Source organism: Hyalangium ruber, from assembly GCF_034259325.1.
In the GTDB taxonomy this organism is placed as follows: domain Bacteria; phylum Myxococcota; class Myxococcia; order Myxococcales; family Myxococcaceae; genus Hyalangium_A; species Hyalangium_A rubrum.
Genome location: NZ_JAXIVS010000026.1, coordinates 1 through 57,671, shown reverse-complemented (window position 1 = coordinate 57,671; position 57,671 = coordinate 1). Strand labels below are relative to the sequence as shown.

43 protein-coding genes and 2 pseudogenes (1 of these 45 running past the window's edge) are annotated in these 57,671 nt (G+C 67.5%); 24 read left to right on the top strand and 21 right to left on the bottom strand.

Annotation, left to right across the window (positions count from 1 at the left end):
* On the bottom strand, positions 1-1,065 hold the start of the coding sequence (locus tag SYV04_RS41990) for a CARDB domain-containing protein (protein ID WP_321551750.1). 15,729 nt of this gene lie to the left of the window's left edge; the window shows 1,065 of its 16,794 coding nt (coding positions 1-1,065); it begins with the start codon at positions 1,063-1,065; the stop codon falls past the left edge of the window.
* 509 nt (positions 1,066-1,574) lie between these two features.
* Here SYV04_RS41990 and SYV04_RS41985 point away from each other — a divergent pair.
* Positions 1,575-5,291 carry a protein kinase domain-containing protein gene (locus SYV04_RS41985; protein ID WP_321551743.1) on the top strand — a complete coding sequence of 1,239 codons (3,717 nt, stop codon included), beginning with the start codon at positions 1,575-1,577 and terminating at the stop codon, positions 5,289-5,291.
* Positions 5,292-5,303: 12 nt separating this feature from the next.
* Here the strand turns inward: SYV04_RS41985 and SYV04_RS41980 are convergent, their stop codons facing one another.
* The gene (locus tag SYV04_RS41980) at positions 5,304-5,717 is read right to left on the bottom strand and encodes a hypothetical protein (protein ID WP_321551742.1); all 414 of its coding nucleotides are present in this window, start codon (positions 5,715-5,717) and stop codon (positions 5,304-5,306) included.
* A 70-nt stretch (positions 5,718-5,787) separates the two neighbouring features.
* Between SYV04_RS41980 and SYV04_RS41975 the strand changes: the two genes are divergently transcribed.
* The 5 genes from SYV04_RS41975 to SYV04_RS41955 all read left to right on the top strand — a co-directional run bounded on the left by SYV04_RS41975 (position 5,788) and on the right by SYV04_RS41955 (position 9,144).
* Positions 5,788-6,435 (top strand): hypothetical protein, encoded by a 648-nt coding sequence (locus SYV04_RS41975; protein ID WP_321551741.1) that lies wholly within the window; start codon positions 5,788-5,790, stop codon positions 6,433-6,435.
* A 92-nt stretch (positions 6,436-6,527) separates the two neighbouring features.
* Positions 6,528-7,724 carry an acetyl-CoA C-acetyltransferase gene (locus SYV04_RS41970; protein WP_321551740.1) on the top strand — a complete coding sequence of 399 codons (1,197 nt, stop codon included), beginning with the start codon at positions 6,528-6,530 and terminating at the stop codon, positions 7,722-7,724.
* Between the two features lie 30 nt (positions 7,725-7,754).
* A complete protein-coding gene (locus SYV04_RS41965) occupies positions 7,755-7,964 on the top strand; it encodes a hypothetical protein (protein ID WP_321551739.1) in 210 nt (69 codons plus the stop codon).
* 97 nt (positions 7,965-8,061) lie between these two features.
* The gene (locus SYV04_RS41960) at positions 8,062-8,259 is read left to right on the top strand and encodes a hypothetical protein (protein WP_321551738.1); all 198 of its coding nucleotides are present in this window, start codon (positions 8,062-8,064) and stop codon (positions 8,257-8,259) included.
* Positions 8,260-8,427: 168 nt separating this feature from the next.
* Positions 8,428-9,144, top strand: a complete 717-nt coding sequence (locus tag SYV04_RS41955; RefSeq protein ID WP_321551737.1) for a rhomboid family intramembrane serine protease — start codon at positions 8,428-8,430, stop codon at positions 9,142-9,144.
* On the opposite strand, the gene SYV04_RS41950 is transcribed toward SYV04_RS41955, so the two are convergent.
* Positions 9,145-10,785: a sigma-54-dependent Fis family transcriptional regulator gene (locus tag SYV04_RS41950; protein ID WP_321551736.1), complete on the bottom strand. Its 1,641-nt coding sequence runs from the start codon at positions 10,783-10,785 to the stop codon at positions 9,145-9,147.
* A gap of 142 nt (positions 10,786-10,927) precedes the next feature.
* On the opposite strand from SYV04_RS41950, the gene SYV04_RS41945 reads away from it, so the two are divergent.
* Both SYV04_RS41945 and SYV04_RS41940 read left to right on the top strand, forming a co-directional pair.
* Entirely contained in the window at positions 10,928-11,809 is an 882-nt protein-coding gene (locus tag SYV04_RS41945; RefSeq protein WP_321551735.1) for a dioxygenase family protein, read from the top strand.
* 24 nt (positions 11,810-11,833) lie between these two features.
* On the top strand, positions 11,834-12,460 hold the full coding sequence (locus tag SYV04_RS41940; protein ID WP_321551734.1) for a YceI family protein: 627 nt from the start codon (positions 11,834-11,836) through the stop codon (positions 12,458-12,460).
* A gap of 78 nt (positions 12,461-12,538) precedes the next feature.
* Here the strand turns inward: SYV04_RS41940 and SYV04_RS41935 are convergent, their stop codons facing one another.
* From SYV04_RS41935 to SYV04_RS41925, 3 genes are all read right to left on the bottom strand, one after another.
* Complete coding sequence (locus SYV04_RS41935) at positions 12,539-16,840, bottom strand: DUF6982 domain-containing protein (protein ID WP_321551733.1); 4,302 nt, start codon at positions 16,838-16,840, stop codon at positions 12,539-12,541.
* Between the two features lie 137 nt (positions 16,841-16,977).
* The gene (locus SYV04_RS41930) at positions 16,978-18,348 is read right to left on the bottom strand and encodes a peptidase MA family metallohydrolase (RefSeq protein ID WP_321551732.1); all 1,371 of its coding nucleotides are present in this window, start codon (positions 18,346-18,348) and stop codon (positions 16,978-16,980) included.
* A gap of 51 nt (positions 18,349-18,399) precedes the next feature.
* Positions 18,400-19,620 carry a threonine ammonia-lyase gene (locus tag SYV04_RS41925; RefSeq protein ID WP_321551731.1) on the bottom strand — a complete coding sequence of 407 codons (1,221 nt, stop codon included), beginning with the start codon at positions 19,618-19,620 and terminating at the stop codon, positions 18,400-18,402.
* Between the two features lie 217 nt (positions 19,621-19,837).
* On the opposite strand from SYV04_RS41925, the gene SYV04_RS41920 reads away from it, so the two are divergent.
* Positions 19,838-22,321, top strand: a complete 2,484-nt coding sequence (locus tag SYV04_RS41920; protein WP_321551730.1) for an ATP-binding protein — start codon at positions 19,838-19,840, stop codon at positions 22,319-22,321.
* A gap of 4 nt (positions 22,322-22,325) precedes the next feature.
* On the opposite strand, the gene SYV04_RS41915 is transcribed toward SYV04_RS41920, so the two are convergent.
* Complete coding sequence (locus SYV04_RS41915; protein ID WP_321551729.1) at positions 22,326-23,555, bottom strand: Glu/Leu/Phe/Val family dehydrogenase; 1,230 nt, start codon at positions 23,553-23,555, stop codon at positions 22,326-22,328.
* Between the two features lie 101 nt (positions 23,556-23,656).
* Between SYV04_RS41915 and SYV04_RS41910 the strand changes: the two genes are divergently transcribed.
* Positions 23,657-24,157 carry a helix-turn-helix domain-containing protein gene (locus tag SYV04_RS41910; protein ID WP_422724029.1) on the top strand — a complete coding sequence of 167 codons (501 nt, stop codon included), beginning with the start codon at positions 23,657-23,659 and terminating at the stop codon, positions 24,155-24,157.
* 47 nt (positions 24,158-24,204) lie between these two features.
* On the opposite strand, the gene SYV04_RS41905 is transcribed toward SYV04_RS41910, so the two are convergent.
* Entirely contained in the window at positions 24,205-26,646 is a 2,442-nt protein-coding gene (locus tag SYV04_RS41905; RefSeq protein WP_321551727.1) for a DEAD/DEAH box helicase, read from the bottom strand.
* 68 nt (positions 26,647-26,714) lie between these two features.
* Here SYV04_RS41905 and SYV04_RS41900 point away from each other — a divergent pair, with 68 nt between their 5' ends.
* Both SYV04_RS41900 and SYV04_RS41895 read left to right on the top strand, forming a co-directional pair.
* Positions 26,715-27,809, top strand: coding sequence for a sigma-70 family RNA polymerase sigma factor (locus SYV04_RS41900; RefSeq protein ID WP_321551726.1), 1,095 nt, complete (start codon positions 26,715-26,717; stop codon positions 27,807-27,809).
* A 36-nt stretch (positions 27,810-27,845) separates the two neighbouring features.
* Positions 27,846-28,412, top strand: a complete 567-nt coding sequence (locus SYV04_RS41895) for a hypothetical protein (protein WP_321551725.1) — start codon at positions 27,846-27,848, stop codon at positions 28,410-28,412.
* A gap of 8 nt (positions 28,413-28,420) precedes the next feature.
* Here SYV04_RS41895 and SYV04_RS41890 read toward each other — a convergent pair whose 3' ends face one another.
* The 4 genes from SYV04_RS41890 to SYV04_RS41875 all read right to left on the bottom strand — a co-directional run bounded on the left by SYV04_RS41890 (position 28,421) and on the right by SYV04_RS41875 (position 32,557).
* Positions 28,421-29,980: a beta-ketoacyl synthase N-terminal-like domain-containing protein gene (locus SYV04_RS41890; RefSeq protein WP_321551724.1), complete on the bottom strand. Its 1,560-nt coding sequence runs from the start codon at positions 29,978-29,980 to the stop codon at positions 28,421-28,423.
* 31 nt (positions 29,981-30,011) lie between these two features.
* On the bottom strand, positions 30,012-31,502 hold the full coding sequence (locus SYV04_RS41885; protein WP_321551723.1) for a DUF6250 domain-containing protein: 1,491 nt from the start codon (positions 31,500-31,502) through the stop codon (positions 30,012-30,014).
* A gap of 77 nt (positions 31,503-31,579) precedes the next feature.
* A complete protein-coding gene (locus tag SYV04_RS41880) occupies positions 31,580-32,287 on the bottom strand; it encodes a hypothetical protein (protein ID WP_321551722.1) in 708 nt (235 codons plus the stop codon).
* A 9-nt stretch (positions 32,288-32,296) separates the two neighbouring features.
* Positions 32,297-32,557, bottom strand: a complete 261-nt coding sequence (locus tag SYV04_RS41875) for a DUF2379 family protein (RefSeq protein ID WP_321551721.1) — start codon at positions 32,555-32,557, stop codon at positions 32,297-32,299.
* Positions 32,558-32,614: 57 nt separating this feature from the next.
* On the opposite strand from SYV04_RS41875, the gene SYV04_RS41870 reads away from it, so the two are divergent.
* Positions 32,615-33,373: a DUF4159 domain-containing protein gene (locus SYV04_RS41870; protein WP_321551720.1), complete on the top strand. Its 759-nt coding sequence runs from the start codon at positions 32,615-32,617 to the stop codon at positions 33,371-33,373.
* Between the two features lie 33 nt (positions 33,374-33,406).
* Positions 33,407-35,689: a glutamine amidotransferase gene (locus tag SYV04_RS41865; protein WP_321551719.1), complete on the top strand. Its 2,283-nt coding sequence runs from the start codon at positions 33,407-33,409 to the stop codon at positions 35,687-35,689.
* 6 nt (positions 35,690-35,695) lie between these two features.
* On the opposite strand, the gene SYV04_RS41860 is transcribed toward SYV04_RS41865, so the two are convergent.
* The 3 genes and pseudogenes from SYV04_RS41860 to SYV04_RS43850 all read right to left on the bottom strand — a co-directional run.
* Positions 35,696-36,262, bottom strand: a complete 567-nt coding sequence (locus SYV04_RS41860; RefSeq protein WP_321551718.1) for an imm11 family protein — start codon at positions 36,260-36,262, stop codon at positions 35,696-35,698.
* 17 nt (positions 36,263-36,279) lie between these two features.
* Positions 36,280-37,221, bottom strand: a pseudogene (locus SYV04_RS43895) (AHH domain-containing protein).
* 369 nt (positions 37,222-37,590) lie between these two features.
* Positions 37,591-37,683: pseudogene (locus SYV04_RS43850) on the bottom strand (MYXO-CTERM sorting domain-containing protein); the annotation flags it as partial.
* A gap of 258 nt (positions 37,684-37,941) precedes the next feature.
* Here SYV04_RS43850 and SYV04_RS41845 point away from each other — a divergent pair.
* From SYV04_RS41845 to SYV04_RS41820, 6 genes are all read left to right on the top strand, one after another.
* A complete protein-coding gene (locus SYV04_RS41845; protein ID WP_321551715.1) occupies positions 37,942-38,457 on the top strand; it encodes a hypothetical protein in 516 nt (171 codons plus the stop codon).
* 15 nt (positions 38,458-38,472) lie between these two features.
* A complete protein-coding gene (locus tag SYV04_RS41840; RefSeq protein WP_321551714.1) occupies positions 38,473-39,030 on the top strand; it encodes a hypothetical protein in 558 nt (185 codons plus the stop codon).
* Between the two features lie 45 nt (positions 39,031-39,075).
* A complete protein-coding gene (locus SYV04_RS41835; protein ID WP_321551713.1) occupies positions 39,076-39,798 on the top strand; it encodes a hypothetical protein in 723 nt (240 codons plus the stop codon).
* Between the two features lie 194 nt (positions 39,799-39,992).
* Positions 39,993-40,598, top strand: a complete 606-nt coding sequence (locus tag SYV04_RS41830) for a hypothetical protein (RefSeq protein WP_321551712.1) — start codon at positions 39,993-39,995, stop codon at positions 40,596-40,598.
* A gap of 163 nt (positions 40,599-40,761) precedes the next feature.
* Positions 40,762-41,334: a hypothetical protein gene (locus tag SYV04_RS41825; RefSeq protein WP_321551711.1), complete on the top strand. Its 573-nt coding sequence runs from the start codon at positions 40,762-40,764 to the stop codon at positions 41,332-41,334.
* Between the two features lie 649 nt (positions 41,335-41,983).
* Positions 41,984-42,553: a hypothetical protein gene (locus tag SYV04_RS41820; RefSeq protein ID WP_321551710.1), complete on the top strand. Its 570-nt coding sequence runs from the start codon at positions 41,984-41,986 to the stop codon at positions 42,551-42,553.
* Between the two features lie 3 nt (positions 42,554-42,556).
* On the opposite strand, the gene SYV04_RS41815 is transcribed toward SYV04_RS41820, so the two are convergent.
* Complete coding sequence (locus SYV04_RS41815; RefSeq protein WP_321551709.1) at positions 42,557-42,781, bottom strand: hypothetical protein; 225 nt, start codon at positions 42,779-42,781, stop codon at positions 42,557-42,559.
* A 409-nt stretch (positions 42,782-43,190) separates the two neighbouring features.
* Between SYV04_RS41815 and SYV04_RS41810 the strand changes: the two genes are divergently transcribed.
* Positions 43,191-44,207: a restriction endonuclease gene (locus SYV04_RS41810; protein WP_321551708.1), complete on the top strand. Its 1,017-nt coding sequence runs from the start codon at positions 43,191-43,193 to the stop codon at positions 44,205-44,207.
* Positions 44,208-44,358: 151 nt separating this feature from the next.
* Here the strand turns inward: SYV04_RS41810 and SYV04_RS41805 are convergent, their stop codons facing one another.
* The gene (locus SYV04_RS41805) at positions 44,359-48,222 is read right to left on the bottom strand and encodes a tetratricopeptide repeat protein (RefSeq protein WP_340371390.1); all 3,864 of its coding nucleotides are present in this window, start codon (positions 48,220-48,222) and stop codon (positions 44,359-44,361) included.
* Between the two features lie 685 nt (positions 48,223-48,907).
* On the opposite strand from SYV04_RS41805, the gene SYV04_RS41800 reads away from it, so the two are divergent.
* From SYV04_RS41800 to SYV04_RS41790, 3 genes are all read left to right on the top strand, one after another.
* Positions 48,908-49,135 carry a hypothetical protein gene (locus tag SYV04_RS41800; RefSeq protein ID WP_321551706.1) on the top strand — a complete coding sequence of 76 codons (228 nt, stop codon included), beginning with the start codon at positions 48,908-48,910 and terminating at the stop codon, positions 49,133-49,135.
* A gap of 153 nt (positions 49,136-49,288) precedes the next feature.
* Positions 49,289-49,717 (top strand): hypothetical protein, encoded by a 429-nt coding sequence (locus tag SYV04_RS41795; RefSeq protein ID WP_321551705.1) that lies wholly within the window; start codon positions 49,289-49,291, stop codon positions 49,715-49,717.
* 11 nt (positions 49,718-49,728) lie between these two features.
* The gene (locus SYV04_RS41790) at positions 49,729-51,090 is read left to right on the top strand and encodes a ParB N-terminal domain-containing protein (protein ID WP_321551704.1); all 1,362 of its coding nucleotides are present in this window, start codon (positions 49,729-49,731) and stop codon (positions 51,088-51,090) included.
* A gap of 425 nt (positions 51,091-51,515) precedes the next feature.
* Here SYV04_RS41790 and SYV04_RS41785 read toward each other — a convergent pair whose 3' ends face one another.
* From SYV04_RS41785 to SYV04_RS41770, 4 genes are all read right to left on the bottom strand, one after another.
* Entirely contained in the window at positions 51,516-51,884 is a 369-nt protein-coding gene (locus SYV04_RS41785) for a helix-turn-helix domain-containing protein (RefSeq protein WP_321551703.1), read from the bottom strand.
* Between the two features lie 424 nt (positions 51,885-52,308).
* Positions 52,309-53,496, bottom strand: a complete 1,188-nt coding sequence (locus SYV04_RS41780; RefSeq protein WP_321551702.1) for a serine/threonine-protein kinase — start codon at positions 53,494-53,496, stop codon at positions 52,309-52,311.
* A gap of 1,058 nt (positions 53,497-54,554) precedes the next feature.
* Complete coding sequence (locus SYV04_RS41775; protein ID WP_321551701.1) at positions 54,555-56,420, bottom strand: serine/threonine protein kinase; 1,866 nt, start codon at positions 56,418-56,420, stop codon at positions 54,555-54,557.
* Positions 56,417-57,238: a DUF2381 family protein gene (locus SYV04_RS41770; protein WP_321551749.1), complete on the bottom strand. Its 822-nt coding sequence runs from the start codon at positions 57,236-57,238 to the stop codon at positions 56,417-56,419. Before SYV04_RS41770 ends, SYV04_RS41775 begins: the two co-directional genes overlap by 4 nt.
* Positions 57,239-57,671: the final 433 nt, after the last annotated feature.

Sequence of the window (57,671 nt, the reverse complement as noted above, 5' to 3'; positions counted from 1 at the left end):
GGCCTCCGGTCGGGTCGCCCAGTCCCCCTCGGCCCGCTGCCGGGACAGCAGATAGGAGACGCCAAGCTGCACGCTGGGGGCCTCCGCCACCGGCGCGGGCGGCCGCTCGACAAGATCCGTCTCGAACAGGCCCCGCCCTCGCGTGAGGAAGAAGAAGTGGTTCTCGAAGGAGCGTCGCAGCGACTCAGCGAAGGTCCGCTGTGCGGGCGTCGCGGACTGCCCCGGAGCGGTCAGCAAGATGAAGGCCGCCCGGAACTGCTTCTGGGAACCCGCGCTGTCCGGCCACCGTGCGCCCTCGGCGCGGATGATGCCCTCCAGGCTCAACTGCCGCGAGGTGACGGAGACCCGGGTGCCATCCGGCGGAGGAATGTCCTGCGCGGTATGGCTCTCTCCAGGCGCTGGCGAGAGCAGGGTCAGCGGCCCGACCTCCCAGGGGCTCAGGAAGCCCATGAGGTACAGATCCAACTCCGAGAGGCGACGCCGCGCGCCGATGGACTCGAAGCTCCCCGGGCCTCGCGCCTCCCAGTCCGAGCCGTAGAGCACCGAGGCTTGTGAGTCGAGGAAGAAGCTCCAGTGCGCCCCATCCCGGCCCAGCAGCTCCTCGCTGCGTTGGCTGGAGGTCGTCTCCCGGTAGCCGACCTGGCCCGACCACTGGTGGGCTACCTCGTGGGCCAGCACGATGGCCTCGGTCTCCGGCGAGGAAGGCACCCCGGACATCAGCGACCGCAGGTCGATGTAGCCCTTGAGGCGCCCCGCACTGCCGAAGGCGGCGCTGCTGTTGTAGAGCGGCTTGCCGATGCCGCTCACGTCATTGCGGACCAGCGTATACAGGCCCGCCGCATCCTCTCCGAGCGAGCTGAAGAACGTCGGCAGCACCACCAGGAAGTCGTATTCGTCGCCGTGCGTCGCATAGAAATGATTCGCGACGCGCTGGCGAGGCAGGTACCACGAGGCGTTATCGCTCCCTCCGCTGTATGGGGTGCCATCGTGGGCGATGACGACGATGTCCCCACTGGCATGGCCCACTCCAGGCAGCACGGTGAAGACGAGCACCCACGCGAGCATCACGGGGCGGATCCACTTCCATCCTTCTTGGCGGCTAGGCATCGGTTCTCTCGGTGCGGTCAGTCGAAGCAGCCGGCGCGCAATGCATCCGCCGGTCCGCTCGCCCCGCGACCGAGCCCTGTCTGTGCTTTCAAGGACTTGGACGTGACAGGACCTCCTCAGCCCGAGACGGGGAGTCCACGAATCCGGACGGGGAGTCCACGCCGTGAGACGGTGCGACTTTCGTGAGACATATCGGGTGACAGGCGCCCGATATGACGCACCGCGCCCTGGCTCATGCCCGACCCATCAGGATGGTTGAGGGCTTGTCTGCTCGGTGTGAAACCGAGGGAGCCGCAGGGGACTGGGGCCACCCCGCGGAGCTCACGACCGCTTCTCCTGTTAACCCTACACACCGGGTAGGGCTGGATCTGGAAAAGCGGTATGCTCAGAATGCGGAGGTTACATCGAAAGGTGATATCTCTCCCGCGCCGGTTCGATCCGTGAGCCTTCTCCCCCCACACTCTCCGATGAGCGACGAAGACAAGACTTCAGTCCTCGACGAGAGCAGCCGACCGTCGACGGCCCTGGAGGAGCGAACCCGCACCCCCATCACCATGCCGAGCCTGAGGACCGGGGAGCGCCGCTCGCTGCTCGAGCCCGGCACCCTGGTCAAGGGCCGCTACCGCATCGAGCGGGTGCTGGGCGAGGGCGGCATGGGGCGCATCTGGCTGGCGGAGGACCTCCAGGAGCTGCGTCAGGTGGCCCTCAAGGAGATGCAGGTCCCCGAGGGTCTGAGCCCGGCCAAGGTGGAGGAGCTGGTGCTGATGTTCCGGCACGAGTTCTTCGCGATGACCAAGCTGCAGCACCCCGGCACCCTGCGCGTCTTCGACTGCGGCATGACCGAGTCGGGCAACCGCTTCATCACCATGGAGGTGGTCAGCGGAAGGGACCTCAGCACCCTCACGCGTGAGCAGCCGCTGGATGCGCGCACCATCTATCGCATCCTGATCCAGATGGCGCAGGTGCTCGCCTTCATCCACGCGCGCCTGTACGTCCACTGTGACATCAAGGCCAGCAACGTCCGCATCACCGATGACGGCACGGTGAAGCTGATGGACTTCGGGGTCATGCACCAGCTCGGCACCCCGAGCCCTGGCAAGCTCAAGGGCACCCTCGAGTACATGGCCCCCGAGTGGCAGCGCGGCGCCAGCATCGACGGGCGCGCGGACCTGTACTCGCTGGGTGTCACCGCGTACTACCTGGCCACGCGAAGGCTGCCCTTCAAGCGCCAGAGCCCCGCGGCCCTACTGGCGGATCACCTCACCCGGCCACCGCCTCGGCCCTCCTCCCTCTGCCCCGTGGAGCCGGCGCTGGAGGAGATCATCCTCGTGCTGCTGGCCAAGGATCCGCAGAAGCGCTTCCAGGACGCCGGCCAGCTCCTGGAGGCGCTCTGTCGCGCCAGCGGAGAGCCCCTGCCCGAGGAGCCGCTCTCGGTTCGCGCCAGCTACCTGCACGTGCCCGAAGTCGTAGGCCGCGAGGCGGAGCTGGAGCAGCTCATGAACTCGCTGGCGGAGGCCGACTGGGGCCAGTCGCGCGCCATCCTCATCGGCGCTCCCGCGGGCGTGGGCAAGTCGCGGCTACTCCAGGAGTTCGAGCTGCAGGCCAAGCTGGCGGAGATGCCCTTCGGCCTGGGCCAGTGCCGCGTGGAGGGACTGGCGCCGCTGGCTCCCATCTCCCAGGCCTTGCGCTGCCTGGTGCCCCTGACTCCCGCGGAGCTGACCGAGCGGCTGGGGCCGCTGCTGGGCCGCGTTCTGCCCGCGCTCGCCACCGTGCCCGCCCCGGCCTTCAAGGACACGGGCGCGGAGAAGATCGCCGTCTTCGGCGCGCTCACCGAGTGGCTCCAGGCCCTCTCCAAGCGCCAGGCCTTCGTCCTGTGCTTCGAGGACCTCCAGTGGGCGGACTCCGCCACCCTGGAGATGCTCAACGTCATCATCCGCGCGCTCCACCGCACGCGCGGGTTGGTGGTGGGCTCGTTCCGCCCCGATGCCCTCAGCCGCCTGAGCCTGGCCTTCCAGACGGTGGATGAGGGCCTCACGGTGCGCATGGACCTGGCGCCGCTGACGGCCGAGCACGTGGAGAAGCTGGTGGCGCTGGCGCTGCGCGGCCTCCAGGTACCCACCGGCTTCGTGGAGCGGCTGCACACCATCACCGGAGGCAATGCCTTCTTCGCCACCGAGTGTCTGCGCGCGCTGGTGGAGCAGGGCGCGCTGCGCCGCGTGGGCGGCCGGTGGATGGCGGATGGGGACCTGGCCACCCGCGCCCTGCCGGCGACCATCGAGGGGGCCATCCTGGCGCGGCTCTCGGCGGTGCCCTCGGACCGCGTGGCGCTGCTGCGGCGGCTGGCTCCCGCGGGACGCGCGCTGGGCTTGCCCATGGTGCGCGCCCTGGCGGGCATGCTCGAGGTCGACCTGTTCCAGGCGCTCGATGACATCGTCGCCCGGCAGTTCCTCCAGCTCTCCGAGGGCCGCTACGTCTTCACGCACGACACCGTGCACCAGGCCATCTACGAGAGCACGCCCGAGGAGGCGCGCCGGGCCTACCACGGCCGCGTCGCCGAGGTGCTGCAGTCGATGGGGCGCGACAACCCGGCCGCCGACCGCGTGGTGGGCTATCACTTCGCTCGCTCCACCCAGCCGCGCCGCGCCATCGAGCCGCTGATGCGCGCGGGCCAGGCCGCCATCGAGGCCCAGGCGATGCTGGACGCCACGCTCCTCTTGAAGGAGGCCGCGCAGCTCCTGGAGCTGGAGCCCCGCACGCCCGAGCGCATCGACCAGACCGTTCGCATCTGGGCCACGCTCATCGAGGTGGGCTACACGAGCGATCCGCCCACCACGCTGGAGTACGCCGAGAAGCTCTTCGCGCACTGGGCGGACACGGTGGATCTGGCCGCCGGCCGCCAGGAGGCCCTGGAGCAGCTCGACGCGGCGCGCACCGCCACGGGGCTGGAGCGGACCAAGCTGCTGCGCCAGGTCTTCCGGCACATCCCCCTGTCCGAGCGCATGCCGCCCGTGGAGGTCTTCTGGAAGAAGGCCGAGCTGCAGATCCTCCAGAGCACCGCCATGGCCATCATGGGCCGCACCGAGGACTTCCAGGCGCTGCTGGAGCGCGTGGAGGCCGAGCACCCGGTGGACTCGCCCTTCCGGGCCGCCGTGCTCATCGCCCGGGCGGCGGCCAGCGCGCACACGGGCAACTTCGCCGGCGTGCTCAAGGCCCAGCGCGAGCAGGTGGAGCGGCTGCGCTCCTTCCGGGACGCGGTGGGCCGGCTGTCTCCCCGCCTGGCGTGGGCGCTGGGCATGGGCGCCTACTTCCTCAACATGAACCGCGCCCTGCGCGGCGAGCCGCTCGATGAAGACGCCATGCGCGACGGGTTCGAGGTGGCCGAGGTGTACGGCTTCACCGACGTGCGCGTGTACCACCTGTTTTCGCAGATCGTCCGCGCCGCCTTCACGGGCGATGGTGCCGCGCTGGCCCCGGTGCTCGCCGAGAAGCTGGAGCTGATCCGCCGCCTGGGCAACCCGCGCCTGCCCGAGCGCAACCTCGCCATCTACACGCCTCCTTATTACCTGGAGCGCGGCGAGCTCGAGCTGGTGGACGCCGTGCTCGCCCGGGGCCAGTCCCTGGTCAAGCTGCTGCCCGGGGACCGGTGGCTGCAGCTCTATGTCCAGGTGTACGGCGCCTGCCGGGACGTGCTCTGCGATGACGTGCGCGCCGCTCGCGAGTCGCTGCCCCAGGCCCTGGCCCTGGCGCGTACCGGCGAGTTCCGCATGGAGACGCTGCTGCGCGTCTACCAGTCGCGCTTCGAGCGGGCCCAGGGGCGCGAGGCCGCCGCGCGCGAGGCCGCGGAGGTGGCCCTGGCGCGCGCGCTGGACTCGGAGCTGGAGAACCCCTTCGACGAGATCCTCGCCCGCCGCGCGCTGGCGCCGCTCGTGCCCACCGAGGAGGGCATCGCCCACCTGAAGCGAGCGCTGGTGGTCGCCCAGGAGTCGCGCAACGTGCTGCAGGTGGGGCTGGTGAACCTGGCCCTGGCGGAGCTGTGGCTCGCGTGCGAGCCGCTGGAGGCCTCCCAGGCCCTGGATGCGGCGGAGAAGGCGTTCCTCGCCGCCAGCGCCCCCGGCCTGCTGGGCCGCGTCACCACCTTGCGCGGCGATGTGATGCGACAGCTGGGGCTGCGCACGACGGCGTAGGCCGCGCGGGCTTCAGGCGTTCCGGTACCGCAGGCCGAGCCGCGCCAGGTGCGCCAACCCCAGCCGCACCGGCCCGGTGTGATAGCTGACGACATAAACGTCCAAGCCCTCGGCCACGGGCAGCCAGGCCACCCCTCCGACATGCAGGGCTCGCGCGCTGGCCTCTTCGCTCAGCCGGGGGGTGGTCATGTCTCGCCGGCCCTCCCGCATCGCCCGGCGCCAGGGCGCCACCTGGCTCACGGCGCTCTCCTCTCGCTCTGGAGTCGCCATCAGGCCAAGCTCTTCGAGCTCCTCGAGCGAGAGGTGGACCGGAGCGGCGTGGTAGTCCCAGATGTGTACCTCCAGCTCCTCGGAGGAGGCGCGCAGCTCCAGCTCGTCCTTGCGAAGGACGCGAGAGACGGGAGGAGAGGACGGGTCGGGGCTCATGGCGTACCTCGTGGTCCCTGGTCATACATTGCCTCCGCGCGATTTGCAGCAGGGGTAGGCTCCTGGGCCCATGAACGTCTTCGTCGAACTGGCCACCGTGCTCGCGGGACTCGGACTCGCCGTGACACTGGTGTCCCTCAACCTCTGGCGCGCCGTGCTCTTCCTCTTTCCGGCCAGCGTGCGCGTGGAGGCCGAGGCCCCCGCCGACCAGATGGACTTGCCCGAGGAGCTCTTCCCGCTGGCTCACGAGCTGAAGGCCGTGGGCTTCGTGCCGCTCGGCAGCCATGAGGAGAAGCCCCGCTTGCGACGCGCCACCCGCTCCTATGACTTCGCGCACCCCGCCGAGCGCGTCTTCGCCACGCTCCACCTGTCTCCGGATGGAGCGCCGCGCCTCTACCTGCTCACGCCGCTCTCGCCCGAGGGCTTCGTCATCACCTCGGGCTATCGCCGCCCGGCGCTCGAGCTGCCCGGGCGCTACCGCTCCGGGAGCCTGGAGGATGCCTCGGCGGACCGGCTGCTGCGCGCCCACCTCAAGCGCCTGGAGGGGCTGACTCCCAGTGGAGAGTTCACCTGGGAAGGCCGGGTGGAGGCCGGGCGTTCATGGTACCGAGGGCTCGGCCAGAAGGAGATCCGGAGGCAGAACCTGCCCGGGCTGTTGTGGACGGTGGCAGCGCTTGCCATCGTCGCCAGCGCCTTTCTGGGCGGGCGTCCTCACTGAGAAGGTGAAGCGCCGTTCACGTCATGCGTGCACCGCGCGCTTCTTGTGAGTAGGTAAGGAAGCCCGAGCCCCGTCCTGGAGCGTCAGCCCCCATGAAGAGCGTATCCAAGAGCGAAGAGATCTATTTCCTGTCCGGCAAGCGCACCCCGTTCGGCACGTATGGCGGCGCCCTGAAGGACCTGAGCGCCACGGAGCTGGCGGTGGAGTCGGCCAAGGCGGCCCTCGCCCAGGCGAAGGTGTCCCCCGAGCAGATCCAGCACGTGGTGTACGGCAACGTGGTGCAGACGAGCGCCGACGCCATCTATCTGCCTCGGCACGTGGGGCTGCGCACGGGCGTACCGGTGCCGGTGCCCGCACTGGGCGTCAACCGGCTGTGCGGCTCGGGCTTCCAGGCCTTCGTTACCGCCGCGGAGATGATGCTCACCGAGCAGGCCGCGTGCGTGCTGGCCGGCGGCACCGAGTCCATGAGCCAGGCGCCCCACGTCATCCGCGGCGCGCGCTGGGGCATCCCCCTGGGCAAGGGCGGCATGGAGGACATGCTGTGGAGCGCGCTGACCGACAGCTACACCGGCCAGGCCATGGCGCTCACGGCCGAGCAGCTCGCGGTCGACTACCAGCTCACGCAGGACGAGGTGGACGCGTACGCCGTGCTCACGCAGAAGCGCTTCGCCGCGGCTCAGGAGGCCGGGCGCCTGCAGGATGAAATCTCTCCCGTCACCCTCAAGGGGAAGAAGGGCGAGACGGTGTTCGCGCGTGACGAGCACAACCGCCCGGACACCACGGTGGAGGGGCTCAAGAAGCTGCCCAAGGTCTTCAAGAAGGACGGCGTGGTCCACGCGGGCGCCGCCAGCGGCATCTGCGATGGCGCCGGCTCCATGGTCATGGCCACGCGCTCCTACGCCGACAAGCACGGGCTCAAGCCGCTGGCCCGGCTCATCAACTGGGGCATCTCCGGGTGTGATCCAAAGGTGATGGGCATCGGCCCGGCGCCCGCCATCCGGCGGCTCCTGGAGCGCGCCGAGTGCAAGCTGAGCGACGTGGAGCTCTTCGAGGTGAACGAGGCCTTCGCCCCGCAGTACCTCGCGGTGGAGAAGGAGCTGGGGCTGCCACGCGAGCACACCAACGTCAACGGCGGGGCCATCGCCGTGGGCCACCCGCTGGGGGCCTCGGGCGCGCGCATCACCATGAGCCTCATTTACGAACTGAAGCGCCGGGGTGCCCGCTATGGTATCGGTTCGGCGTGCATCGGCGGTGGCCAGGGGATCGCGGTCCTGGTCGAGGCGCTCTGAGCAGGCACCGCTTTTCAAACGGGATGTGAGATGAGCAACGAGGTGGACGCGAAGACGGCCCGCGAGCGGGCCAAGGAAATCGCCGAGCAGCGCAGGGCCGAGCGCCGCAACCGCAAGCGCAAGTGTGTGCTGTGCGGGGTAGAGGAGAGCGACAAGACGCCCTTCCACGCACACCCGGATGGCATCGGCCCCGCCTGCAAGGACGAGATGACCTGCCAGGCGCGCCGCGCAACCCGCTGAAAAGCGTCGTCCAAAAGCCGGAATTCGGCGCCGTTTCTTGATGGGCGTCCGGACTCGGGGTAAACGTGCGGAATCTCTGGTTTAGACGAGGGTCGGAATGGGCGTTATCAGCTTCACTGGAGTGAAGGTGTTCTCCACCACACTCGCGCGCGACCGCGAGAACATGGGGGAGAACATCACCAAGTGGCTCAAGGAGAACACCAACGTTGACGTGGTGGACAAGGTCGTCACGCAGTCGTCGGACAAAGAGTTCCACTGCCTGACCATCACGCTGTTCTACCGCTTCAAGACCTGAGTCCGTCGCTCGCCTGTTGGGCGGGCGATACTGGAAGGGCGCTCTCCCCAGGCGGGGATGGGCGCCCTTCATCGTTTTGATGCGACCAACAGATGACGAAGTGGTTGCGAACTGGCGCTCCTTCCACCACCTTTGGACGGCTCGGCGTTCGAGCACGGAGGAGTGAGGATGCGACCGATGCGGAGTTTCGGCGGCAGGGGCGGCGGCTTTGGCTTCCCCAGCATTCAGTCCATGGCAGCCAAGCTCACGCTCGGGTTGGTGGCGGGTTCGGTCCTGTTCCTGGCGACCAAGAGCGGAGGAGGGCCGCTCCTGCTGCTGGTACCCGATGCCGTGCAGCGCTTCTTCCTCTGGCAGCCGCTGACCTACGCCTTCATCGAGGCGGATGCCCTGGGCATCATCTTCGGCGCGCTCATCATCTATTCCATCGGCGGCTTCCTGGAGAGCACCTGGGGCGCGAAGCGGTTGCTGCTCATCGCGGTGGGCGGCACCGCCCTGGCGGGGGTGCTCACCGTGCTGGTGGACCTCGTCACGCCGGTGGCTCCGGCGTTCACGGGCGGCACCGTGATGGCCTCCATCCTCTGGGTGACCTACGGCCTGGTCATCGGCCGGGGGCAGGCGAACTTCTGGGGCATCCCGCTGTCGGGCAACATGCTGGCCCTCATCGGCGCGGGCTTCGTGCTGCTGCGCACGCTGCAGGTGGGCTGGGCCGCCCAGCTGCCGGACCTGTTCGGCCTGGTCATCGCCTTCGGTTACGTGCGCGGAGGCAGCCCGCGGCGGCTGTGGCTGCACCTGCAGCACTGGCGGCTGCAGCGCCAGCTGCGCAACCGCTCTCGCAACCTGCGCGTCGTCTCGTCGAACCGCTCGGACGACCAGTACCTCAACTGATCAGTTCGGCGCGTCCAGCTGCCCGTACTGCTTGAGCTTGCGGTAGAGCGTGGCCAGCCCGATGTCCAGTTGCTCCGCCGTGCGCGAGCGGTTGCCCTCGTTGCGCGCCAGCACCGCGAGGATGTACTCGCGCTCCATGTCCTCCAGCGTCCGCGGCGTGGCGCCCGGCAGGAAGCTCGGCGGTGCCTCGCGCACCTCCTCGGGCAGGTCGTCCCGCTCCACCCGCGCGCCCTCGCACAGCGCCACCGCGCGCTCGATGGCGTTGGACAGCTCGCGCACGTTGCCCGGCCATCCGTAGCGCAGGAGTTGATCCGCCGCCTCCGGTGAGAAGGCGGACACCTTGCGCCCCAGTCGCTCCGACGCCTCCGAGAGCAGCAGCCGCGCCAGGGGCAGGATGTCCTCGCGCCGCTCGCGCAGGGGCGGAATCTTCAGCTCGATGACCCGCAGCCGATAGTAGAGGTCCTGCCGGAAGCGCCCCGCGTTCACCTCCTCCAGCAGGTGGCGGTTGGTGGCCGCCACCACGCGCACGTCCACCTTGCGGCTCTGGTTCTCGCCCACCCGCCGCACCTCCTTCTCCTGCAGCACGCGCAGGAGCTTGGCCTGCATCGACGGCGGCACCTCGCCCACCTCGTCCAGGAAGAGCGTGCCGCCGCTGGCCGCCTCGAACAGGCCCGGCCGGTCACTCGTGGCCCCCGTGAAGGCTCCCTTGGCGTGGCCGAACAGCTCGCTCTCCAGCAGGCTCTCGGTGACGGCCGCGCAGTTGACCGCCACGAAGGCCTTGTGCGCCCGGCCCGACTCGTCGTGGATCAGCCGGGCGATGCGCTCCTTGCCCACGCCGCTCTCGCCCGTAATCAGCACGGTGCTGTCCACCTTCGCCGCGCGGCGCCCCAGTCCCAGCACCCGCTTCATCTCCTCCGTGCGCGCCACCAGCCCGGACGCGTCCTCCGCCTCTCCCACCACCCGCGCCAGCGTCCGGCGCCGCGCTCGGAGCTGCTGCTCGGCCTGCTTGAGCGCCTCCGTCACCTGCCCCAGCACGCCCTCCATGCACTGCGTCTCGTAGAAGCGCAGCGCCTCCACGCACTCGGTGCCCCACTCCTCGGCGGACTTGCCGACGATCTGGCAGACGGCGTCTCCCTGGCCCACGCACCGCGTCTCCAGGCAGTAGATGGGCTTGCCGTTGCAGTAGCTCATGTACCCGCTGGCGAAGCCCGTGAGGCTCCAGCACACCGGTTGATCCGCCCGCCCCAGGTGGAGCAGGTGCTGCTCGGCCTCGTAGGAGTCGCGCCAGTACGCCTCCGCGAATGGCGCGGGCCCATCCTCGGGGCGGCGCTCGACGGGCTCGAAGAGCACCTGTCCCTGCAAGGTATGCAGCCGGCCGCCCGCTCGGCGCCACGCACTCTCATCCGGCCAGGGCAGGGCCGTCTTCATCGTCTCGGCCATCCGCCAGCCGTGCGCGAAGCCCAGCCGGGTGAAGATGCCTCGCACCGCCGTCATCCCCAGCGTGCTGATGAGCTCCTTGCGCAGCAGCCCCAGCGCCACCGGGTCCATCAGCATCGCCCGCTGGCCCGCGAAGTGGATGAGCCCTCCTCCTGGCTCGAAGCTCAGCAACTCCCGAAGATCCAGCTCCAAACGGCCCGACATCGGCTCTCTCCTTCTTCCAGAACGATGGGTTGGACTATCAATCTGAGAGCCGCTACGCGAGCCCAAGTCAGAGGGCCGCCGTCATTTCAGGTGCTTGGAGCGTTTGGAAGTATGGCGTGGCGGTTGCTATATGGCCTCCGGGATGGGCTCTGAACTCCACAGGCGAGAGGTACTCCAAGCGGCGGCGGCGGTCGGCGTGGCGGGAGCGGCCGAGGCGGGAGAGCGGAAGGTGGCGCGGCCCGCCACGGCTCCGGCGTTCTTCGTTTCGCATGGCTCGCCCATGGTGGCGCTGGACACGGACGACTACCCGAAAGCCCTCCGTGCGTTCGGGCAAGGGGTAGGCGCCGTCCACGCCCTCGTGGTGGTCTCCGCCCACTGGGAGACGCGGGGCGAGGTGCGGGTCACCGCCAGCGAGGCGCCATCCACCATCCATGACTTCGGCGGCTTCCCCGAGGCCCTCTACCAGCTGACCTATCCGTGCCCCGGAGAGCCCGTGCTGGCGCGCGAGGTGGTCTCCCGGCTCTCCGCCGCGGGCATTCCGGCGGTGGAGGACTCACGGCGCGGGTTGGACCATGGCACCTGGGTGCCGCTGCGGCTGGCGCTGCCCGCGGCGAACCTCCCCGTGGTGCAGGTGTCCATGCCGGTGGGCGCCTCGGCCCGGGACGTGGCGCGGATGGGCGAGGCGCTGCGGCCGCTGCGCTCCCAGGGCGTGCTGCTGGTGGGCAGCGGGAGCATGACGCACAACCTCCGCCAGGTGGTCTTCCACAACAAGGCCGCGCCGGTGGTGCCCTGGGCGCAGGCCTTCGACTCCTGGGCCGCCGAGCGCATCGCGGCGCGCGACTTTTCGGGTATGCAGGACTGGTTGAACGCACCGAACGCGCGGCTCGCGCATCCAACCCACGAGCACCTGCTGCCGCTCTATTTTGTTCTCGGAGCTGCCCTCCCCGAGGACCGGGTCACCCCCGTCTACGAGGGCTTCCATCACGGAACCTTGTCCATGCGCAGCTTCGCGCTGCGCGCCTGAACCGCATCTCTGGAGGAAAAAACAATGAAGACCCTGCTGAAGTCCGTTGTCGCCGCCGCTGTCCTGGCCGCCCCCTCGCTCGCGCTGGCGGCCGCGTGGGAAATTGATCCCGCTCACTCGGGCGCGCAGTTCTCCGTCAAGCACATGATGGTGTCGAACGTGAAGGGCGAGTTCGGCAAGCTCGCCGGCACCTTCAACATCGACGAGAAGGACATCACCAAGTCCACCGTCGACGTCACCATCGACGCGACCACCATCAACACGCGCAACGAGCAGCGTGACAACCACCTGCGGAGCCCGGACTTCTTCGACGTGAAGAACCACCCGAACATCACCTTCAAGTCGACGAAGGTGGAGAAGGGCGCCGACGGCAAGCTCAAGGTCACCGGCAACCTCACCCTGCACGGCGTCACCAAGCCGGTCGTCCTCGACGTAGAGGGCCCCACCCCCGAGGTGAAGAGCCCGTTCGGTGACACCCGCATCGGCGCCTCGGCGACCACCACGCTCAACCGCAAGGACTTCGGCCTGAACTGGAACAAGGCCATCGAGACCGGCGGCGTGGTGGTGGGTGACGAGGTGCGCGTGTCGATCGACCTCGAGGGCGTGAAGAAGGCCCCCGCGGCGGCTCCGGCGGCTCCGGTCAAGAAGTAAGCCCGCGTTCGCGAGGACTCGCGGACTCACCTCAGAGGGGCCTCGGTGGATGAGGCCCCTCTTTCATTTGCGGGGCGACTACCCCTCGGCGACGGCCTGCACGCTCGAGCGGTAGACGAAGATGCGCGCGGTGTTGGTGCGGTTGTCGGCGGGGATGAGGAAGAAGCCCTGCCCGCCGCTCTTGAAGTCCCGCGAGAAGCCCGCCACCTGGCGCCCATCGTTGAAGGTGACGCGGATCTTCTGCCCATCCGCCTGCGGCTGACGCGCGCCCGCCGGAAGCATGAAGAAGATGGCCTTCACGCGCTTGCCGGGGATGCGCTCCGGCGTGAAGCCCGTCTGCTGCTCCAGGGCGATGGCCTCGTCGAGCAGGTCCACGTCGCGGATGATGCCGCGCTTCACCTGGCCTTCCACGGTGTGGATGATGACGCGGTGCTCCCCCTCCACGAAGCAGGAGGTCGGAGCGCCCGAGCTCGGCGCGAGCGGGGCTCCCAGCGGCTCGAAGGCGGAGGCCTCCTCGATGACGACGGCCGCGTCACTCGCGGGCATCGCGCGGGGAGGCGGAGGCGGCGCGGCCACGGGCGGCCGTGTCGCGAAGGAGGCGCGCGCCGGCGCGGGAGGCGGAGGCGGCATCGGCACCACGGGCATGGCCGGGGGCAGCGGGACCGCGACGGCCGAGGCTCCCATGGGCTGGGTGGCCGGGCGCGGCGGCGTCGGCGCGGGCAGCGGCACGGCCATGGGCGCGGCGCTGGGCTGCGCCGTCATGCGAGCCGGCGGGGGCGGGGGAGGCGGCAGCGGGATGGCCGCCACGGCCTGCGCGGGAGGCGGAGGCGGCAGGGCCACCGCGGGCTCCTCCTCGAACTCGGCCTCGGCGAGGTCCACCACGGGCAGCTCCTCGGCGACGGCCGGGGGCGGAGGTGGCGGGGCGTCCTCGAAGCTCACGTCGATGCTGGGCTCCGGCTCCATCGAGACTTCCTCGACGGGAGCGGGAGGCGGCAGCGCGACGCTGGCGTCGAGGCTGGGCTCCGGCTCGGAGAGGTTCTGCATCGGCGCCCCAAAGGCATTGGGGTCCGCCTCGAAGTGCTGCACGGGCGGCTGGCCGGCGTTGAGATCCGCCATCGGCGCGTCGAAGAGGTTCGGCGGGGAGGCCGTCCAGTTCACCTCTTCCGGGGTGAACTCCCGCTGCTGCTCCTCCGACGAGAGCTTGGAGATCTCCGTGGTCTGACCGAACAGGCCTGGCTGCGGCGGCGCCTCGTGTACTTCCTGCTCGGCGGCCAGCTTGGAGATCTCCGTGGCCGGGCCGAACAGGTCCGCCTGTGGGGGCTCGTTGGCCCACTCGGGCTCGGGCTCGGCCCACTCGGCGCGCTCGGGCGAGGCCTGCGCGGGCTCCACGGGCGTGGCCTCCCAGGCGGGCTCGGCGGCGGCGGGAGCCTCGGGCGTGCTGGACCACTCGGACTGAGCGCTGGCCTCGGGCTGTGCGGCCCAGGGCTGCTCCTGCTCGCCGGGCATGGCCTCGAGGACTGGCTCGGCCTCTGGGGCCGGGGCGCTCCAATCGGAGGAAGCGCTGGCCTCGGGCGCGGCCCACTGGGACTCCTGAGCCTCGGGGGCTGGCTCGGCGGTCGTCCACTCGGGGGCAGGCTCGGCGGCGGGCTCGGTGGGGGCAGCGCCCCACTCGGAAGGCGCGGGCTCGGCGGCGGCCTCAGCGGGAGCAGCACCCCACTCGGAAGGCGCGGGCTCAGCGGCGGCCTCAGCGGGAGCAGCACCCCACTCGGAAGGCGCGGGCTCGGCAGCGGGCTCGGTGGGGGCAGCGCCCCACTCGGAAGGCGCGGGCTCGGCGGCAAGCTCGGCGGGAGCGGTACCCCACTCAGAAGGCGTGGGTTCGGCGGCGGGCTCGGCGGGAACGGTGCCCCACTCAGAAGGCGTGGAGGAAGCAGCGGCCTCGCCGGGCGAGGCGCCCCACTCGGAGGGCGTGGCCGGGGCGGGAGTCTCTCCCTCGGCGCCTGCCCACTCCGAGGGGACGTGGGCGGGCGTAGGCTCCGCGGCGGGAATCGTGCCCCACTCGGTCGGAGTGGCGGCCGCGGAGCCGGTCCACGGCGTTTCCTGGCCGGAGGCGTCTCCCCACTCGGGCGCGATGGCCGGAGCCGGAGCCTCGGCCTGCGCCGCCTGCGTCCAGTCCGATTGGGTATCCGTCGCGGCCGCGGCCCACTCGGCGGACAGTCCGGCCGCGGGAGCCGGAGCAGGCGTGGCGGTCGCCTCGGTGCTCCAGCCATCCTCCGCAGAGGTGGAGGGCTGGGGCGGCTGGGCCAACTCCTCGTTCGCGTCGGTGAGCTCGATGACGTCGTCCTGCGCCTGCCCCTGCGCGGGCTCGGTGCCGAGCGACAGCGAGCGATCCGACGACTCCCACGAGGCGCCCGTCGACGGCATGTCCGGCGTGAGGTCCGCGTTGGTGGCCAGCGGGACGACATCCTCCGGGTTGCCGGAGAGGTCGACATCGATGGAGGCCCGGGCCTGGGACGCTTGGCCATCCTCGCCTTGCGCGCTGGCATCCCCGGTGTCCCAGGGCTGCATCGAGGCGCTGTCGGAGGTGCCGGTGTCGTCGGACAGCTCGATGGTGTCTGCCTGGAGGTCCGGTCCCACCTGCACCGGGCGGAGCTCCAGGGAAGGAGGCTCCGCGTTGCCCGTGAAGGGCGAGGGCTCCGGCTCGGCCTCGGCGCCGAGATCGGCGACGTCGAAGGTGGGCTCCTCCGCCGGCGTAGCGGTCTCAGCGGGCGCGGCGGCGGCCTGCGGCGAACTCACCGGCTCCATCTCGAAGTCGGAGACCTCGAGCGTCGGCGTTTCGGCCTCGGGCACCGGGGCGGCGCTGGCGGCAGGCGGCGGAGGGGCCAGCGCGATGGCGGGGGCTGGCGCCTCTTCCATGTCCGAGGCGCTGAGAGGGATCTCTTCCTCCGAGGAGGTGAGGGAGATCTCCTCGACGGGAGGCTCGGCCTCGAACGGGACGGGCGGCGGGCCAAACGGCTGCGGCCCGGCGCTGGCGGGAGCGGGTGCCGGGGTGGGGTCCACCGCGAGGGGCGCGGAGTCCCACCCGTCATGCGCGGGAGCGGGGGCCTCCGGCTGCACGTCGTCCAGGGAGACCTCCTCGACGGAGGCCTGGAGGGGCTGTGGCTCGGGCTGCGCGGGAGCCTCCTCGACCGAGAGATCGTCGAAGGACGCTTCCAGCACCACCTCGGAGGCGGGCTGCGGCGCGGCCTCGACCACGGGCTGCGCGGCCACGGGGGCCTCGGGCTCGGGCTCGGGCTCCGCGTCGAGCAGGGCGACTTCCTCCGCGCCCAGCTCGATGGGCTCCGAGGACTCCTGCGCGCTCGCGGAGGCCTGCGGGGTCTCGAAGTCGGCGCTCGTCAGATCGAGGCTGTCCGTCGCCTCGGCGGCCACGGCGCTCACCTCCTGAGAGGGCTCGGCCTGGAGCGTGCTGTCCGGCTCCGCGAATGATGCCTCGGGCTCCGGAGCGCTCTCCACGTCCGTGACTTCGTCGGCGGACACCTCGAGCACATCGTCATCCCCGGTCACCGGGGCCTCGGCCTCTTGCGCTGCTTCCGCGGAGGGCGTGGGCTCGGCGGGCGTCTGCCAGGAGGCGGACTCGCTCACCGCGGGGATATCGAGCTCTTCCGCCGCGGGCTGGAGGTTCTCGGGCGCGAGGGCTTCGGCCGGCTGCGCCCAGGTGTCGGACTCAGCGGGGTACGCGGCCTGGGCCGGAGCCTGCTCCGGGTAGTACGGCTGCGCGTAGCCACCGGCGTAGGCTTGGTTCGGATCGGCCGGGTAGGGCTGCCCCTGGGCGGCGTAGCCCTGGTTGGGGTCATAGCCCTGGTTGGGGTCATAGCCCTGCTGGGGGTAGCCGGCGTAGGCCTGGTTCGGATCGTAGCCCTGCGCCTGGTTCGGATCGTAACCCTGGGGGTAACCCTGCTGGGGGTAGGCGTACCACTGGCCGTCAGCGCCGTAGTAGCCCTGGGGCTGCGGAGGCGGATAACCCTGCTGGGGATAGGCGTACCACTGGCCGTCGGCACCGTAGTAGCCCTGGGGCTGCGGAGGCGGATAGCCCTGCTGGGGGTAGGCGTACCACTGGCCATCGGCGCCGTAGTAGCCCTGGGGTTGCGGAGGTGGGTAACCCTGCTGGGGGTAGGCGTACCACTGGCCATCCGCGCCGTAGTAGCCCTGGGGCTGCTGAGGATAAGCCTCGGCCGCAGGCGGCTCGGGAACGTACGCGTCCTGGACTCCGAGAAGTCCACGCAGCTCGTTCCAGCGAGCCTCCTCCACAGGGGAAAGACTCCCCATCTTCCGCTTCTCATCCAGGAAGCGAAACTCTCTCATCGCCGCGCGCGTGTCGGACATCCGTCCACCTTGCTACGGGTAGGGCATAAGGGCAGGCCGAGGTTCCCGCCAGAACGCCTGAAGCGCAAATTTTGAGGGGGGGAGTGTAGGCAGACTCGGAGCGGTGGGTAAACGGATCAGAATGGCTCGCCCGCCCGCTACCTCTTGGAGAGGGAGGACTTCACCTCTTCGTCCAGCTTGGCGACGTCCATCCCATACTGGGACTGGAGCGCCTGGTCGAAGGGGGTGCCCTGGCCGACGTCGCGGATGAGGGCGAGCAGCCGGGCGGCGCCGCCCCGGTTCATCAACTCCCGGACGGCCACGGCCGAGGTGGCGTAAGCCATGGCGGGGTCCGAGGTCTGGATGAGGGCTCCCTGGGACAGGGCGGTGAGGCTGGGCAGGCGGCCGGCGCGGGCGGCGCCTCGCAGGGCGTTACCCACCAGGACAGGGGGGCCGTCGCCGCCGAGGTAGCGCCATTCCACGTACTCGGCCAGGCCCTCGTTGAGCCAGGTGGGCAGGCGGTGGCCGCCGCCGCAGAATTCATCCACGGCGGCGTGGACGTACTCGTGGACGAGGGTGGCCTTGGTCTGCTGGGTGAGCTCGGCCGCATCGTTGATGCGGATGGCCTGGTCCGAGTACAGGCCGGCGGCGGCGTTGGCCAGGCTGGAGCCCATGTGGGTGCGGAACTCCTGGCGGGTGTAGAGGATGACGTCCACGGGGCCCTCGCGCGCCTCGCCGAGGATGCTCCGGGTGTGCTCGTAGGCCTCCTCGAGGGTGGCGATGACGCGGCCCTCGTACTCGGCGCGCTGGCCGAAGTCGCGGTTGTTGTTGAAGTACTTCATGACGAAGCGCCGGTTGGCGCGGGTTCGCATGCCGTCCTCGCCCACGCCGGACTCGTAGGTGAGGCTGGTGGGCTGCGTGTTGCCCTCGTCCCGGGCGATAGCGGGCTGCGTCGAGCCGCGGGGGCCGGGGCCCTCTCCGGACATGCGCCGCTCGATGTTCTCGACCTCGGCGCGGGCCTTGCCTTCCTCGGCCGAGAGGCTCTTGGCCTTCTGGAGCAGCTTCTTCGCCTCGGCGGCCTGGGGGCCCTTGGTGGGAACCTTGCTCAGGGCCTCGATGGCGCCGGGCGCGTCCTTGTCGCCCAGGAGCAGCTTGCCTAGCTCCAGCCCGAAGGCACCTTCCTTGGGGAAGCGCTCCAGGCCCTTGCGCAGGGCCTCTTCGGCGGTGCCGCGTTGATCCGTGGCGAGCGCGGCGCGGGCCAGGCAGCGGAGGCCGGAGGCGGTCTCCTCGAAGGCGACGGAGCGATCGCCGAGCGAGAACGCCATCACCGCGTCATTGGCGACGAGCGCCTCGCAGCCCTTGAGCAGCGGACCGGCGATGGCCTTGCGCTGCTCGTCCGAGTAGCCGGTGGGGTCCGCGGAGGAATAGGCGAGGTACAGGTCCTCCCACTTCTTTGCCTTGGCGAGCTGCTGGGCTTGCTGGGGCGGGGGCGCGGCGGTGAGCAGGAGGGCGAGGAGCAGGGGGCTCATGAGGGGCCAGTATGGCCGAGCAGGCATGGGGCGTAGAAGACCCCCTCCCGCTTACGTCTCCTCCGACACCTGCCAGCCCTGACCGCCCAGGCCCTCCATCAGCTCCTGGATGTGGGGGCGGCCGGTGGTCTCCAGCGTCACCTCCACCATCACCTCGCCCAGCCCTGCCTTCTTCGAGAAGGCGCGGTTGTGGTGGATCTCCACGATGTTGGCGCGCTGCTCGGCGATCTGCGTCGTCAGTCGCGCGAGCATTCCCGGCCGGTCCGGCAAGCGCACCTCCAGCCGAACCAGACGCCCGGCCTTCACCAGGCCGCGCTCGATGATGCGGCTGATGACGTTCATGTCGATGTTGCCGCCGCCCAGCAGCACCACCACGCCCTTGCCCGCCGCCTGGGGCACGTGGTTGTTCAGCAGCGCGGCCACGCCCACCGCGCCCGCGCCCTCCACCACGCTCTTCTCCTGCTCCAGCATCATCAGGATGGCGTTGGCGATCTCCTCCTCATCCACCGTGACGACCTGGTCCACGTACTTGCGCACCATGGCGTAGGTAAGCTCGCCCGGCCGTCGCACCGCGATGCCCTCGGCGATGGTGCTGCCTGGGGCGACCTCCACCACGCTCCCCGCGTCCAGCGAGGCCTTCATGCTGGCCAGCGCCTCGGTCTGCACGCCCACCACCTGGATGCGCGGGTTGGTCTCCTTCAGCGCGCAGGCGATGCCGGAGATGAGTCCGCCACCACCGATGGGCACCACCACCATGTCCACGAACGGCGTCTGCTCCAGCAACTCCAGCCCGATGGTGCCCTGGCCCGCGATCACCTGCGGATCATTGAAGGGGTGGACGAAGACGAGGTCCCGCTCTTTCTGCAGGCGCACGGCCTCGGCGTAGGCCTCGTCGAAGTTGGTGCCCTTGAGCACCACGTGCGCCTTGTACTCATCTCGCGTGCGCGCCACCTTGATGAGCGGGGTGCGCTCGGGCATGACGATGGTCGCCTTCACCCCCAGCCGCAGCGCGTGGTAGGCGAGCCCCTGCGCGTGGTTGCCCGCCGAGGCGGCAATGACTCCGCGCGCCTTCTCCTCGGCGCTGAGCGTCAGCAGCTTGTTGAGCGCCCCGCGCTCCTTGAAGGCGCCGGTGCGCTGCAGGTTCTCCATCTTGAACCACAGGGCCGCGCAGCCCGTGCGCTCCTTGAAATAGTCCGAGGCGGGGCAGGGCGAGGGCCGGATGGCGCCGCGGATGCGCTCGCGCGCGGCGAGGATGTCCTGAAGGTTCACCATGGCGCGCCCCATAGCGGAAGCCGCCCGTGCGCGAAAGGGGCAGGGAGTATGGGAATGAAGTTGCAGGTGCGAAGAATTGAGGTGGGGCACCGGGCCTTCGACTTTTCCCTGTGTTACTCAGGGGGTTATGCCCAGGGCCAAGGGGGGCAAGCCCCAGCAACGCAGGAAGAAAGGCTCCACGGTTCTCTCGAGACGTTCGGGAGGCAACGCGCCGCGCGTGGCCCCGCGCAAGAAGCCGAAGGCTCCCAAACGGAGCCTGAAGCCCGAGGCTTCCGTGCGGAACCAGCTGGCGGCCATGGCGGATCCGCTGGGCCTGCTAGAGGGCCTGTTCACCCACTCGCCCGTGCCCTACGCCGTCTTCAGCGCCGAGGGGCAATGCCTGCTCATCAACCCCGCCTACCGGGAGATGTTCGGCGCCGAGCCTCCGCCCGAGTACAACCTCTTCCAGGATGAGGTGACGCGTCGGCAGGGCGTGGACGCGCTCTTCCGCCGGGCCTTCCAGGGCGAGACGCTGCAGACGCCCATCTTCTGGTACGACCCGAAGGAGCTGAAGCACATCCAGGTGCCGGAGGCGAAGCGCGCCGCCATCTCCTGCTCCTTGTTCCCGCTGAAGGGCCCGGGAAACGAGGTGCGCCACGTCGCCATCGCCTACAAGGACGTGACGGCCGAGCTGACGATCCGCGACGCGGAGGAGGCGCGGCTGCAGCGCGTGCTGAAGGCGGGCGGCCTGGGCCACTGGCAGCTCGAGCTGGCCACGGGGAAGCTCCAGTGCTCCGAGGGCTTCAAGGCCACCTTCGAGCTGCCGCCGGAGGCCGACCTGTCCTCCTTGCCGAAGCTGTGCCCGCTGATCCACCCCGAGGACCAGCCCGCCATGAGCGAGGCCATGGAGCGGGCCATCTCCCAGGGCGTGGACTACGCGGCCGAGTACCGGGTGCGGACGCCCGAGGGCGCGCTGCGCTGGGTCGTGGCGCGGGGCAGCCCGGTGCGCGGGGCGGATGGCACCGTGGTGGCGATGACGGGCATCACCCTGGACGTCACCGAGCTGCGGAAGGCCGAGGGAGAGCGCGCGCGGCTGGTGCGCGAGCTGGCCGAGGAGCGGGCGCGGCTCCAGGAGGTGTTGGACAACCTGCCGGCGGGCGTCATCCTCGCGGAGGCTCCCAACGGGCGCATCACCTTCGCCAATGCGCAGGTCGAGCGCATCCTGCGCAAGCCCCCGCCCGCCGCGGAGAACCTGGAGAGCTATCAGAAGTGGGTGGGCTTCCGCGGGGATGGGCAGCGGGTGGAGGCGCACGAGTGGCCCCTGGCGCGGACGCTCCAGGGAGAGACGGTGGATGGCGATGACATCCTCTTACGCAGAGGGGACGGCGTCATGGCCTGGGTCCGGGTAGGTGGGGCGCCCATCCGCCACGAGGGCCGCATCACCGGGGGCGTGGTCGCCTTCTACGACATTCAGCAGGAGAAGCGGGCGCAGGCGCGGCTGCGCGCCCTGGCGGATACCTCGACGGTGCTGGCCCAGGCGACGACGGACTTCAACGCGGCCCTGGAGCAGCTGGCGCGGCTGGGCGGGGAGACGCTGGGCGAGTGCTGCGTGCTGACGCTGCTCGATGAGGAGAGCGGGACCCTTGATGTCGTGGCCGCCTACCATCCGGACCCCGCGGCCCGGAAGCTGATCAAGACCGCCATGTATGGGCCCTTCCAGCATGCCGAGGGACCGGCCGTGAAGGTGGTGAAGACGGGCCGCCCCATCCTGCAGGTACGGATTCCCCAGGAGGGGCTGCTCGAGTCCATGCCGCCCCCGACGCGCGAGTTCGTGGAGCGCTTCGGTCTGCACAGCTCCCTCCTCGTACCGCTGCGCGCCCAGGGACGAATCATCGGCACGCTGGGGGTGTCCCGAGGGCAGCCCGGACACCCCTACACGCTGGAGGATCAGGACTTCCTGCAGGAGATGGCGGACCGGGCGGGGCTCACCATCCAGAACATGCGCCTGCTCAAGACGGCGCAGGAAGCCGTGCGGCTGAGGGATGACTTCCTGTCCGTCGCCAGCCACGAGCTGAAGACGCCCCTCACCCCGCTGAGCCTCAAGCTCCAGTCCCTGGAGCGGATGACCGCGGGAGAGCAGGCCGTGGATGCCACCGAGCAACTGGCCCGTGACGTGGAGATGATGCGCCGTCAGGTCAAGCGCCTGTCGGACCTCATCAATGATCTGCTCGACGTGGCGCGCATCAGCGGCGGGCGCCTGAAGCTGGTGCTGGAGGAGGTGGACCTGCTGGGCCTGGTGCTCGAGGTGGTCTCCCGCTTCGAGCTGGAGGCAGAGCGGACAGGGGGCCGGCTGGAGGTGCATGCCGAGGAGCCCATCCTGGGGAACTGGGACCGGCTGCGGCTGGAGCAGGTGGTGACGAACCTCTTGTCCAATGCCCTCAAGTACGGTGCGGGCAAGCCCATCCACGTGCGCGTGGAGGCGGTGGACGGCCACGCCCGGCTGACGGTGCGAGACGAGGGCATCGGCGTCGAGGCCAAGCTCGTGGGGCGCATCTTCGAGAAGTTCGAGCGCGCGGTGTCCGACCGCCACTATGGCGGGCTCGGGCTGGGGCTCTACATCACCCGGCAGATCGTCGAGGCGCTGGGCGGCACCATCGCCGTGGAGAGCGCGCCCCACCAGGGCGCCACCTTCACGGTGAGTCTGCCGCTGCTGCCCTCGTGAGCCGTTAGATGCCGCGCATCACCGTGGCCTTGCCCACCCGGCCGATGGCGAGGATGAAGGCGGCGGTGCGCAGCGGCACCTTGCGCGAGCGGGCGATCTGCGCCACGCGCTCGTAGGCCTCCTTGATGGTGCGCTCCAGCTCGGCGTTCACCCGCTCTTCTTCCCACGCCATGTGCTGCAGGTTCTGCACCCACTCGAAGTAGCTCACCGTGACGCCGCCGATGCTGGCGAGGATGTCGGGCACCACGAGGATGCCGCGCTTCTCCAGCAGATCGTCCGCCTCGGGGGTGGTGGGGCCGTTGGCGCCCTCGATGATGAGGCGGGCGCGCACGGCGTTGGCGTTCTCCCGGGTGAGCACGTGGCCGAGCGCCGCGGGGATGAGCACCTCGCAATCGGTGGCCAGCACCTCCTCGTTGGAGCAGGGCTGGCCGCTGGAGTAGCCCGTCACCGTGCCGGTGCGCTGCACGTGCTCGAAGAGGCTGGGGATGTCGAGCCCCTGCGGGTTCTTCACGCCGCCGAGCACGTCCGCCACCGCCACCACCGTGGCGCCGTCCTCCCAGAGCAACCGCGCCACGTGGCTGCCCACGTTGCCGAAGCCCTGGATCGCGAAGCGCGCCCCCTTCATCGGCAGGTGTACGTCGCGGAGGATCTCCCGGCAGATGTAGAGCAGCCCGCGGCCGGTGGCGGCCTCGCGGCCCTTGGAGCCGTAGAGCTCTAGCGGCTTGCCCGTCACCACCGCCGGCGAGTGGCCATGGAAGCGCGAGTACTGGTCCATGATCCACGCCATCACCTGGGGGTTGGTGTTGACGTCCGGGGCGGGGATGTCCCGGGTGGGGCCGATGACGTCCTGCACCTGGTCCACGTACTTGCGCGTCAGGCGCTCCAGCTCCTTGAGCGACAGCTGGCTGGGGTCGCACGTAATGCCGCCCTTGGCGCCGCCGTAGGGCAGGTTGGCCACGGCCGTCTTCCACGTCATCAGCGAGGCGAGCGAGACGCACTCGGCCTGATCGAGCCGGGGGTGGAAGCGCAGGCCGCCCTTCATGGGGCCGCGGCTGTTGTCGTGCTGGATGCGGTAGCCGGGGAAGGTGCGGATCTCCCCGGAGTCCATCTCGATGGAGACCTGCACCTTCACCTCGCGCAGGGGCGTGGCGAGCAGCGTCTCGATGGGAGTGCCCACGTCCATGATGCGCGCGGCCTTGCGGAAGTAGTAGTTGGTCTCCTCGAAGGCGTTCATGGGTGAGTGACTCCCTCCCGACGGATCAGGGGCGATTGTGGGGTGCAGGTGGAGCGGGCGCGAGAAATTAGCCGCGGGGGTGGGCTAGCATGACGGACGGAATGCGGCCCGGTCCGACGCACGCCCCGGAGACGAGCGGTTACCTGCAAGGGCTCGCGCGCCGAATTCGTGCCCTGCGCGAGCGGAGTGGGCTGACTCAGGAGGACTTCGCCGCGCGCTGCGGCATCTCCGTGAGCTTCGCCTCGCTGCTGGAGCGAGGGGAGCGCAGCCCCAGCTACGAGACGCTGCTCCAGGTGGCGGCGGCGCTGGGGCTGCCGCTGTCCGAGCTGTTCCGGGCCGAGGAGGAGGACGAGGCCGGAGCGGAGCGGCTGGTACACTTCGCCCGCGCGCGCGGGCTGTCGCGTGGGGACGTGGACCGGCTGATGGCGGTGGCGGAGCTGATGTTCAGCGAGTCGCGGCCCCGTCCGGAGCTCAGGCCCCCGGAGCCGGAGGGCTGCGCGGAGCCCGGGTGTGGACGCCCCGTGCTGGCGCGCGGGCTGTGCGTGGCGCACTACCACCGCGCCCGCAGGGCCAGGACTCCCTCCGGAAGAGGGGCGGAGTGAGGAGCTCAGGCCCCCACCCCGGTTGAGCTGTCGATACATCGAGACGGTTACCGCTTCCTCGCCCGTTCGATCTTGAGGGCCTTCTCGCCGTGCTGCTTGCCGTTGAGGGCCTCGAAGGCGGCGGCGTCCTCATCGGCGACGAAGACGTAGGCGTACGTGGTGCGCAGCTCCACGCGGACCACCTTGCCCGCCGGAGCGCCGAGCCCCTCGAGCGCGGCGGTGACAGCGGCGTCATCCAGCCCGTCCTGCTTGCCCAGGCCGACCCACATGCGGGTCTGCCCCGGCACCTCGGGCGCCTCCTCCTTGCGCTCGCGGCGACGGTCGTCGCGGGAGCCACGAGGGCGGTGGCGCTCGATCTTCAGGGCCTTCTCGCCATGCGGCTTGCCGTTGACGGTCTCGAAGGCGGGAGCATCGGTCTCGGCCACGTAGGCATAGCCATAGGTGGGCCGCAGCAGGGGCCGGAGCACCTTGCCAGCCGGAGCACCCGCGGCTTCCAGCGCCGCGACGAACTTCGCGTCGTCCAGGCCGTCATCCGTGCCCAGGTTCACCCAGAGCTTCACCTCGCCGGGGCCGGCGTCGGGCGAGGGCGCGGGGCGGGGGGCTCCCTCTGGGCGCTCGCTGCGCGGGCGGCTCTTCTCCACCCGCAGCGTCTTGGTGCCGTGCTGCTTGCCGTTGAGGGCCTCGAAGGCGGCGGAGTCCTCCTCGGCGACGAAGACGTAGCCGAAGGTGGGGCGCAGCTCCGCGCGGACGATCTTGCCCACCGGCGCGCCCGCCTCCTCCATGGCCGTGGCGATGCTGCCCGGGCCCATGCCATCCGCGGTGCCCAGGTTCACCCACAGCTTGGCCTCGCCGGGGCCCGCCTCCAGCGACACACCGGGGCGCCGGGGCTCATCCCGACGGGGAGGACGCGGCTGGCGCTCGCCGTGCTCACCGCGCGGAGGACGCTCCTTGTCACGGTCGCGGTCGCGCTCTCGGCGTTCACCCCGCTCACCGCGCTCGCCCCGCTCCTTGCGGCCCTCGCGGCCCTCGCGGCCTTCCCGACGCTCGCGCTCCTCGCGCCGGCCCTCGGGCTTGCGCTCCGGGGCCTGCTTCTCGGTCTCCTGCGCGGCCTGCACCTTCTCCATGCGCAGGTGGCTGAAGAAGTACTTGAGCAGGAAGGCCACCAGGTCATCGGCGTCCGAGCGCTGCTTGAGCTGAGCGGCCAGCGGGAGGAAGCCCTCGAAGACGCTGCCCGAGGCGCCCTCGCGGATCTCCCTCAGGTGGCGCTCGGTCCACAGGTGCATCGCTTCTTCAGGAGCAGGCATGTCACGCTTCTCGAACTTGATGCCGTACTTCTTCTCGAGCACGGTGTAGGTGGCCAGCTCGCGACCGGAGAAGAGGTTGATGGCGGTGCCCTTGTTGCCGATGCGGCCGGTGCGGCCCACGCGGTGCAGGTACACCGCCGGGTCCTCGGGCAGCGAGTAGTTGATGACGTACTCCAGCCCGGAGATGTCGATGCCGCGGGCGGCGATGTCGGTGGCGACCATGAAGGCCACCTCGCCGCGCTTCACCTTGCCCATCACCCGCTCGCGCTCCTTCTGCGGCAGGTCTCCGTTGAGCAGGTCCGCGTCGAAGCCGTTGCGGTTGAGCACCGCCGTCACCAGCGCCGTGTCGTCCCGCGTGTTGCAGAAGATGATGGCGTTCTGGGGCTCTTCCTTCTCCAGCACGTAGATGAGGTTGCGCGGCTTGGGGAAGGCGTCCGACACGTCGTAGCGGATGTGGTGGATGTGCTCCACCGTGAAGACGTCGCCCGAGAGCAGCAGCGTCTCCGCGTTGGTGGTGTAGCGGGCAATCAGGTTCTGGATGTCCGTGGGCACCGTGGCGCTGAAGAGCAGCACCTGGCGGTTCTTCGGGAGGCGGTCGAGGATGCGGGTGACTTCCTCGTAGAAGCCCTGGTTGAGCATCTCGTCGGCCTCATCCAGCACCGCGTGGTCGCACCCGTCGAGCTTGAGGTTGCCGCGGTTGATGTGGTCGAAGACGCGCCCGGGCGTGCCGACGATGATGGGGGTGCCTTCCTCCAGCGCGTCCTCCTGCTGCTTCATGGAGGCGCCACCGTAGATGGCCGCGACCTTGATGCCCTTGTGCTTGCCGAGCTGCTTCAGCTCGTCGGCCACCTGGAGCGCCAGCTCGCGCGTGGGGCAGAGGATGAGGGCGCGAACCCGGCGCTCGTCAGCGGGAATCTTCTCCAGCAGCGGCAGGCCGAAGGCAGCCGTCTTGCCCGTGCCCGTCTTGCTGCGAACGATGAGGTCCCGTCCCTCCATGGCGGGCTTGAAGGCCTTGGCCTGCACGGGGGTGGGGTGGGTGTAGCCCCGCTCCGTGATGGCGCGCCGGATGGGCTCGGAGAGGTTCATGTCCTCGAAGCTGATGTCCGCGATGTACTCGGCGGGACGGCTCGAAGCTTCGGTGTCGGGGGTGCCTGACGCGGTCGGGTCTTGCGGAATGTCGCTCATCAAGCAGGGGCATAACCCCTGCATTACCCTCTGGCAACATTCGACTTTCTTTGCTGTATGGAGTCCCCATGGCGATTGGGAGGAAGAGAACCAAAGGAACGACCTCCCGGCCCCGTGCGAAGCGGCCGGGCGCCCCCTCCGAGGCGGAGGCCTCCGAGGCCGAGGCCGAGGTGGAAGTCGAGGCAGCGGAGCCGGAGGCCCTCGAGCCCGCGCCCGAGGAGCTGGTCGAGGCGGAGGCCGAGGTGGGGGACGTGGAAGCCCCCGTCACCACGAGCGCGCTGGTGCCCGCGGGCGAGTCGGGAATTACCCGGAGGGATCCGCTCCAGGCCTACATGGCCGAGGTGACGCGCCACCCCCTGCTGACGCGGGAGGAGGAGTACGCGCTCGCCAAGAACTACCAGCAGACCCAGGATGTGAAGGCGGCCTACCGGCTGGTGGCCTCCAACCTGCGGCTGGTGGTGAAGCTGGCCCACGAGTACCACCGCAACCCCCTGTCCCTGCTGGACCTCATCCAGGAGGGCAACATCGGGCTGATGCAGGCGGTGAAGAAGTACGACCCCGATCGCGGAGTGAAGCTCAGCTCGTACGCCGCGTGGTGGATTCGCGCGTACATCCTCCGCTACATCATGGACAACTGGAAGATGGTGAAGCTGGGGACGACGGAGGCCCAGCGGAAGCTCTTCTTCAAGCTGCGGCAGGAGCAGGACAAGCTCGTCGCCCAGGGCTTCGAGCCCAGCCCCAAGCTGTTGGCCGAGCGGCTCAACGTCACCGAGCAGGACGTGGTGGAGATGGACCAGCGGCTGGGGCACGACGAGATGTCCATCGACGCGCCGCTGGGGGACGACTCGAAGAGCACGCGGGCGGACCGCTTCCTGCCCTCGTCCGCGGCGGGGGCCGAGGAGCGCCTGGGCAACGAGGAGCTCAAGGAGCTGTTCCGCGAGAAGCTGGCCGAGTTCGCCCAGTCGCTGGAGGGCAAGGAGCGCTTCATCTTCGAGAACCGGCTCACCTCCGACGAGCCGCTCACCCTGCAGGACATCGGGGACAAGTACGGGGTGAGCCGCGAGCGGGCCCGGCAGATCGAAGCGGCGCTCATCAACCGGATGCGGGACTTCATGCGCGAGCGCATTCCGGACTTCGACCTGGTGGCCGTGCCCAAGGGCTGAGCCACGGTGGGGTTACGCCGTAAGAGGGGGTGCCATATGCCGCGTCTCGAGCGATGTGGATGGACCGTGGTGCTGGCCATGGTCATGCTGACGGGGTGCAGCGCGGCCCAGCGTCGGGAGAACTTCCTGAGGGACCGGGCGGCGGAGCACGTGTACGCGAAGCCCCTGTACGAGATCTGGCCGCCGGTGAAGGCGGCGCTGGAGGCGCGGGGCTACTCGTGGCGCGAGGTGCCCAACCGCTTCGTGCTGGAGACGGAGTGGAAGGAGAACGGGGGCGGCACGCTGGCCCACTCGTTCACCAAGTACCTCATCGAGGGGATGGTGCTGCGCAGTGGGGGCTCGCTGCTGCGGGTGATGCGCGCGGATGCCTCCTCGCAGCCCACGGCGGTGGTGTACGCGCCGAGCACCGGCAACAACAGCACCCGGGCCATCAATGATTCGCTGACGAACGCCGCCAACAGCAACACCACGGGGATGACGCAGACGCAGCATCGGGCCTCCCGGGACCTGGAGTTGGAGCTGGAGCTGCTGCGCGCCATCGACCCGGAGGCGGCCGCCGCGTTGGACGCGGAGGCCCAGGCCCGCTACCCGCTGAAGAAGTAGACGCCCGCTCAGCGCCAGGAGCGGGAGATGACGCAGGCGTTGAGGCCGCCCACGCCCATGGAGAGCTTGCCGGCGAAGCCCTCGGGCACCGGCGTCTCGCGGTTGTAGACGAAGCGGCCGTGGACCTTGCCGATCTCCTTGTTCAGCTCCGTCTCCTGCAGCGGGGTGGCGAAGAGCTTGCCGCGGGCATAGCCCAGGTACTGGGCCGTCAGCTCCCACCCGCCGCCGGCGGACATGCCGTGGCCGAAGGTGCCCTTGCGCGCGGTGACGAGCACCGACTCGGGCATCATCCCGCGCAGCGTCTCCACCTCGAGGAAGTCGCCTGGAGTGGCGGTGGCGTGCAGGTCCCAGCTGCCCACCTCGGTGGGCGCGCAGCGCGCGGAGGCGAGCGCCGAGCGGATGGCCGCCGTGGGGCCCTCCTTCGAGGGAGTGATGATGTGGTCGGCGTCCGCGGTGAGGCCCACGGCCACCGGCTCCATGCCCAGCGGCTTGAAGCCCTTGGCGGTGAAGTGCTCCAGGTCTCCCACCACCCACACCACCGCGCCGCCCGACACGTGCGTGCCGCGCAGGGCGGTGAGCGGCTTGGACACGGTGCCATCGGCGGCGAGCACGCGCGCGTTGTAGAAGCCGCCCACGGTGAGCGCGTGCGGCGGCGGATCCGTCATCCCCAGCACCACGGCCTTGGCATCCCCGCGCTGGATGGCATCCATCGCCAGCTTCAGCCCGTAGCCGAACGAGGAGCACGCCGCCACCGGGGCGAACGTCATGCCGGTGAGCTTGCCCAGCATGGACACCTGCGCCGCCGGGCCGTTGTGGATGTTCCACAGCACGTTGGCGGACACCGAGTTCCACGGCGGCTCGGGCGCGTTCCACTTCTTCTGCAGCTTCGCGGTGCGGGTGCGCTTCTCCTTGATGACGGCGAGCTTGGCGGACTCGACATCGCCCTCCACGCCCATGCCTTCAATCTCGCGCAGCTCGCCCAGGTACTCGCGCAGCTCGGGGGACTGGGCCGTCCAGTACTCCCACCAGGCCTCCTCGGCCATGTCGCGATCGGCCTCCGCGACCGTCTCCGGGGCGGGGGGCATGTCCGGGCGCGCCTCGCGCGTCTCCAGCCACTGCCTCAGCGCCGCGTTGCGCGAGGGCTCCGACCAGAAGCGGTTCCACCGCCGCTGGGCGCGGTGGTGATCCAGGCTGATGTCATAGATGGTGGGCAGGTCGCCCAGGCCCGTGCCGACGTAGACATGGGACTGGATGCCCAGGGCCTGGAGCTCCTGCTCGAGGCCGGGGTTCTGACGCAGCGACTGGATGAAGGCCGCCAGGGCGTACTGGGTGGGCAGCCCCATCTTCTTCTCCAGCTGGGAGAAGCGGCTGGCGGGGAAGCGCTCGTCGATCCACGGCTTGTAGTCGGAGAAGTGGAAGTCCGGCATCCCCACCAGGAAGTTGTCCGGGCCGAAGCCGTTGAACGGGGAGAGCCAGCTCTCGGTGGAGGCCAGGTTCCGCTCGAACGCCTCGATGTCCTTGGATCGGGGAGCAACGACGCCCCAGCCGAAGATTCCCACTCTGCGCACGTGTCTGTACCTCGAGGCCGCCTGCCAGGGGCTACAGCGGCTGTATCTTCAAGTTGTCGAAGTGAACCTTCGTCTTCCAACCCGAGAACCCGAAGTATTGGTTCCGCGCTCCTTCGAGGGGAGAGGGGTCTTGGAGGGAGAGGAAGGGCTGGCCGTCGACGCTCCAGCTGATGGAGCCGTCACGGCGGGTGATGGTGAAGTGGTAACGCTTGCCGGGCACCACGGCCGCGCCGTCACGGACCGCGCGATCAGGGGTGTGCTCGTTCTGCCGGGCGATGGCCGACTGGGTGTTGCGCCAGCCGCCGAAGATGAAGACGTAGCCGCTGGCCGTGTACTGGAAGCGCAGGTCTCCGGCGTAGAAGCCCCGGCCGTCGCCCCAGGCCTCGACCTTGATGTCGCCTTCGGGATCGTCCGTCCAGGCGTCGAACTCGATGGTGGCGTTGGTGGGGATGGGACGCTTGAGCCACACGGGCCGGTTGTGCGTCAGCTGCAGGGTGAGCGCGCCGTTCTCCAGCTTCACCGCCGAGGGGCCGGTGGCGTTCCAGTCCTCTCCCAGCGTGTCGCGATCGAAGGAGTCGGCGAACGGCCCGGGCGGGGGAGTGGGCGGAGGAGGCGGGGCCACGAAGGTGGGCTGCGAGCCATCCAGCGGCACGACGCGCAGGTTGTCGAAGACGAGGTTGGACTCGAAGCCCGAGAGGCCGAGCCGGTCATGCCCCGGACCCTTGAAGGGGAAGGGGTCGTTCAGCTCGAGGAAGGGCTGACCATCGATGCTCCAACGCAGCAGCGAGCCACGTCGCTCGACGCGCCAATGGTAGGTGCGCTGCACCTGGACCGGGAGGGTGTTGGACTCGACACGCACTTGGGTTCCGGGCTTGAACAGCCCCGCGCTGACGAGATCTACCTCGTTCCGCCCTACGTTCTCAGCCAGGCGGGCGGCCTGGCGCTGGAGTGACTGCAGAGAGGGCGCGTTGAGCTCCTTGCGGGCGATGACCGACAGGGAGTTGTTCCACCCGCCATGCACCAGCACGTAGCCGGAGCCCGGGTCCGAGCCATCGCCGAACAGCTCCAGGCGGATGTCGCCGCCGGGGTAATCCGAGCGCACGTCGAACTCGACGGCCACGTCGTCCGGCAACCGGGCCTGGAGCCAGAGCGGGTTGTTCTTCACGGTGGGGGCAATCAGCTCGCCATTCACCACGCGCCAGTAGGCGCCGACGGCATGGAAGTCACGCCCCACCACGGATGGGTCCGAGAAGTCCTGGGTGTACGGCACCTGGGCGGTGGCGGCGGGTTTGCCGCGCAGGAACACGTAGTGGAGCAGCGGCAGCTGCGTCAGCAGGATGACGACGACGAGCACCGCCCAGCCCCGGCCGGACAGGCCTTCGGGCTTTACCCAGGGCATGGGAGCGGTGGGCGCCGTCTCGCTGACGGCTGGCGCCGCCTCTGGCGAGCTCTCGGCGCTGGGGGGACTCTCCTCGCGCGCCTGCTTCGCCTTTGCCTTCTCCTTGCGCTTGGCCTTACCCATCGCCGTCGGTGGTGTTTCCTGGAGGGGGAAAGGGCGCGGACTCTACGCGCCGCACCGCGGCACGTAAAGCATGCCGACTACTTGACGCCCCAACGCTTCTCGAGCGCCTTCTCCTCGGCCTTGCGCAGCCTCAGGCGCTCCTTCTGGGCGCGCATCTTCTCCATCTCCTCGGGAGAGGGGCGCACGGCGATCTGGTAGACACTGCCGGCCAGGGCGAACAGGCCCGCGGCGATGATGACGCCCCAGGGCTGGCTGGCCATGGTCTCCACCAGCCCGCCGAACTGGTGCAGCGCCGCCAGGGCGCCGATGACGAGAATCCAGGCGCCGACGATGGAAGCCACGATGGCCCCCACGAATCGGTGGAGGATGGCGCCCACCAGGCCGCCGATGATGAGGGCGGGGGCGAAGCCGAGCATGAAGTCCGAGGGCCCGGCCAGTTGCCCGGCGGCCAGCCCGAGCGGGATGCCCACGCCCAGGAAGGTGATGGCCGGCGGGACGACGAAGCCCACGATGGCCAGCATGGTGGCCACCACGGTGGGGGCGCGCGGGTCTATCTCCGCCAGGCCGAAGCGGGCGGCGATGACGGGCGTCCACATCAGCCCCATGAGGGCGCCCACGGGGCCGGACACCACCCGGAAGAAGCGCCCGCCGCCGAACAGCAGCAGGGAGAGGCCCAGCACACAGCACACGATGCCCGCCCACATGGGCAGGAGGCGGTAGATGGCCACCCAGCCCTGGGGGTTGAAGGACTGATAGGCCTTGAGGGCTTGGATGAGACCTTCCACGGCGTCTCCTTAATAGCGCGAGAGCGCCAGCGCGACGAGAAGCCCGAGGATGGCCAGCACCAGCACGGCGAAGCCATACACGGGAAGTGGAGTCTGGGTGCGGCGCAGCAGCTCCTCGGCCTGGGCGCGGTCCTCGGGGCTCGGTTGAGTGGCGAGGATGCGACGGGCCTCCCGGCGGGCGCCGGCCACGTCTCCGGCCTCCATCTGCCTCCAGGCCGCGAGCATTTCCGGAGAGGCCGGATCCTTCGGCGTTTGTCCGCCTTTCGCCATGAGGGGCCTCTATAGCGGGGAATGCAACGACGCGTCGACGGTATATAGAAGCCTCCTATGAGCACGCGGCGCGTTACCCGTCGAAATCTCCTGCTCGGCACGGCCGCGCTGGTCCCCTTCCTGTCGCACCGGGCCTCGGCCTTTGGCGAGAAGAGCCGCTTCATCCCCGCGGTGGTCCGCCACGGGGGCCGGTGGGACGCGCGCCTGGGCGGCCTGCGGCGGATCGCCTGGGAGATGCAGAAGCGCACCTCCGTGGAGGTGCTGCCGGACGCGCGGGCGGTGATGCTCAGCAGCCCGGAGATCTTCGAGTACCCCTTCCTCTACCTGGGCGGGGAGGGCGAGTTCCCGGCCTTCACGGGCGCGGAGGTGGAGAACCTCCGGCGCTACCTCACCTTTGGGGGCTTCCTGCTGGCCGACGCCAACGACGGCAGCGATGGGGACGGCTTCGACAGGAGCTTCCGCCGGGAGATGGAGCGGGTGCTGCCGCAGAACCCGCTGGCGGTGGTGCCCTCCACCCACGTGGTCTTCAAGTCCTTCTTCCTGCTGGACGCGGCGCCGGGGCGGCTGCTCAACAAGCCACACCTGATGGCGTGTACGCTGGGCAAGCGCGCGGCGGTGATGTACTCGCAGAACGACCTGGCCGGCGCCTGGAGCCGCACGGAGACCGGGGATTACGAGTTCGACGTGTCTCCTGGGGGCGAGCCCCAGCGGGAGCTGGCCATCCGCACGGGCATCAATATCTGCATGTACGCCCTGTGCCTGGATTACAAGGACGACGCCGTCCACCTGCCCATCATCCTCAACAAGCGGCGCTGACCGCGGGGCCCCGTACCCCGCCGAGCGCGATTGATGAACTCACAGCCCTTCAACGCCTGGAAGCTGGTCAGCCTCTCCCCCCTGCCGATATGGGCCCTGGTGCTCCTGGGGGTAGGCCTCGTGCTGGGCATTGCCCTGGCGGCGTGGGGCGTGCGGCGCGAGCCCTCGCGGGCGCGCAAAGTGGTCTTGTGGGCGCTCCGGGTGGCGGCGGGAGTGGCCGCGCTCTTCTTCCTGCTGGAGCCCGGGGTGCGGCTGCTGCAGGTGGCGCGGATGAAGAACCGGGTGGCGGTGCTGGTGGACCGCTCGGCCTCGATGAGCTTCCCGGGAGAGCCGGGAGGCCCCACGCGCTCGGCGCAGGTGGCCGACTTTCTGGAGAAGGCGGCGCCGGGGCTGTCGGCGCTGCAGGACCGGTTCACGGTGGAGGTGTACGGGTTCGACCCGGAGCTGTCGCCGGTGACGTCGGCCTCGCTGCGGGGCGAGCCTCCGCGGGCGGGTACCTCGGACCTCCTCTCGGCGCTGCGCTCGGTGTCGGCGGGCTCCCAGGGCTCGCGCAAGCTGTCCGGGGTGTTGCTGCTGAGTGACGGGGCGGACAACGCGGAGCTGGCGGCGGGAGCGGTGGGCAAGGCGCGCTCGGCGCTGGCGGACCTGAACGTGCCGGTGTCCACGTTCCTGGTGGGCAAGGAGGCGCTGAAGGACCTGGCGATCGAGGGGCTGAAGGTGGACGACTTCGCCTTCGTGCGCAACTCGCTCACGGTGGAGGTGGAGATCCACGGCCGCGGGTTTTCGGGCAAGGACATCCCGGTGGTGCTCAGCCAGGAAGGCAAGACGGTGGCGAGCAAGTCGGTGCGCTTCGGCTCATCGGACGACGTGCAGCCGGTGGCGTTCACGTTCACGCCGGACCAGACGGGGCGCTTCGTCTACACGGTGACGGTGCCGACGTTCCCGGACGAGGCGGTGAGCGACAACAACACGCGCTCGTTCACGCTGAAGGTGATTCGGGACCGGGTGCGGGTGCTGCTGGTGGTGGGGCGGCCCTCGTGGGACGAGCGCTTCCTGCGCGGGCTGCTGCGGCAGGACGCGAACGTGGACATGGTGTCGTTCTACATCCTTCGCTCCATGTCGGATGATCCGGGCGTGGTGAGCCAGGAGCGGGAGCTGTCGCTGATCCCGTTCCCGATGGAGGAGATCTTCGACACGAAGCTGGACACGTTCGACGTCGTCATCTTCCAGAACTTCGGGTACGCGGATCCGCAGCTGGCGATCACGGAGTACGAGCGGAACCTGGAGCGCTACGTGTTCAACGGTGGCGCGTTCGTGATGATCGGCGGCGACAGCGTGCTGGGCGAGGGGCGGGCGTCGATGCCGACGTTGATGGAGGCGCTGCCGGTGGAAGCGGCGGGGCCGGCGAACACGGAGCCGTTCAAGGCGCGGCTGACGCAGGAAGGGTTGCGGCACCCGGTGACGGCGCTGGGGAGCGGCTTCGCGAGCACGGAGGCGGCGTGGGGCGAGCTGCCGCCGATTCCGGGCATCAACACGACGCGGGCGAGGCCTGGGGCGACGGTGCTGTTGGAGCACCCGTTCCACACGGTGGACGGGAAGAACGCGCCGCTGGTGTCGGTGTGGGACTACGGGCGGGGCAGGGCGCTGACGCTGGCGACGGATGCGAGCTGGTACTGGGCGTTCACGTCGCACAAGGAGGGCTCGCCGAACCGGACGTATGACCGCTTCTGGAGCAACGCGCTGCGGTGGCTGGTGCGAGACCCGGACCTGACGACGCTGAAGGTGTCGGCGGATCCGCCGTCGGTGGAGCCGGGGCGGCCGGTGGGCGTGGTGGTGTCGGCGCGGACGTCGGACTACCAGGCGGCGCAGGACGCGCAGGTGCGGGTGGAGCTGTTCTCGGTGGCGACGCAGAAGGCGGTGGCGGTGCAGACGGGGACGACGGGGCCGGACGGGGTGGTGCGGCTGGAGTTCCCGCCGCCGGCACCGGGCCCGTACAAGCTGTTGGCGACGGCGAAGAAGGGTGAGACGGACCTGGGCTCGGGCGAGGACGCGGTAGCGGTGCGCGCGGTGGGCCCGGAGCTGTCGGACGCCTCGGTGCGGCCGGAGCTGATGGAGCAGATCGCCAAGGTGACGGGCGGCAAGGCGTTCCGGCTGCCGCAGGACGGACTGCCGGACGTGCCGCTGCTGGATCCGCCGGTGGTGGAAGTGGGCCGGGCGAAGGACCGTCCGCTGTGGGATCGCTGGTACTACCTGGTGGTGCTTGTGGCGCTGCTGGGAGCCGAGTGGTTCGCGAGGCGCCGGTTCGGCTACGTGTAGCTGCGGCTACACCTCTTTGAACTTCGTCCCCGTGGCGCCAAGGCGCTCCAGGGCCTCCTTGATCTCCTCCGAGACGATGAGGGCGATGTCCCATCCCCACGTCCGGAAGATCTTGGCGTCTCCTACCTGCGAAGGGTCGATGCGGAGCCTGTAGACGGAGCGGTATTGCCCTGTCTTCTCGGGGCGTCCATCTTCCGGTTTCCAGTACCGCACCTCGGTGGATCTCTGCTCATCGATGCACCGGATAAGTCGTGTGGCTACGAAGATGCAGAACTGATCCGGTTGGGAGTCAATGTTCACGGGGATGAACTGCGCGTCGCCAGGAGCCAGTTTGCTCAACATCGCGGCTACTGGGATGTGGACGACGGGGGTCGCCAATGAGGTGAATGAGAAGTCGAGCGGTTTCCCCGGACGCTTGATGGGGACCCGCATGCGTTCACTGACGTGGACAGCCTTTCCCTTGGTGAACTGCCAGGGATCAACCTCCTGCCCCTGTGGATCCATGGGCTCTCCGAGCTCCCATCGCCCCGTGATGTACACGTCGTCTGTCAGCTTGAAATACCGATGCGGCATCGTCGGTGTTCCTTACGTCATTCGCTCCGGGTGACCAACTTGTTGAGGTAGGAGCTCTCAGCGGCGATCTCCTGGGCCAGCTCTCGTAACTCCGCCCTGAGCGCCTGCTGACAACGCTGGATGCTGCTGCAGTCCTGCATGGCCCTTCGCAGCCGCTCGAATACCTCCTCATGATACTCCTGAGGGTGGGGGCCCACGTGCCCCCTGACGCGGACCTTGTTGGCCGGGTCGTTCAGCGACATGGAAAGAGGTGGCGAGGTCCGCAACCTCCACCATCCGTCTCCAACCCTGGATGAGCGTCCAGAAGGTATCCACCCCGACGTAGCAGATGAAGCTGGCGGTCACGACCGTAGCCAAGCCCTTGGAGAACACCGGCTCGGGCGCCAGCCACATCGCGGCGTAGATCGTCATCGTCCAGAGGATGGACGCCTTGATCGCTTCGGGATCGGCCATGTCCTTGAAGGCCTCCATCATCTCGGAATGACCTCCTCGAGAGCGAAAGACATGGCCAGGGCGTAACGACTATCTCCGGTGAGGACAGGGCTGTTCATCAGCGCCTTCCGACAGTCTCCCGGTGTCCGGAGGGCCGTGCAGAAGCGCAGGTATTCCTGGGTCACCCGCCTATCCATCTCAGCCCACTGCGAAGCGAGGGGCTGTCCATCCAGGGGAACGACACCCTGGCGCCGGGTGTAGCCGTACCAGCCACTGCGCGGTGGAACTTCGAGCAGTTCCCGTGCGGTCTGCTCGGGATTGGCCGAGGGCCTCTTTCGCCGGACTTCTCTCGCGATGGCCTGCGTGAATTCCTCTTCCCCCAGGTCCACCGGTCTGGTTTCGGTCGTGCGAGGGGTGTGGAAGACGGACACGCCTTGGCCCGTGTCGAGGCGTACCACGCGCGTGCTGTTGCAAGCGGTGGACAGGGCCAAGAGGAGGACCACGCCGACCAGTCGACGAGGAGCCATGAGACACCCTCCAGAGTGAGGAGGGGGGCAGCCTACGGGAACGTCATCTCGGGGACGATGACGCCCCAGGTCGCATCTGCATCCAGGCATGATCTGGTGCTACTCGGGTACTGAGTCCAAGCCGATGGCTCAAGACCGGTTCGGCTCCGGGAAGACCCAGAGGTCGTTGGAGGACTCCAGCTCTAGATCCTCGAACTTCTCGAGGATCGCCTCGCGCATGCGCTGGCCAGCCTCAGCGTCGAGATCGGCACGCTCGAAGCAGCGGGTGCGTGCCTCGCGATCCGGCCACCGAGCGAGAATGCTTGGGGGCGAGCCTTGCTGTGGCTCTTCGAGGTGCGCCTGCGACCCAAGGCCATCGAGGCGCGAGGATCAGGCCAGGAGTCGGCGCCGGCGGGAGACCATACCTGCCAACAGGGCGAGCCCTGCCAGCATCCACGAGGAGTCCCCCGAGCCTGCTCCGCATCCGCAGCCTTCCCCTGGAGGGGTGGGGGGCCGGCGTGTCTGGAGTGGTGGCGACGACGGTGAAGCTCACGGCGGCACTGGCTGTGCGTGAAGAACCAGGTGCCAGCATCAGAACTCGGCCGATTCCAAAGAAGTCAAAAAAAGCGTGGATTCCGGCTTTAGATATAGGTAATCTCTCTGTTCGTATTCGGCCGAGCCTCGAAGCTCAATCGCTAGGAGATTCTACCGATGCTGAGACATGGGATCGTAGGAGTGGTGATGCTCGTGACCGGAGCCCTGCTCCTCCCGACGCCTGCCCACGCACAGCCTGTCGGGCAGCGCTGCGCCGCGGATTACCAGACGGGCGAGCAGGCCGTGTTCCGGGCGGAGCTGATGCGTTGGTGTGGGCTGACCCGGAACGTAGGTCCCGCGGACTGGACCTGCCCGAGCGAGTACATCGAGGCGAACCCCGTCACCAATCCGTGGGGCAAGAATACCTACTCCAGCGTGAATGATGGCTTCGACGTCAATGCCACCTACGCCATGCTCCTGTCCAACAGCTACCCCACGTCCTATTTCGTCGACGCGGATGGCTACTGCAAGCCGTGGCTGAGCACTCGGAGGGCGCGCCCGTACTACGCGATCTTTGGCACCACTGCCAACATCTACGACACCCACAACCGGCAGCTCTTCCTCCACCCCACGCAGTTCTCCTGCACCCTCTATCTCGACAAGAACGGGACGCAGCCGGCCACCGGCTATGACTTCTATCTCAATGCCTTTTGCGTGCCCTAGAAGGAGATTCGACCCATGATGAGACATGCGATCGCCGGAGTGGTGCTGTGCGTTGCTGGGGCCCTGCTTCTTCCAACGCCGGCCCATGCGCAGCCGGTCCTCCTTCCGCGCTGCGCTGCGGACAGCCTGAGTGTTTCCCAGGCCATTCAGCGGGTGGAGGTGGCGCGCTGGTGTGCGCTGACCCGCAATGTCGGCTATCCGAACTGGAGCTGCGACGGGGACTATTACGAGACAGACTTCAACACCAACCCCTGGGGGAAGAATGTCTATTTCTCTTCTTCTTACCAGGGCGTCAATAGCACCTACCTCTTTACCCAGTACCTCAGCGGGGCCACCGGCTCCTTCATCGATGCGGACGGCTATTGCAAGTGGTCAAGGCCCGAGAGTCGGCGGAAGACGCGGCCGCTCTACCCCATCTATGGCAGCCAATACGACCTCGCGAGCCCCACCAACAAGCAGCTCTTCCTCCACCCCACGCAGTTCAGTTGCACGCTCTATCTGGACAAGAATGGGACACAGCCCGCGACGGGCTATGACTTCTACGTCAACGGCTACTGCGAGGCCTCCCCCTGAGCAGGCTTCAGCCGCCGTCCCTCTTGACGGGTGAAAGGTCAGTCCATGTCACGCAAATCGCATCGGTTTGCTCCGAGAGCCCTCCTGGCGTGTGGGTTGTTGCTGTCCGCCTGTGGAGCTCCACCTGAAGACACCACGGGCGAGGAGCCCGTGGGCACGAGCGAGGCGCCGATCTGCGCGGCCCTGAGCGTCTCGAGCCTGGCCATCACCGACGCCAACTCCTATGGAGGCGACCTGGCGGCGCTAGGCACCTGGGCGGTGTCGCTCTACGCCAATGCCGTCCGGGTGGAGTACTACGTCGACGGCGTGCTGAAGAACTATGATCCGCAGCGACCCGGCAACTCCGGCTCCTGGTACCACAGCAGCAGTGGGCTCTCCTGCGGCACCCACACCCTGGAGGTGCGTGCCTACCCGATGGTCATTGACAGCAACGGCAACCAGACCGTCTGCAGCAGCAGCCCTCGGTCCGTCACCCAGACGGTGACCCAGCCTTGCCCCACCGCCAGCCTCTCGTGCTCGAAGAGCGGCACCAATGTGAGTTGCACTGGGAGCGCCAGCGGCGGCTATGCACCCTATACGCTGTTCTGGAAAAAGACGGTCGACCTGTCCTCCGGCACCTGGAACCAGGGCGCGTCGACCAACAGCTTCTACTGCGCCACCGCTTCCGGCAGGGATTCCTTCGTCCGGAAGGGAATCCAGTTCAAGGTGCGTGACAGCCAAGGAATGGAATCGCCCACAGTGAGCGACAGCTATATCTGCGCACCCTGAGAGGACTGCTGCCGATGAGAACAACCCTGTTCTACCTGGAAACATCGATGCAACCTGGTTTGGTTTCCCCCCGGCTTCCCCTGTTGCTCTGCGGTCTGGTTCTGATGGCTTGCGGCGGCTCCCAAGAGGCCGAAGTGGACCCGAGCTCGGAGACCCTGGGGACCCAGGAATCAGCCCTGTGCAGCAGCCTGAGCGTGACCAATCTCACGAACAATGGCGTGAGCTCCTACGCCGGGGAGATCGCCGGCAACGGAACCTGGGCGGTGTCCACGCTCGCCAACGCGCTACACCTGGACTACTACGTCGATGGATCCTTGAGGGCTTCGGACGAGCGCCCAGGCACGTCCGGCTACTGGTACTACAGCGGTGGCGGCTATGGCTGCGGCTCGCACAGCTTCGAGGTGCGGGCCTACCCGATGGTCATCGACAGCAATAACAATCGGACCGTGTGCTGGAGCAGCCCGATGACACTCTCCCAGAGCGTCGTCCAGACCTGCCCGACCGCCTCCCTCTCCTGCTCGCGCAACCTCGCTACCGGGTATGTGAACTGCACGGGTAGCGGCTCGGGTGGCGAGCCGTCCTACCAGTACCAGTGGAATATCCGCTACAGCAATGACTACTCGAGCTGGGAGAGTGGCTGGTTCTCGAACGGTACGAGCTACTCGGAGTATTGCCCTCGAGGCTTCTACGTGGACGCGTACTATTGGAATGCCCAGCTTCAGCTCCGGGTCGTCGACTTCGCGGGCATGAGCAGCACCGTCGTGTCGTCGCAGAACTACCTCTGTGTGGATCCTCCCTGAAGCCCTCCACGTCTCCGAGGTCACGAAGCACCGCCGCGAGCAAGTGCGCTTCCGGGGGTGGGGACGAGCCAGTGCTGCGACGTGTCCGAGGTGCCGGAGGTGGGCTTCCGGGTGAGGTATCATCGCTCATCTGAGCGCGTCATCCCCCGCCTCGCAGGTGCGCATGCGACCACTGATCTGTTTCCTGCTGTTATGGCCCGTGCTGGCGAGCGCGGGGGGAGGGAGCCGGGGCTCGGGGCAGCCGGCGGTGGCGCTGACGCTGGGGCTCAGCGCGGGCGCGGTGTTCGCCCGGGGCAACGAGTATCTGGGGGACGATGAGGGAATGGGTCTGGTCGGCGGGTGGATTGGCGTGACGCTGCACCCGCGGCCGGACACCGCCTCGCTGTTCCTGGCGGCGGGCATGGAGATCAATGGCGTGTTCGCGCCCGATGACGGCCGGCTGATCTCGATGGAGTATGTGCCGGAGGTACGAGGCGGGCTGGCGCTGCTGGGCGAGCCCTTCTGGGAGTTCTTCCCCTACCTGGAGCTCTATATGTTGGGCGGGTTCCGCGCGCCCAACTCGATACGAGGCTCGGCGCTGCGGGTGGGAGCAGGGCTTGCAATCCCGGCCTTCGGGGCGGTGCAGTTCGAGTCCTTGAGCCGCAACTGCCCTCCGCTCATCCCCTGGATGATCGAGCTCGTCCACGACGTGTCGGATGTGTCGGAGACGAGCCTGCGCATCGGCTATCAGTTCTGAGCGAAGTGGGGCTGAGCCCATGCCGAGGTGCCCGGGCGCTCAGCCCGCCAGGGCAGAATCGCGCCCTTACCTCGTGACCGCCCGGAATGCTTCAGAGTCGTTATCCCGCCGCGTCCCGTTTCGTCCCGTCCTGGTCCATCCCGTTCCGCGCGCTCCTGCGACATACGTGCAACATGACGGCGCCCGTCATCGTGTGACGTAGAGGCAGCCTGCAGAGAACCCCATCATCTCATCCTGCCCACAGCCGAGCGTCAGACGCATATGCATCAGCGCTGGGACACTCGGCATCACTCCCCCCGTTCCATGCGCCCGTACACCTCGGGGTGAGTTTGGTCACTGTGCCAATCGTCTGCCGTCCTCGTCGTACACAAACCGCTCCCGTCTTTGGCGTCGCGCCGAAGTGGGGCCTGCGGGGAGACTTACCCTTCTGATGCGCCGGCGCGTCGGCAGCGGCTCGAAACGGCTTGCACGCCCGGAACTTCTCGCAAGAGGATGCGCGCCCAGGCCGCCCATTAGCCACGGCTTGGAGACACACATGGTTCGCTGGATTCAGGGAGCACGGGTCGGAGTCATTGCGGTGGTGAGCTGTGCAGTGATGGGTGGATGCGCCGCCATGCGCGGCCAGGGGACAAACGAGAGAATTGCCCGCATGGTGAGCGAGTACGACGAGGGCATGTCCGCCGCCGAGAGAGTCTCGCCCGACTCGCCCGACGCAGCCGCAAACATCCGAGTGCCCTACCAGCAAGTCCGCCACTGCCGGGAGGACCACACGAGCGAGGTCCGGGACTATCCGGATGTCGAGGTGCAGACCTCCCGCGGCACCAAGACCCTCAAACAGATGGCCGATGAGTGTGCAGAGATGGAGAAGAAGATTCGCGCCCAGCACTATCGCGGCTGTGGTGAGAGGCGCATCTACCTGACGAGCAATGTGGATGGGACGGGTGCCTGGACGCGCCCGATTCTCCAGGCGCAGGATGACAACTACATTCCGAAGCCGTGCGACAAGATGGAGGAGGCGGCCCCGCCTCCTCCCAGCAAGGATTTCGAATCGGCGCACGCTGGCCTCCAGGACCTCTGCGGCCCGACCGCGCGCATCTATTACCAGAAGGAGTGGCAGCACAGGACGAATGCCCTGGGCGTGGCGGTGCAGCGCCAAGCGAGCGCCACCTGCCAGGTGATCGACGAGACGCGTCCGAAGTGGTGGATGGAGAGCTTCTAACCCTCAGCGCGAAGCGGAGCTCGCCGAGTTCGCCGGGGCCAGCTCCAGACTCCTAGGGCCCGGTCCCCGAGGCTCAAAGACCGTCTCCGGCGTCCCCGCGTCCGGAGTCTCCGCAACCGCGAGCAGGTCGTCCGGTGCGGACGGCCACTCGGAGAGCCGCGTGCCGTCCACCTTGAAGTAGTCCCCGTCCGTGCCCCGGACGTAGACCATGTCCGGCTTGTCCGGCACCGCACAGGGCTACGGGGGGGGCACACCGACTGCATGGAAGCGGCGGGAATCGAACCCGCGCCGGGCGGTGCGAAACCTCTAGCAGAATCGCGCCCTTACCTCGTAACCGCCCGGAATGACTCGGAGTCGTTGTCCCGCCGCGTCCCGTGTCGTCCCGTCCTGTCCCAGCACATTCCGCAGGCTCCTGCGACATACGTGCAACATGGTGGACGTGGCGAGCGCTTGGGCTCGTGGCGGGCGCTGGGGCCTCGTGGCGAGCGCTGGGATCTCGTGGTGCGTCCAGACGGACCGGATGCGGGCCTTGTGGTGCTAGTACTACTCGGGCACTTTCTTCGGGCTCTCCAGCGGTTTTCCGGCGGGAATCTCCGCTGGGGACGCCTCGAAATCACTAGGTAGTATTAGTGGAGGTATGCCACATGAATCGTTCAGCGGTCTCGGGGTATCCATGAAAAGCGCGAGCCCCGACCAATGGGACTTCCTTGATGGGCACATCGCCCGCCTTCGCGATGACACCAACATGGAGCCGCAGGAGACGGAGGTGGTGCTCGGGAAGGTTCTTGAGCCGCTGTTCAAGCAAGAGGGCTATGAACTCGAATACACAGGGGGACTAGGCGATCAAGGCATCGACTTCTGGGCTCGTCGGACGAGCATTGAAGGCGCCGCTGACGCGGGGGAGACCATCGGAATTCAGGCCAAGTTCTACAAAGGCACCCGACACGTGCCCATGACCAGCGTGCAGCAGCTGATTGGTGCCGCATTGCTGCAAGGTCTCAGCCGAGTAGTTCTAGTCAGCAACGGCGAGTTCTCGAAAGATGCGAATGCGGCCGTTGCGAAGACGCTGCCACTACGGATCGAGCTCCTCGACATTGGCGGATTACAGCACTGGGTCAATCGCCTACGCGACCAGAACGTTGATGTTGAGGCAGAGGTTCGTATGATGATGCGCGAGCTGAGCGGTCGGCTTGCACGTCTGATCGCGGCTGCGCCGACCGCGCTTGCCCAATTGGAATGGCGTGACGTCGAACGAGTGATGGCCGAGGTCTTTGACGGCTTGGGGTTCGGTGTGACACTCACACCCGGGTCAAAAGATGGGGGCAAGGACATCATTCTTACCTGCTTGGTGCAGGGGAAGCGCGCTGAATATTACGTCGAGATTAAGCATTGGCGCTCCTCCACACGGGTCGGGCGCGCGGCAGTCGAGAAGCTGCTGAAGGTGATCGTCGAGGAGAAGAAGGAGGGCGGGCTCTTCTTGTCTACCTACGGGTTCACCAACAACGCCTTCGAGCAGCTTACCACAATCGACAAACAGAAACTAAGATTCGGGGACCAAGAGAAGATGGTGTCGTTTTGCCAGAGCTATGTGAAGGCACGAGCGGGTTTGTGGTCACCTCCCGAAAACCTCACGGAGATCCTGTTGTCCGAATGATCCCTCAAGGAGTCCGGCGAGATTTCGCAACAGAGGCCAGATCGATCAGCTTTCGACAGTTCAACTTCCCCTCACACCTGCTCATGACACACACTGATAGGCATCTGTGGCCTCGAATTTGTTCTCGGTGCGCCGCTCGCCTGTGTCTGCGTTAATGACTCAAGAGACGCTGAAATATAACAAGGCGTTTGACGAGTTGCGGAGGGAAAGGGCGGCGAAGGAATCTGTGGATGGACACCAAACTGTTGAGAGGAGTCGAGATCTCTCCCATAAAAGCACGTGGGTCCCGCTCGAAAAACGGCCAGAGCGTATCAATAGCTTCTTGGAGAGCAGTCAACGCCTCTTCATGTCGGCCCAGTTCGCTAAGCCTCGCGCCGAGGTTATTGACACTGGCAGCGAGATCAGGAAGGAATTTATTGGGCTCTCTTTTCGCTAGAGGGCGAGTGTACTGAACTGCCTCGACCGTGACGGCCAGCGCCTCTTTGCGCTGCCCTACTTCACTCATTCGCGCACCGAGGCTGTTGAGACTTAGGGCAAGGTCAGGCAGAAACGCATCCGAGTCTCGCTTGACAAGTTCCCGGCGAATTTGGACAGCCTCGCTTGCCGCCGCTAGCGCGTCACTTCTTCTCCCCTGTTCGCTCAAGTCAAGGCCAAGATTGTGGAGGTGGGTGGCAAGCTTGGGAAGGAATACTTCATGATTGAGCTTTGCAAGGGTGCGGTAACCCTGAACCGCTTCGAGAGTGGTGGACACCGACTCCTCTTTTCTCCCTAGTTGATACAATTCCTGGCTGAGAGCATCGAGACACATCACAAAATTCGGGAGAAACGCAGCAGGGTCCTGTTGGACGAGAGCACGATAGTATTGACGTGCATCCACCCATGCGGATACGGCATCATCACTGTTTCTCATCAAACTCCGCATCGCGCCAATTCCATTCAGGCAATCTGCAAGGAGCGGAAGAAACTCACCAGAGTTCTGCTTGGCGAGAGGGCGGTAGCACTGAACCGCCTCAGTCAGAGCGGATAGCGCTTCCTCTTGTCGCCTGGCATTGCCCAACATCAAGCCGAACTGTCTGCATGCATCTGCAAGGAGCGGAAGAAATCCATCAGGGTTGCGCGCGGCGAGCTTGCGGTATTGCTCGATGGCTTCGCTCATAATAGACGCCGCCTCTTGCTTCCGATCCAGTTCAGCCAGCATCAAGCCAAGATTGAATAAACTGGGAGCGAAATCACGGAGAACTGTCTCAGGGCTGCGTTTGGCCAGCGTGCGTCCAAGTTGAACCGCCTCGGTTATGACTGCTAAACACTCCGACCTTCCCATTTGCTTGAGACTCCCACCCAGATTGTTGAGGGCTGTAAGGAGGTCAGACAGGAAGATGTTGGGGTTTCGCTCTGCAAGATGCCGGAAGTGCTGAACCGCCTCTGTTGCAGTCGTCACTGCTTCTTCGTAGCGCTTGAGTTTATTCAACCCAATGCTGAGATTGACGAGACTGCGCGCAAGAAGGGGGACGAAGACATTCGGGGTGCTCTTCACGATACCCCGGAGATGCTGAATCGCTTGATTACTGGCGTCTACCGCCTTCTGATCTTGGCCTAAATCGATTAACTCAATTGCTTGATTGCAGAGCAATTCTGCCTGTTCAACTCGAACATGTGGGTCTTCAGACTCAGGCACGGCAGCCAGTAGCGTGCGACTCACCCACTCTGCAACTCGGCGCAACGATACGGTCGGATAGGGTACACCCACCATCTTAAGTGCGCGTGCCACGGAAAGATCACCGTCTGCCTCCAAGCGATCTGCTAGTACCTCACCGAGCGTCGAGAATGCCGTGCGTAACGCAACAGCACTCGCTGCCGCCAGTGCAAGTGGAGCCCGCTGTATGAGCGGAGCAGCAAGCAGCATTCGCTCAATCCATGGCCGTATCACTTGGGAGTTCGTGGCAGATGCGCGGCCAAGCACTTCCAGGCCTATCCTCACGGCGTACGCATCGTCGTCAGGCCGAAGCACCCGGTCGATCCAATCTATGGGAACGCGATTTTCATCGATCCGCTGGTAGGCGACGCGAAGGACCATGCTCTCGCCAAGGAGATCGGGTTCAAGTGCCGGCAGGTATGAGCTATCTTTGCTGCGTTGATACACCCGATGCAATAATTGCAATTGCGACTCCTCACGATCAGAAAGTGTTCGGTCGAAAAGCCGCTTGGCAACGGCAGAGGCAAGAGCGGCTTCGGCTATTCCACCACGCAAGGTCGCAGCGGCTACCATCTGACGGGCGAGTGATCGTTGTTGGGCCGCGTAGATATCTCCAAGTTCCCGGGCATTTGCTCCCCAGAATCGCTCTTCGTGATCGAGGATCACATCCATAAGAGTGTCCGCCGCGATTGGCAGTCCGTCGACGAACGCTAGCGCCGCCATGTGCAAATACAGAACTCGCGCAAAACGCTGATCGGTCAATTGAACGCCTGGACGGCTGATGCGAGTTTTTCCCCGAACCCTTGCGAACGCCTCCACTGCTTGGAGAAACAACTTTTCGCGTTCCTCGGCTAGTATCGCTAGAGGCAGCAGTTCGTGCGGTGGTGCATCATCAAGCCAGTTGCGTAGCGCAACATCGGTTTGACGCAGTGCCTGCCACCAGTCGCCGCAATTGCGGGCGAGGAGGAGGAAGCGCATCCGGCGAAGCACACCAGTCTCCGCTTGTTGCTGGTAACGAAGGATGCGCATTAGCGCCGTGCTGAGCCAAGCTTGGCTTTCGGAGTAGTCAATCACGACTGCAACGGACTGCCCCCGTTCCCACAGGCGACTGAACCAATCGTCGGGTGGGTCCCGGGGGAGGAAACCGGCAGCCCAACCTGCGGCGCTCTGCCGCTGCGTCCACTGGATACCCAGACGCGTTTTGCCTACTCCTCCCTCGGCATGGATGAGTCGTACGGCCACAGCTGGTCCTTCGTTGCACCAGCGGTCGAGGTCCTCAAGGAGTCTTGCACGCCCTGCTTCCTGGAAGGGCACTACCTCATAGCGCGGAACAAGGAGCGCCGAGGGAGGCGGATGCTCAGGGAGCGGTTCGGTTCCAGGAACAAGGATGTCGTCAACGTCAGGGACTACCACGACCTCCAGTTTCTCGCGCAAGAAGGCAAGTAGACACTCAGCCGAAGCCCGGGCGGCGAACTCCTTGAAGTGGTCGTCACGGCCATGCTGGCTGAAGTCCATGACGCCCTTCATGACTAGGGCCTCGAGACCTCTAGCGCGTCGTGATTTCCATCCATGGGCGAGTACCCCGAGCGCCGCTGCCTCCATATCCAGCCCCAGCATCTTGCGCATGTGCTCGGAGATAAAGTTCCAATAGGTCTCGTCTTCGATGACCTTGTTGCCGCTACCCATGGGAGCCACATGGACGCGGAACGGGTACTCGGTGCTCCCAGGCGAGAGGTCAGGAAGACGGCCACGGTTGAGCATCAGCACATCCTCAATGTGCTCCCGCCCTTCAGTGGTGAGTGCGAAGGGGCCTTTCGGCTCAAGACGGCCGGAATTCCGCAGTGACAGGACGACCTCCTTCCACTGTGGGCAAAGCACGTCGCACTCGGGGAGCCTCCAAGGCTCAGAGGAGCCTTCATGCAACTTCGCTAGGAGCCAATTCTCCTGCCACTCGAAGGGTATTGGACGTTGATTCCACCAAGACTCATGGCGAAATCGCTTGGCGAATTCGAATTGCTCGATCGCAACCTTCCAGTCGTTGAGCAGGTTATAAGTCGTGATGTCCTGCTGGACTTCGTTGGGAAGTTGCTTACCGGTGTCGTGGAAGAACAGTCGGTCAGCGGCGATCACGTCACCTAAGTTCGTCTTACCACGGCGTCCCGCGCATACACCGCACATAGCGACGCACGACGGTTCATACGCCTCAATAACGGGAAGTAATGCTTGGATGGCCTCAACAGCCCCCATGTTCGCAGCCTGCACGACAGCAACACGTAGGGGACGCCCTCCGCGCGCCTGGAAACTGCGGAAGGCCAAGGGCATTCCATGAGGGCCCCGCTCAATCGTCTCCCATGGAGAGTTCGGAAATGCGCCGGCTTCGACAGCAAGCACGGCGTCATACTCAAGCTTGATCGCTGTGAGAATTACTACGTCGGCTCGGCGGCTCGTTCCACCAGAAACTCGCATACTGCGAGTATAGCGTCTTCGACAGTCGTCATCGCTGTGTCGGGCGCCAACGAGCGCTGGGGGTCGTGGTGAGCGCTGAGGCCGCGTGGCGAGTGCCTAGGCCGGACATATCGGCGCGGGCCGCGTAGCGAGCGCTGAGGCCGCGTGGCGAGCGCTGGGGATTCGTGGCGCGCGTCCAGGCCAAACACATCGACGGGCGCCTCGCCGTGAGCGCTGGGCCTCGCGGTGAGCATCCAGTCAGGTCGGACGCGGGCCACATCAACGCGCCCCGCGTCGTGAGCGCTGGGGGCCTCCTAGCGCATCCAGGTTGCCCGCAGCCCTTGGCGTTCAGCGGCCCGGCAGAAGTAAGGCGACCAACCGCGCCAGTGCCTTGATCCTCGGACTGTCCAAGCGAGAGAGGCGGCGCAAGAGGCGGCGCTTCTCGGGCGTGTCATTCAGGCCTGGCGGTACCGTGTTTGCCCCGGGGGCGCTGTGCCCAGGCTCCACCTCGGCAAACCCCATCAACTCATGGGGCCCGCTGCCGAGAATCAGGCACAATCTCGTGCTGCTCCCGTACGTGGTGCCCTCGGACTGGCCCGCGCAGATCGCCGCCTCCGAGAAGCCCTTCGGCGCGCTGCCCAGGCACACCGTGGGAGAGGACTGGTTCTCGGGCCTGGCCACCGTGGTGCTGGGCAAATGGAACGAAACTACCCCGGTGCCCAACTTCTCCGGACCGGGCACCGTGGGTGGCGTGCTGGACTTCGAGCTCTACAGCAACCCGCGCAGATGAAGGTTGCAAGAGCGCCAAGCCCGTCTGTACGACCCGGTCGGCTGCTTGTCTGCTGGCGAACCTTACGTTGCGACTACGTAGGGATACGTTGCGAATCGGCAACGTAATTGGCAACGTAGTGGCATGAGACCGGGGCACAGAAATGCGACCGACATGTTCTTGGAGGTGGGGACCGCTCTCGGTTACCAGGCCGAGAGGACCTTCTCGCCGCAGGCCCCGACTGATGGCGTCTGGCTGACCCGCCACCAGGTTGCCGAGTTGGACAGGATCCCCTTCGCGGCCATCGAAGTCCTGGTCTCGGAGGTCTGGGACGCGAAGTCGATCAGAGGGAGCATCAGCACGCTCCGCGATGCGGTATCTGCCTCGCTCGGCATCCTCCTGGTGCATGAAGGCGAACTCCACCGCGTCCTTTCCGAGCGGAACTGGGCTGACGCCGCCATCGACAAGGAGATCAACCGAATAACCGGCGAGGTCGCGCGCCTGGCTGCCCCGTACTCGGGCGTCGAGGTCTGGACGTTCGCCAAGCTGGCGGAGATCTACCGCCAGACGACCGGGAAGAAGTCGCGGTACTGCGTGAAATAGGAGGAGTCGACATGAACGGGAAACCGATGCAGCGGAAGAAGAGGACTAGGGTCTTTGCCAACACGGTGCTGGAGGGAGTCACTGCGGTCGACCGGCCCTGCGGGAAGGTCTACAACGCCACCGTGTCGATCGCGCAGATCGCGAAGGGCCTGAAGACGAGCAAGCTGCTGTACTCTCCGAAGTATCAGCGCGGGTTCAGGAGGACGGCCGGGGACATCAGCGAGGAAAACTACAGCGTCCTCTACCCGATCACCTCGACGGAGTTGAATATCGACCCGAAGCGGGCCCAGGCGATCGCCGTAAAGAGACTGATGGGCAAGCTCTATACGGTCAACCGGACGTGGAACGCGCGGGCGGAGGAGGATGGCGAGGCGGTCACGTACGACGAGCCGGCCGGCATCCTCACGATCCAGTCCGTCCTCACCATTCCGGATTCAGGCCACCGTCACCTGGGCGATTTCTATCTCGCCGAGTGGAAGAACAACCCCGACATGGTCCCGAACGAAGTTGTCGTCGACGGTACCCCCGTCGCCAAGGCGGAGATCCTGGAGCTCCTCGGCAAATACGAGCCAGAAGAGGACCTCGTCTTCGTCGACATCTACAACCTCTCTGGTGTCGAGGAAGGCAAGCTGTATGACGAGTTCAACTCCGACGCGAAGAAGCCGTCCAATGCGGTTGGAATCGACCTCAACCCGGAGAAGAACCCGTCGCGCAGGTTTGTGTACCGGATGATGGAGAAGTCCAAGATTTTCGCCAGGGAGGAGATCGAGTGCCGCTCCACCACCATCGGTAGCCTCTCGCGGAAGCTGACGACCAATGCCACCCTGGAGGGCGCCGTCCGCAGTGAAACTGAGTGGCTTGCGAGACTGGAGGCCGACGAGACCAGGCACGAAGACCTGATCGACTTCACCTGCGCCTTCTTCGAGGCGTGGAGTGATTACTTCCCGGAGTTCAAGCCCGGCGCGACCGCCGAGGACCGCAACAAGCTTCGGAAGACCAGCTTCGCGTTGTCGAACATCCTCTTCCACCCCCTGCTGAAACTCGTATTCCGGCTCTGGAGCGATCCTCACTTGGCCGGTTTCAGGACCTGGGAGAAGAACAACAAGTGGCGCTCGGTCGTCGCGAAGATCGCTGGGAAGCACCCGAATGTGAGTGGCAAGGTCATGGACCGCACCAACCCCGACTGGCGGGGGAAGATCCTGATCGAGACGCTGGACGCCAACAGAAAGATCGTCTGGTCGCTCAGCAGCACACGGCAGACCCGGGAGTCGGCATACCAGTACCTGTGTACTATTGCTGGCATCCCCGCCAGCCCGCCGCCAGCTCATAAGCGTGCCCAGAAGTCGAAGGCGAAGCGGGCGAGCGCCGCGTAGGTAGGGTTCGCCAGCGCTCCACCCTCGGACTTGCCCTTTTCCGGGGACATGAAGACGCGCACCACCTCGGAGGCCGCCGCGTGGGATTTCGGCGCGGGCTTCTCCACGCACATGAGGCTGAAGGTGGGCTCTGTCTTCGAGCAGGCTGATCAGCACCGCGTTAAGGCACTCGGCCAGAGTTACCGCCGCTCCGAGCTTGTCCGCCACGGCGGCGTGGCCCTCCCCCGTGAACGCCTGGGAAGGATGGGCCAGGAGCCGCGCGCGGAGTTCGCCAACTCGTTGCACAAGCGGCCCCAGCTTGTCAGCGCACACAGGCTCACGCCTGCACTCTGGAAATCCGATGCAGGCGCCCCCAGGGCCGCGAAGATGGCCGCAGGGGTTCAGGGGGTAGAACATCGTGGGGGCGTCTTGCTGCGGGGGCGTGTTCATCTCCGGTTCCTCTTCTGGCTCCGGGGGCGCCGGGGCTCCGTCAGGAAGGCCAGCACAAGGCGCAAGATCAGCTTGAGCTGGAGCCCTTGCAGGCGTCCCAGCAGCCGCAAGAGGCGCCGCGTCTCGGGCGTGTCTGCCAACTCGGGCGGCACTTGACGCTGTGCCGCTTGCGGCAGACTGGCCAGGGGGGCAAAGCCCATCAGCTCGTGCGGGCCACTGCGCAGGGCCACGCACAGCCGGAACAGCGTGGGCACGCTGGGAAGCATCTTCCCGCGCTCCATCCGCCCGAACACCTCTGGAGCAATGCCGACGCTCGCGGCGATCTCGGCCTGAGTGAGCCCCGCACGCATCCGTGCGGCCCGCATCGTCTGTCCGAGCGTTGCCCCAAGTCGCCGCTCTTGGCTCCTCGCGTCCCCTGGAAGTAACGGAGGCCGTCTGCGGGCCCTGCTTCGAGGGGGGCCCTTCGCGGGCCGTGCCGTTTGGTGGCCTTTCATCTGGGAAACCTCGCGCGCCGTGCCAGCGTGAACGACCCACGCCGGGGGCGCATGGACAGGAGAGAGGGAGGAAGCGGATCACCGGGAGGAACTGCCGCGACCAGGGGCGCCCCCAGGATGCAGGGCGCCCCCAGTCGCTTCGCACCAGCCACGCCGATCCTCCTCGGTATGGCCAGTGGAGCGCGCTCCGAGGTGATCGGCCTGCCCCCTCCCAGGTCAGAGGCAAGCCGATCCCCTCTCGGCGCGATGCCGATGCAGGGCTGCGGGGCTGAGTTCGGGAAGAGTGGGGCGCGGGCTAGGCGGAACTACCCGGCGACGTGATGACGTGATCAGCGGACAGCTTGCGTGTAGTGGACGCGGAATCTTGAGCAGTCGGGCCGCCTACGTCCTTGTGCATCCGGGCCGCTGACGCCATACGCCGCGCCTCCGCGATAGCTTCGGGGGCTCCGTAGGCAGCGCCCAACGCGGCCAGCCCTTTGCGTAGATCGTCCTCAAGGGCTGCCGCTGATGGGTAGCGGTCTTCCGGGCGCCGCTGGAGCAACGTTCGGAGGATGGAGCGCAGCGGGGGGAAAACATCCTCCGTCAGTTCCTCCACCTCTCGGGCGGTGTACATGGCTGCCCGCAGAATGTAGTCGTCTACTTGCTCGGGCAGTTCCGCAATCGTCGCGAGGTTGTGAGCGGCTACCACCTTGGCGCGCACCTCGAGCGTTAGGGCCTCCTCTACGTCAGCCGTGCGCACCGTGAGCGTGCCGTAGAGCCCTCTGCCCGTGGCGATCTCCAGCATCACCAAGCCGAGCGCGAACAGGTCCGAGCGCGGATCCATCGGTTCGCCTAGAAGTGCCTCGGGGGCGCCGTAGAAGGCATCCCCCTGCGGGCGCGGCACCGTGGTTGCCACCCGGCCCGGTAGAAGCGAGCGGGCAAGCGCAAAGTCCGTGAGTCTCACGGAGCCATCCGCCTTCAGGTAGATGCGGGCGGGGTTCACGTCTCGGTGAATGATGCCCAGCGGGCGGCCCTTCTCGTCTGTGCGCGTATGCGCGTGGTGTAGAGCGCTCGCCACTTCGGTGCCCACGTAGAGCGCAAAGCCAGCAGACAGGCAGACGCCCCGCATGCACGCGGCGGTAACGTAGGTGTCTAGCCGCGTGCCCGAAACGCGCTCGCAGAGGATGTAGAGGGCGCCGTGAGACTCGGCCCGCCCCAGAACCCGGGCGATGTTGGGATGATCCAGGTAGGTGGCCAGCCGCGCCTCCTCCTCAAGCCGAGCGCGGATCCTGGCGAGCGATTCGGGGTCATGCTTGGGCGACGTGGGCAGCACTCGCCGCGCGATGTAGTTGCCTTCCGGCCCGAGGCGTGAACGCTGCTGGACGATCATCACCGTCTCGCCGTGGTTGGTCGTCTCCAGGACTCGGAGGAACGCATAAGAGAAATCCCCGAGGGAGAAGAGGATCAGCCCCTCGGGTATTTGGGGGCCTGTGGCGGTGGACATGGCGGGAGGCTCCTAGAGGCGCGCGAACAGGGCGCCGCGCGACGGGAGGAGAACCTACCCGGCACATGGGGCGGGGGGAACGACAGGGCCGGTTGGGCGGACACGCTCAAAAACCGCCGAATTTCCAGCGGTGCCGCACAAATGCGCTCTCTCTAGCGCTCGGGAGTCTTTGTCAGTCGGGGCGCCCCTCGGGCCGAGCTGGAGCTGTCGGACGCGCGCGCCATCAGGCCCGAGTTGGGGCGTTTCGAGGTGGCGCCCCTCGGCCCGAGGTGGAGCGCTTCGACGTGGCGCCACCGTGCCGAGCTGGAGCTGTCCGACGCGGGCGCCTCGGGCCGAGTTGGAGCTGTCCACGCACGCACCACCGGGCCCGAGATGGAGCTGGCAGACGCGCGCGCACGGTGCCGAGCTGGAGCTGTCGGACGCGCACGCCACCGGGCCGAGCTGGAGCTGTCGGACGCGCGCGCCACGGTGCCGAGCTGGAACTGTCCACGCGCGCCACGATGCCGAGCCGGAGCTGTCGGACGCGCGCGCCACCGGGCCGAGCTGGAGCTGTCCGACGCGCACCACTGGGCCGAACTGGGGCGGGCCGAGCTGGAGCTGTTCGCGGCACCCGGGCCGAGCTGGAGCGCTTCGAGGTGGCGCCCCCCAGGCCCGCGCTGGAGCTGTCGGACGCGCGTCAGGGTGCCGAGCCGGAGCCGTCCGACGCGCGCGCCACGGTGCCGAGCCGGAGCCGCCCGACGCGCGCGCCACGGTGCCGAGCTGGAGCTGTCCGACGTGCGCCAGGGTGCCGAGCTGGAGCCGTCCGACTCGCTCACCACCGGGGCAAGCTGGAGCGCTTCAAGGTGGCCCCCTCGGGTCGAGCTGGAGCTGTCGGACGCGGGCGCCTCGGGCCAAGCTGGAGCTGTTGGACGCAGGCGCCACGGTGCCGAGCTGGAACTGTCGGACGTAGGCACCACCGGGCCGAGATGGAGCGCTTCGAGGTGGTGCCCCTCGGGGCCGAGCTGGAGCTGTCCGACGCACTCGCCACCGGGCCGAGCTGGGTGCCGCTACCGCTGGCCTTAGTCGCGCGGCGGCTCCCAACTTGTGACGGGGTATGCGAACGCGTTGCCCGCAGCCGTCGCCTTATCGTCCTTCAGTTCCGTAATCGGACTGCGGCCCGAGACAACGCACACCGGGTACTTTCCTCTACCGGGGATCTCTACGTGGTCGTAGATGACGGCCAGTTCTCCAAAGGGAGCGGCTGGGGTTGCATCGGTCTTGTAGGCCCTGCCGTAAAACAGGGTGCCAGGGGGCGCCTTCTTGGAAAGGCTCGTGTCAGGGGCAACGCCGGTAACCGGGGCTCCTAGAGTAAACGTCCACAGGCCACGATCCGGGCCTCTCTCGTCGAGTGTGAGGGAGAAGCGATCTTCTGTGTTCCAGCCTAGTTTCTCCATGGCTTGAGCTGCCCCGGGTGGGCACTCGAAGGGCTCAGCCTTGGTGCGGACGGATGCGCACCCTTCGGTAGCCATGGCGACCGTCAGCGGCAGCGCTTTGCACCACGCCGGGAAGCCGGGATCATTCGGGGCGGGGGGGGCTTTCGGCGCGCCTGCGGCACGGGACGACTTGGGAGCATCGGGCGGCTTGGGCTTCACGGTGGATCCTTCCTTCGGTGCAGTTGCGGGAGCGGGAGCAGACACGGGCGGGAACTTCTCAGGGGGAAGCGCCGGAGCAGTTGGGACGGGTGGCGCGGTAGCCTCTTTCAGCGTGAGCGCCGACGCGGGCGCGGGGCGTTCGCCGTGCGCCAGCAACGCGGCAGCAGCAGCCACCACGACGGCACCCACCATGCCCGCGAGCGCAAGAGGCTTGGGCCAGTGCTGGCGGGAGCCAGCCACCACACCGACAGGCGGGCGCGCCTGGAGTCGGCCACGGAGGCGCGCAGCCTGCTTGTCAGCCAGAGCCAGCACCTTGCGCCAACCCTGTTTCCCCTTCGCCGCGATTCCCGCTGCCTGTACCCCGTCACCGGGCAACGGCTGGCGCTGCACTGAGGGTGGGTGTACCTCTGCCGCGTATTCGGACCCCGGGTGTTTGGCCAACTCCAGCAGCCTGCGCCGTAGTGCCTTGAAGTTCACCGGCCTTTGCGCTGGGTCCTGCGCTAGCAAGTCCTCGACAAGCGCGCTCAAGGCTTCCGGTACGCGCGGGTTCACGTCTCGGGCTGCGGGCAGGTTTCCACCGCGATCCGAGAAGTCGAGCCGCGGCGGTTCCCTCGACGGCAGCGGAGCGGTGAGCATTTCGTAGAGCATCACTCCTACGGCGAACAGTTCATCGGTCACCTTGAACGGGTAACTCCCTCCGTGCTTGCGGCCCTGCTGGTAGAAGAAATCCCACGCCTCGTAAGAGCGGTAGCGATCCGTGCCTGGGTGCAGCGGCGTTGTCGTCAACTCCTCGGCGTTCTCGTAGGTCGCGCAGCCCAGGTCGATGATCACGGGCTCGCCGTTGCTGCTACGGATCATCACGTTGGACAACTTCAAGTCACGGTGAAACACCTTGCGCTTGTGCATGTACTCGACGGCCCCGGCGATCTTGGCGAACACGCGAGCAACCTCGCGGAAGGTGGGAAACGTGCGCTCCTTCCACTCTCCCAGCGTCCAGCCGTCCACGTACTCCAGCACGCAATACACGCGGCTATCGGGCAGGTATCCGAAGCCGCGCGGCTTGATGATGTTGGGATGATCCAGCGTGAGCAGTAGTGACACCTCTTGGAGCGCGCGCGTGTGCGTCTTCCCCGTGTCGCCGCTCTGCTCCCGGTGGACTGCGACCTTGATCGCGAACGCCTTGCCGTGTTGCTCGGCATGGTGAACGGCACCAAAGCCGCCCGTGCGAAGGGCGCGGACAATCTGCCAGCCGTCAACGAGAGTGCCGGGTTGAAGTTCCACCGCTCCGATCATGGCTTGGGCTCCTTTGCTGGCGGCAGTGTCACATGAGGAATCGACAAGGACGGTGCTTCCTCCGGGCCGTTCAGGTGCAAGGTGAGTTCAAGCCCCACGCTTGACGGTGGCACGTCCGTTGTCACGAGCACCCGCACCAATCTTGAGTCGTCCTTGCTTGGCTCCACCTTCACTGCCCGCACCCGCGTCTCTCCGGCCTTGCTCGTTAACGTGGCTCCGGTTGGCCTCCACGCTGGGTGCCCAGGCGGGGTGATGATCTCCACGTCCACCAGCACCCAAGTTTTCGCGCGATAGGTCACGCCGTCTCGCGACTGGAGGCCGCTCGCGGCGTCCGTGAAAGAGGGAAACTTCCGGGTTCCTACTCCGTCGCTGTCGATGAAGCCGGAAGCGATGGCATCCGCCGCACTCAGGGCGGCGCATGGCGCGCACGTCGGACAGGCTGTAGGCGATTCCTCGGGCCGTTCAACGTCGATCTCTGTGTCCACCTCGGAGGGGTGCGCGACTAGCGAGAACTCTGCGACTCCGGGCGCCTTCCCATCCTCCAACGGGACACGCAGCGTCCAGCGCTCACCGGGCCGGGGTTCGCTCAAGGGCTCGATGATCAGCGACTTCTCGCCGGTATCAACAACCCTGATCCGTTTCGGATCCACCTCCACCGCCTTTCCCCGGATGGAGACAGCAAAGACAATGTACGTGCGGATCCCCATGCCGATGCGTGCTTCTAGTGGGGAGCCTGTCAGCGTGAAGGAGCGGCGGCGCGGCTCGCGTGTGGGCGCCGGTTGTGCTTGCGCCAGCGTCCCCCCGAGGAGGAGCAGCACAAGGGCCAGAGTCGCGGGTGAGAGCAAGCGGGCGTTACCTCCGAGGTAGGCTACCCTAGCAGACCGGGCGCGGGCGCTGTGAGCGCTCGACGGGGCCTCGAGTCACAAGTCAGGCACCAGCGGTGCCGCGTGCCTGGCGGCTAGGCCACCCGCAGCAGCGGGCCGCGTGTCCCGCTTCCGTGCTTCACCGTGCCTATCTGCCGGGCACAGCAGGCGTGCCGCGTGCGTCTCCCCGCCGTCTGCGGGTGCCACTGATGGCGGCGCGGCCCTTGTGGCGCTCGTAAAGGGCCCGCCATGCGTTCGAGAGTAAGACCTCGCCGTGCCCCGTCGTGACGGGCTCCGGCCTCTCATGAGACCTCCCTTGGCCACACGCCAGGGAGGTGGTCCATGGAGTTGGAGAAGGAATTGGAGCAGTTCCGTCAGGAAGCGCAGC

What these genes read in the sequence shown, in the direction of transcription:
- SYV04_RS41985 (WP_321551743.1), top strand. Translation starts at nt 1,575, where the DNA reads ATGAGCGACGAAGACAAGACTTCAGTCCTCGACGAGAGCAGCCGACCG.
- SYV04_RS41980 (WP_321551742.1), bottom strand. Translation starts at nt 5,717, where the DNA reads ATGAGCCCCGACCCGTCCTCTCCTCCCGTCTCTCGCGTCCTTCGCAAG.
- SYV04_RS41975 (WP_321551741.1), top strand. Translation starts at nt 5,788, where the DNA reads ATGAACGTCTTCGTCGAACTGGCCACCGTGCTCGCGGGACTCGGACTC.
- SYV04_RS41970 (WP_321551740.1), top strand. Translation starts at nt 6,528, where the DNA reads ATGAAGAGCGTATCCAAGAGCGAAGAGATCTATTTCCTGTCCGGCAAG.
- SYV04_RS41965 (WP_321551739.1), top strand. Translation starts at nt 7,755, where the DNA reads ATGAGCAACGAGGTGGACGCGAAGACGGCCCGCGAGCGGGCCAAGGAA.
- SYV04_RS41960 (WP_321551738.1), top strand. Translation starts at nt 8,062, where the DNA reads ATGGGCGTTATCAGCTTCACTGGAGTGAAGGTGTTCTCCACCACACTC.
- SYV04_RS41955 (WP_321551737.1), top strand. Translation starts at nt 8,428, where the DNA reads ATGCGACCGATGCGGAGTTTCGGCGGCAGGGGCGGCGGCTTTGGCTTC.
- SYV04_RS41950 (WP_321551736.1), bottom strand. Translation starts at nt 10,785, where the DNA reads ATGTCGGGCCGTTTGGAGCTGGATCTTCGGGAGTTGCTGAGCTTCGAG.
- SYV04_RS41945 (WP_321551735.1), top strand. Translation starts at nt 10,928, where the DNA reads ATGGGCTCTGAACTCCACAGGCGAGAGGTACTCCAAGCGGCGGCGGCG.
- SYV04_RS41940 (WP_321551734.1), top strand. Translation starts at nt 11,834, where the DNA reads ATGAAGACCCTGCTGAAGTCCGTTGTCGCCGCCGCTGTCCTGGCCGCC.
- SYV04_RS41935 (WP_321551733.1), bottom strand. Translation starts at nt 16,840, where the DNA reads ATGTCCGACACGCGCGCGGCGATGAGAGAGTTTCGCTTCCTGGATGAG.
- SYV04_RS41930 (WP_321551732.1), bottom strand. Translation starts at nt 18,348, where the DNA reads ATGAGCCCCCTGCTCCTCGCCCTCCTGCTCACCGCCGCGCCCCCGCCC.
- SYV04_RS41925 (WP_321551731.1), bottom strand. Translation starts at nt 19,620, where the DNA reads ATGGTGAACCTTCAGGACATCCTCGCCGCGCGCGAGCGCATCCGCGGC.
- SYV04_RS41915 (WP_321551729.1), bottom strand. Translation starts at nt 23,555, where the DNA reads ATGAACGCCTTCGAGGAGACCAACTACTACTTCCGCAAGGCCGCGCGC.
- SYV04_RS41910 (WP_422724029.1), top strand. Translation starts at nt 23,657, where the DNA reads ATGCGGCCCGGTCCGACGCACGCCCCGGAGACGAGCGGTTACCTGCAA.
- SYV04_RS41905 (WP_321551727.1), bottom strand. Translation starts at nt 26,646, where the DNA reads ATGAGCGACATTCCGCAAGACCCGACCGCGTCAGGCACCCCCGACACC.
- SYV04_RS41900 (WP_321551726.1), top strand. Translation starts at nt 26,715, where the DNA reads ATGGCGATTGGGAGGAAGAGAACCAAAGGAACGACCTCCCGGCCCCGT.
- SYV04_RS41895 (WP_321551725.1), top strand. Translation starts at nt 27,846, where the DNA reads ATGCCGCGTCTCGAGCGATGTGGATGGACCGTGGTGCTGGCCATGGTC.
- SYV04_RS41885 (WP_321551723.1), bottom strand. Translation starts at nt 31,502, where the DNA reads ATGGGTAAGGCCAAGCGCAAGGAGAAGGCAAAGGCGAAGCAGGCGCGC.
- SYV04_RS41875 (WP_321551721.1), bottom strand. Translation starts at nt 32,557, where the DNA reads ATGGCGAAAGGCGGACAAACGCCGAAGGATCCGGCCTCTCCGGAAATG.
- SYV04_RS41870 (WP_321551720.1), top strand. Translation starts at nt 32,615, where the DNA reads ATGAGCACGCGGCGCGTTACCCGTCGAAATCTCCTGCTCGGCACGGCC.
- SYV04_RS41865 (WP_321551719.1), top strand. Translation starts at nt 33,407, where the DNA reads ATGAACTCACAGCCCTTCAACGCCTGGAAGCTGGTCAGCCTCTCCCCC.
- SYV04_RS41860 (WP_321551718.1), bottom strand. Translation starts at nt 36,262, where the DNA reads ATGCCGCATCGGTATTTCAAGCTGACAGACGACGTGTACATCACGGGG.
- SYV04_RS41845 (WP_321551715.1), top strand. Translation starts at nt 37,942, where the DNA reads ATGCTCGTGACCGGAGCCCTGCTCCTCCCGACGCCTGCCCACGCACAG.
- SYV04_RS41840 (WP_321551714.1), top strand. Translation starts at nt 38,473, where the DNA reads ATGATGAGACATGCGATCGCCGGAGTGGTGCTGTGCGTTGCTGGGGCC.
- SYV04_RS41835 (WP_321551713.1), top strand. Translation starts at nt 39,076, where the DNA reads ATGTCACGCAAATCGCATCGGTTTGCTCCGAGAGCCCTCCTGGCGTGT.
- SYV04_RS41825 (WP_321551711.1), top strand. Translation starts at nt 40,762, where the DNA reads ATGCGACCACTGATCTGTTTCCTGCTGTTATGGCCCGTGCTGGCGAGC.
- SYV04_RS41820 (WP_321551710.1), top strand. Translation starts at nt 41,984, where the DNA reads ATGGTGAGCGAGTACGACGAGGGCATGTCCGCCGCCGAGAGAGTCTCG.
- SYV04_RS41810 (WP_321551708.1), top strand. Translation starts at nt 43,191, where the DNA reads ATGCCACATGAATCGTTCAGCGGTCTCGGGGTATCCATGAAAAGCGCG.
- SYV04_RS41805 (WP_340371390.1), bottom strand. Translation starts at nt 48,222, where the DNA reads ATGCCCTTGGCCTTCCGCAGTTTCCAGGCGCGCGGAGGGCGTCCCCTA.
- SYV04_RS41795 (WP_321551705.1), top strand. Translation starts at nt 49,289, where the DNA reads ATGTTCTTGGAGGTGGGGACCGCTCTCGGTTACCAGGCCGAGAGGACC.
- SYV04_RS41790 (WP_321551704.1), top strand. Translation starts at nt 49,729, where the DNA reads ATGAACGGGAAACCGATGCAGCGGAAGAAGAGGACTAGGGTCTTTGCC.
- SYV04_RS41785 (WP_321551703.1), bottom strand. Translation starts at nt 51,884, where the DNA reads ATGCGGGCCGCACGGATGCGTGCGGGGCTCACTCAGGCCGAGATCGCC.
- SYV04_RS41780 (WP_321551702.1), bottom strand. Translation starts at nt 53,496, where the DNA reads ATGTCCACCGCCACAGGCCCCCAAATACCCGAGGGGCTGATCCTCTTC.
- SYV04_RS41775 (WP_321551701.1), bottom strand. Translation starts at nt 56,420, where the DNA reads ATGATCGGAGCGGTGGAACTTCAACCCGGCACTCTCGTTGACGGCTGG.